The 41640-nt window shown below is 42.3% G+C and carries 44 protein-coding genes, 2 tRNA genes and 1 riboswitch (1 of these 47 only partly in view); of the genes, 42 read left to right on the top strand and 4 right to left on the bottom strand.

Annotation, left to right across the window (positions count from 1 at the left end; genetic code table 11):
- The 20 genes from DWZ93_RS05635 to DWZ93_RS05730 all read left to right on the top strand — a co-directional run.
- Positions 1-428, top strand: the end of a protein-coding gene (locus DWZ93_RS05635; RefSeq protein ID WP_118382584.1) for an NAD(P)/FAD-dependent oxidoreductase. It extends 841 nt beyond the left edge of the window; the window shows 428 of its 1269 coding nt (coding positions 842-1269); its start codon lies off the left edge, out of view; it ends in the stop codon at positions 426-428.
- On the top strand, positions 428-793 hold the full coding sequence (locus tag DWZ93_RS05640) for a DUF1667 domain-containing protein (RefSeq protein ID WP_118382585.1): 366 nt from the start codon (positions 428-430) through the stop codon (positions 791-793). Before DWZ93_RS05635 ends, DWZ93_RS05640 begins: the two co-directional genes overlap by 1 nt.
- Positions 794-820: 27 nt before the next feature.
- The gene (gene glpK / locus DWZ93_RS05645) at positions 821-2323 is read left to right on the top strand and encodes a glycerol kinase GlpK (RefSeq protein ID WP_118452222.1); all 1503 of its coding nucleotides are present in this window, start codon (positions 821-823) and stop codon (positions 2321-2323) included.
- Positions 2324-2702: 379 nt separating this feature from the next.
- The gene (locus tag DWZ93_RS05650) at positions 2703-2963 is read left to right on the top strand and encodes an HPr family phosphocarrier protein (RefSeq protein WP_118452223.1); all 261 of its coding nucleotides are present in this window, start codon (positions 2703-2705) and stop codon (positions 2961-2963) included.
- A gap of 37 nt (positions 2964-3000) precedes the next feature.
- Entirely contained in the window at positions 3001-5046 is a 2046-nt protein-coding gene (locus DWZ93_RS05655; RefSeq protein ID WP_118452224.1) for a BglG family transcription antiterminator, read from the top strand.
- Between the two features lie 15 nt (positions 5047-5061).
- A complete protein-coding gene (locus DWZ93_RS05660) occupies positions 5062-5454 on the top strand; it encodes a hypothetical protein (RefSeq protein WP_118382590.1) in 393 nt (130 codons plus the stop codon).
- Positions 5455-5603: 149 nt separating this feature from the next.
- Positions 5604-6062, top strand: a complete 459-nt coding sequence (locus tag DWZ93_RS05665) for a PTS sugar transporter subunit IIA (RefSeq protein WP_118382591.1) — start codon at positions 5604-5606, stop codon at positions 6060-6062.
- 29 nt (positions 6063-6091) lie between these two features.
- Positions 6092-6391, top strand: coding sequence for a PTS fructose transporter subunit IIB (locus tag DWZ93_RS05670; protein ID WP_118382592.1), 300 nt, complete (start codon positions 6092-6094; stop codon positions 6389-6391).
- Between the two features lie 36 nt (positions 6392-6427).
- Positions 6428-7873, top strand: a complete 1446-nt coding sequence (locus tag DWZ93_RS05675; protein WP_118452225.1) for a PTS galactitol transporter subunit IIC — start codon at positions 6428-6430, stop codon at positions 7871-7873.
- A gap of 82 nt (positions 7874-7955) precedes the next feature.
- Positions 7956-9008 carry a 2-hydroxyacid dehydrogenase gene (locus DWZ93_RS05680; RefSeq protein ID WP_118382594.1) on the top strand — a complete coding sequence of 351 codons (1053 nt, stop codon included), beginning with the start codon at positions 7956-7958 and terminating at the stop codon, positions 9006-9008.
- A gap of 46 nt (positions 9009-9054) precedes the next feature.
- A complete protein-coding gene (locus tag DWZ93_RS05685; protein ID WP_118382595.1) occupies positions 9055-9735 on the top strand; it encodes a class II aldolase/adducin family protein in 681 nt (226 codons plus the stop codon).
- A gap of 17 nt (positions 9736-9752) precedes the next feature.
- Positions 9753-10778 carry an alcohol dehydrogenase catalytic domain-containing protein gene (locus tag DWZ93_RS05690; RefSeq protein WP_118452226.1) on the top strand — a complete coding sequence of 342 codons (1026 nt, stop codon included), beginning with the start codon at positions 9753-9755 and terminating at the stop codon, positions 10776-10778.
- Between the two features lie 38 nt (positions 10779-10816).
- A complete protein-coding gene (locus DWZ93_RS05695; RefSeq protein ID WP_118452227.1) occupies positions 10817-12190 on the top strand; it encodes an aldehyde dehydrogenase family protein in 1374 nt (457 codons plus the stop codon).
- A gap of 28 nt (positions 12191-12218) precedes the next feature.
- Positions 12219-13406, top strand: a complete 1188-nt coding sequence (locus DWZ93_RS05700) for a thiolase family protein (RefSeq protein ID WP_199665532.1) — start codon at positions 12219-12221, stop codon at positions 13404-13406.
- Position 13407: 1 nt separating this feature from the next.
- A complete protein-coding gene (locus tag DWZ93_RS05705) occupies positions 13408-13821 on the top strand; it encodes a Zn-ribbon domain-containing OB-fold protein (RefSeq protein WP_118382597.1) in 414 nt (137 codons plus the stop codon).
- Entirely contained in the window at positions 13821-15146 is a 1326-nt protein-coding gene (locus tag DWZ93_RS05710; RefSeq protein WP_118382598.1) for a CoA-disulfide reductase, read from the top strand. Before DWZ93_RS05705 ends, DWZ93_RS05710 begins: the two co-directional genes overlap by 1 nt.
- 17 nt (positions 15147-15163) lie before the next feature.
- Positions 15164-16441 (top strand): nickel-dependent lactate racemase, encoded by a 1278-nt coding sequence (gene larA, locus DWZ93_RS05715; protein ID WP_118452228.1) that lies wholly within the window; start codon positions 15164-15166, stop codon positions 16439-16441.
- Positions 16442-16447: 6 nt separating this feature from the next.
- The gene (locus tag DWZ93_RS05720) at positions 16448-16744 is read left to right on the top strand and encodes a UxaA family hydrolase (RefSeq protein WP_118382600.1); all 297 of its coding nucleotides are present in this window, start codon (positions 16448-16450) and stop codon (positions 16742-16744) included.
- An 8-nt stretch (positions 16745-16752) separates the two neighbouring features.
- On the top strand, positions 16753-17931 hold the full coding sequence (locus DWZ93_RS05725) for a UxaA family hydrolase (protein ID WP_199665898.1): 1179 nt from the start codon (positions 16753-16755) through the stop codon (positions 17929-17931).
- Positions 17932-17934: 3 nt separating this feature from the next.
- The gene (locus DWZ93_RS05730; RefSeq protein ID WP_118452229.1) at positions 17935-18846 is read left to right on the top strand and encodes an AEC family transporter; all 912 of its coding nucleotides are present in this window, start codon (positions 17935-17937) and stop codon (positions 18844-18846) included.
- Positions 18847-19052: 206 nt separating this feature from the next.
- Here the strand turns inward: DWZ93_RS05730 and DWZ93_RS05735 are convergent, their stop codons facing one another.
- From DWZ93_RS05735 to DWZ93_RS05745, 3 genes are all read right to left on the bottom strand, one after another.
- Positions 19053-19664, bottom strand: coding sequence for a TetR/AcrR family transcriptional regulator (locus DWZ93_RS05735; protein WP_118452230.1), 612 nt, complete (start codon positions 19662-19664; stop codon positions 19053-19055).
- Between the two features lie 143 nt (positions 19665-19807).
- Positions 19808-21199, bottom strand: coding sequence for an alanine/glycine:cation symporter family protein (locus tag DWZ93_RS05740; RefSeq protein WP_118452231.1), 1392 nt, complete (start codon positions 21197-21199; stop codon positions 19808-19810).
- Positions 21200-21386: 187 nt separating this feature from the next.
- Positions 21387-22244 (bottom strand): MurR/RpiR family transcriptional regulator, encoded by an 858-nt coding sequence (locus DWZ93_RS05745; RefSeq protein ID WP_118382604.1) that lies wholly within the window; start codon positions 22242-22244, stop codon positions 21387-21389.
- 276 nt (positions 22245-22520) lie between these two features.
- Here DWZ93_RS05745 and ald point away from each other — a divergent pair, with 276 nt between their 5' ends.
- Both ald and DWZ93_RS05755 read left to right on the top strand, forming a co-directional pair.
- Complete coding sequence (gene ald, locus DWZ93_RS05750) at positions 22521-23636, top strand: alanine dehydrogenase (protein WP_118382605.1); 1116 nt, start codon at positions 22521-22523, stop codon at positions 23634-23636.
- 242 nt (positions 23637-23878) lie between these two features.
- Complete coding sequence (locus DWZ93_RS05755) at positions 23879-26029, top strand: Tex family protein (RefSeq protein WP_118452258.1); 2151 nt, start codon at positions 23879-23881, stop codon at positions 26027-26029.
- A 112-nt stretch (positions 26030-26141) separates the two neighbouring features.
- On the opposite strand, the gene DWZ93_RS05760 is transcribed toward DWZ93_RS05755, so the two are convergent.
- Complete coding sequence (locus tag DWZ93_RS05760) at positions 26142-26765, bottom strand: ECF transporter S component (protein WP_118452232.1); 624 nt, start codon at positions 26763-26765, stop codon at positions 26142-26144.
- A 124-nt stretch (positions 26766-26889) separates the two neighbouring features.
- A riboswitch (FMN riboswitch) is annotated at positions 26890-27021 on the bottom strand.
- Positions 27022-27167: 146 nt separating this feature from the next.
- On the opposite strand from DWZ93_RS05760, the gene DWZ93_RS05765 reads away from it, so the two are divergent.
- The 20 genes from DWZ93_RS05765 to DWZ93_RS05860 all read left to right on the top strand — a co-directional run bounded on the left by DWZ93_RS05765 (position 27168) and on the right by DWZ93_RS05860 (position 41474).
- Positions 27168-28349 (top strand): aldo/keto reductase, encoded by a 1182-nt coding sequence (locus tag DWZ93_RS05765; protein ID WP_118452233.1) that lies wholly within the window; start codon positions 27168-27170, stop codon positions 28347-28349.
- Between the two features lie 82 nt (positions 28350-28431).
- The gene (gene tsaE / locus DWZ93_RS05770) at positions 28432-28866 is read left to right on the top strand and encodes a tRNA (adenosine(37)-N6)-threonylcarbamoyltransferase complex ATPase subunit type 1 TsaE (protein ID WP_118382608.1); all 435 of its coding nucleotides are present in this window, start codon (positions 28432-28434) and stop codon (positions 28864-28866) included.
- The gene (gene tsaB, locus DWZ93_RS05775; RefSeq protein WP_118452234.1) at positions 28854-29591 is read left to right on the top strand and encodes a tRNA (adenosine(37)-N6)-threonylcarbamoyltransferase complex dimerization subunit type 1 TsaB; all 738 of its coding nucleotides are present in this window, start codon (positions 28854-28856) and stop codon (positions 29589-29591) included. Before tsaE ends, tsaB begins: the two co-directional genes overlap by 13 nt.
- Before the next feature lies 1 nt (position 29592).
- Complete coding sequence (rimI, locus tag DWZ93_RS05780) at positions 29593-30033, top strand: ribosomal protein S18-alanine N-acetyltransferase (protein WP_118382610.1); 441 nt, start codon at positions 29593-29595, stop codon at positions 30031-30033.
- Positions 30034-30136: 103 nt separating this feature from the next.
- Positions 30137-30370, top strand: a complete 234-nt coding sequence (locus DWZ93_RS05785; RefSeq protein ID WP_118382611.1) for a hypothetical protein — start codon at positions 30137-30139, stop codon at positions 30368-30370.
- Between the two features lies 1 nt (position 30371).
- Complete coding sequence (locus DWZ93_RS05790) at positions 30372-31283, top strand: ribonuclease Z (RefSeq protein WP_118452235.1); 912 nt, start codon at positions 30372-30374, stop codon at positions 31281-31283.
- 1 nt (position 31284) lies between these two features.
- Positions 31285-32313: a tRNA (adenosine(37)-N6)-threonylcarbamoyltransferase complex transferase subunit TsaD gene (gene tsaD, locus DWZ93_RS05795; protein ID WP_118452236.1), complete on the top strand. Its 1029-nt coding sequence runs from the start codon at positions 31285-31287 to the stop codon at positions 32311-32313.
- A 3-nt stretch (positions 32314-32316) separates the two neighbouring features.
- Complete coding sequence (gene ispD, locus DWZ93_RS05800) at positions 32317-33018, top strand: 2-C-methyl-D-erythritol 4-phosphate cytidylyltransferase (protein ID WP_118452237.1); 702 nt, start codon at positions 32317-32319, stop codon at positions 33016-33018.
- A gap of 186 nt (positions 33019-33204) precedes the next feature.
- On the top strand, positions 33205-34170 hold the full coding sequence (locus DWZ93_RS05805) for a sugar-binding transcriptional regulator (protein WP_118382614.1): 966 nt from the start codon (positions 33205-33207) through the stop codon (positions 34168-34170).
- A gap of 144 nt (positions 34171-34314) precedes the next feature.
- Positions 34315-34833 (top strand): PTS glucitol/sorbitol transporter subunit IIC, encoded by a 519-nt coding sequence (gene srlA, locus DWZ93_RS05810; RefSeq protein ID WP_118452238.1) that lies wholly within the window; start codon positions 34315-34317, stop codon positions 34831-34833.
- Between the two features lie 21 nt (positions 34834-34854).
- Complete coding sequence (gene srlE, locus DWZ93_RS05815; protein ID WP_118452239.1) at positions 34855-35850, top strand: PTS glucitol/sorbitol transporter subunit IIB; 996 nt, start codon at positions 34855-34857, stop codon at positions 35848-35850.
- Between the two features lie 45 nt (positions 35851-35895).
- Entirely contained in the window at positions 35896-36267 is a 372-nt protein-coding gene (locus DWZ93_RS05820; protein ID WP_118382617.1) for a PTS glucitol/sorbitol transporter subunit IIA, read from the top strand.
- 38 nt (positions 36268-36305) lie between these two features.
- Positions 36306-37625 carry an NAD(P)H-dependent oxidoreductase gene (locus DWZ93_RS05825; RefSeq protein ID WP_118452240.1) on the top strand — a complete coding sequence of 440 codons (1320 nt, stop codon included), beginning with the start codon at positions 36306-36308 and terminating at the stop codon, positions 37623-37625.
- Positions 37626-37756: 131 nt separating this feature from the next.
- Positions 37757-38215, top strand: a complete 459-nt coding sequence (locus DWZ93_RS05830; RefSeq protein WP_118452241.1) for a transcriptional regulator GutM — start codon at positions 37757-37759, stop codon at positions 38213-38215.
- Positions 38216-38328: 113 nt separating this feature from the next.
- Positions 38329-38414: transfer RNA gene (locus DWZ93_RS05835), tRNA-Ser, on the top strand.
- Positions 38415-38632: 218 nt separating this feature from the next.
- Positions 38633-39118: a DUF2752 domain-containing protein gene (locus DWZ93_RS05840; protein WP_243061136.1), complete on the top strand. Its 486-nt coding sequence runs from the start codon at positions 38633-38635 to the stop codon at positions 39116-39118.
- Positions 39119-39134: 16 nt separating this feature from the next.
- Entirely contained in the window at positions 39135-40268 is a 1134-nt protein-coding gene (locus tag DWZ93_RS05845) for a CD225/dispanin family protein (RefSeq protein WP_118452242.1), read from the top strand.
- Positions 40269-40309: 41 nt separating this feature from the next.
- On the top strand, positions 40310-40777 hold the full coding sequence (locus DWZ93_RS05850) for a DUF4190 domain-containing protein (RefSeq protein WP_118452243.1): 468 nt from the start codon (positions 40310-40312) through the stop codon (positions 40775-40777).
- Between the two features lie 146 nt (positions 40778-40923).
- Positions 40924-41211: a DUF2752 domain-containing protein gene (locus DWZ93_RS15315; RefSeq protein WP_158574283.1), complete on the top strand. Its 288-nt coding sequence runs from the start codon at positions 40924-40926 to the stop codon at positions 41209-41211.
- Between the two features lie 174 nt (positions 41212-41385).
- Positions 41386-41474 (top strand) — tRNA-Ser (locus DWZ93_RS05860).
- The last annotated feature ends 166 nt before the right edge of the window (positions 41475-41640 follow it).

Consider the following 41640-nt stretch of genomic DNA (forward strand, 5'->3'; position numbering starts at 1 on the left):
GTCTGGAGACGAATGTAGACGGCGTATTTGCCTGTGGTAACGTGCTTCATGTCCATGATCTGGTAGATTATGTATCCGGAGAAGCAAAGACTGCCGGTGAAAATGCGGCAGCATATGTACAGGGCAATCTTCCGGAAGCTGGCAAAGAGATTCCATTAAAAGGTGAGAATGGAGTACGTTATACGGTGCCTTGCAGTGTGGATGTCGACCGTATGACGGATAAGCAGGTAGTACGTTTTCGTGTGGGAAATGTTTATAGAGACAAGTATCTCTGCGTGTATTATAATGATAAGTGTATCAGCAGGGTTAAGAAAAAAGTAATGGCTCCCGGCGAGATGGAACAGGTAATCCTTCTGAAATCCAAGCTCAAAGAATTTGAAGGACTTGAGAGCATTACCATTCGGATTGAAGAGGAGGAACAGAGATAATGAGAGAGAAAGAGTTAGTATGTATCGGATGTCCTCTGGGCTGTAGCCTGAAAGTGACCATCCAGGACGATAGCACTATGGAAGTAACTGGCAATACATGTCCGAGAGGAGCGGACTATGCCAGAAAAGAACTGACAGATCCAAGACGGATCGTCACGTCTTCAGTCCCGGTAGAGGGAGGCCATCTGCCATGTGTATCTGTGAAGACAGAATCAGATATACCAAAAGACAAGATATTTGACTGTATCAAAGCACTGAAAGATGTGAAGCTTCAGGCTCCGGTGAAGATCGGACAGATCGTATTGCCGGATGTGGCAGGTACAGGGGTCAACGTGTTGGCAACTAAGAATATTCAGGCCCTGTAGCAGAATCAAACAGAGAGGATGAATTGTATGGAGCAGTATGTAATGGCCCTGGATCAGGGGACGACCAGTTCCCGCTGTATATTGTTCAATCATGCGGGGGACATCTGTGGTATGGCACAGAGGGAATTTGAACAGATTTATCCGCATCCGGGCTGGGTAGAGCAGAATCCGAGAGAGATCTGGTCATCCCAGTATTCCGTTATGGCACAGGTGATGGCGGAAAATGGAATTGATGCGAAGCAGATAAAGGGAATTGGTATTACTAATCAGAGAGAGACGACGATTATCTGGAACCGTTATACGGGCGAACCGGTGTACAATGCAATTGTGTGGCAGTGCCGTCGGACAGCGGAGATGATTGATGCATTAAAAGAAGAGGGGTTCGATCAGGTGATCCGCGAGAAGACGGGATTGATCGCAGATGCGTATTTCAGTGCCAGCAAGATCGCATGGATTTTAGATCATGTAGAAGGCGCCAGAGAACAGGCTGAGAAAGGCGATTTGCTCTTTGGAACAGTAGATACCTGGCTGATTTGGAATCTGACCGGGGGACTGGTACATGTGACCGATTATACGAATGCATCCCGGACGATGTTATTTGACATTCATAAGTTGTGCTGGGATGAGGAAATCATGGCGAAGTTCCGTATTCCACGTGCAATGCTGCCGGAAGTAAAGCCATCCAGCTGCATTTACGGTTATACGGATGAGAAAGTTCTGGTAGGCAACGTGCCGATAGCAGGTGCAGCAGGCGATCAGCAGGCGGCACTGTTCGGACAGGGATGTTTTCAGCCTGGGGATGTGAAGAATACATATGGTACAGGATGTTTCCTGCTTATGAACACGGGAACAGATCCGGTAATGTCAGGCAATGGACTCCTGACAACGATCGCGGCCAGCACAGATCCGGCGAAGGTAGAGTATGCATTGGAAGGCAGTATCTTTGTAGCCGGAGCCGCTAATCAGTGGCTACGTGACGGCATGCGCCTTGTAGAGAGTACGCCAGAGACAGAAAAGTACGCCAGTCAGGTGGAAGATACAGATGGCGTATATATTGTTCCTGCATTTGCGGGAATGGGTGCTCCTTACTGGAATCAGTATGCCAGAGGTACAGTGGTCGGACTGACGAGAGGCTGTACCAGAGAGCACTTTATCCGTGCAACGCTGGAATCTATCGCATATCAGGCATATGATGTGATTAAGGCGATGGAAGAAGATGCAGGAGTACGGTTGAACGTGCTGAAGGTAGATGGAGGTGCCAGCGCCAATAATATGCTGATGCAATTCCAGGCAGATATCAATAATGCTATTGTGCATCGCCCGAAATGTATTGAGACTACAGCGCTTGGAGCAGCATATCTGGCAGGACTTGCAACCGGATACTGGAAGAGCAAAGACGAGATTAAAGAGAACTGGCAGCTTGGAAGAGCATTTGAGTCAGAAATGGATAAAGAGAAGAGAAATCAATTGCTGAAAGGCTGGAAACGCGCAGTGCGTTGCGCAATCGCCTGGGCAGAAGATGATGAGTAAAAGAGAATAAAGCATAGAATGAGAGGCGTCATTGCGGTGGTAGCGATGGCGTCTTTTTTTGCATATCAGCAGGATTAATCATAGATTCTATTATAGAAAATATCTATTAGATGAAAATGTTATATTGAAGTAATCTATGCATATTGTTGAATCGATAATTTTAAATATACGCCAATTTGTGCGTGTTTTAGGACTTTTTTGCAATGTAATTGTGATGAATATGTTGATGAGTGCAATTTTTGCACGAATTGTCAAAAAATAAGTGCAAATGTTTGCTATTTTTTTGTTATTGATGTGTTGATAGAATGTAAAGCATAAAGAAAGTCCTTGGAGAGGGACGGTAAATACTACTACAAATAATAAATTATGAGGTGAGAAAATGGTTGAAAGAAATCTGGTAGTAAAAAACAAAACAGGACTTCATGCAAGACCGGCAGCAAGTCTGGCGTCACTGTGTGGCAAGTTCAAAAGCGAGATCAGAATTTACACAGAGGACACAGAGATTAATCCCAAAAGTGTTCTGAGCATTATGGCAGGCGGCGTGTACGCAGGAACACCGATCAGATTAACCGTTGAAGGTGAAGATGAAGAAGAGGCTGGTGCAGCAATTGTTGAATTGATTGAAAATCTGGTTGACTAATTTAAAAGAAAAATGTTTCTGATAAGGAGCAGGTGACGTGGAATTACGAAAACGACAGGCAAAGATATTACAGGATCTTTTTGAAAAAAAGAGAATATCCGTAGATGCAATACTGGACGAATATGGAATTTCAAAGAGAACATTATATTATGATTTGAATAAAATTAATGACTGGCTGAGTGAAGATAATTTTGGCATGGCCAACATTGAAGATAAAGAAATCGTGATAGAGATTGCCAATCTTGCAGGCATGGAAAAGCGGATGCATAGAGGAAAAGAATATTATTTTTCTTCAGAAGAGAGAAGGGCGATAGAGTTTCTGTTTATCACACTGAATTCTGAAAAAATTGTAATCGATGATCTGAAAAATGCATTTGATGTTAGTCGCAATACGATACTTTCTGATTTGAAAAGTGTAAAAAGCGAAATAGAAGAAAGTGGAGAATTGAAATTCTGTAATTCCATTAAGCAGGGCTATTATGTTACGGGAGATGAATCCACATTAAGAAAGATTATTCAGGAGAAAATCAATGAGCTGAAAACTCCGGAAGGAAAAGCAGTGTTGAAGATTTATATGCAGAATTCGCTGTTTGAACTTACAAAAAATGAAATTGATTTTTACAAACTGTGTATCTGTATCATTAAACAGTATGAACTGGATATTAAAAATGAATATATATTGTCAGATATGCAGACGGAAGGATTCATGATCCAGGTATCCTGGATACGTAGTCTGAAGGGATATACGATAAAACTCAGTGATGATGAAAAAAATGCACTTACAGGAACATTGTCGTATCGATCTGTTGAAAACAGTGTGGAGAAGATGGCAAGATGTGGCATCGAGATGGTACAGGAAGAAGTATATTATCTGGCATCCATGCTGCTTGGAATCGAAACAACAGGATTTAAGACACACAGGGAAGAGGAGAGGTTTATTGAAAAGATTGCCGATCAGTTTATCTCTAATTTTGAGAGAATTACTTGCTTAGTGTTTTATAACCGTAGCAAATTACGGCATGAGTTGTTTCACCATCTGCGGGCATTGTTTTACCGCATGAAATACGGAACACCGTCTGATAATCCGCTGACCAGAGATATTAAACAGATGTATTCGTTTGTGTTTGAGGCTACGAGACGGGCGATTGCAGAGGTGGGCAATGATTTTATGCGGGATATTCCAGATACAGAAATTGCGTATCTCTGCATTTATATGGTAAGTAATCTGGATGAAAAGAAAGTGCATCAGAGTGCAAAATACGATGGAAGTATTCTGATTGTAGGACCTAAAAATATGGCAATCGCGACTCTGATCAAAGAACAGATTCAGAATTTGCTTGGTGACAGCTTTGAGTATGATGTGATTTCGTTGAGCCGACTGAAAACCAGAATGCTGAGCGAGTATGTAATGGTAGTGCTTGTGGATGTGCCACGAGGGAAGGTGACAGGAGAAAATGTCGTTGAGACCAGTATCGTACTTAACAAGGAAGATCAGCAGAAGATTGTGGATATATTGCAGAATGAGAAGCTGTTATCCAAATACAACAACAAAATAGAAGATATTCTATCAATAGTAGAAGAAAATGTGACACAGCCGATTGAACGAAAAGAACTTTATTTCAGTTTATTTCGTTATTTTAATTCACGAAAAGGATATAACCCATCAGAACAGCCGGGCATGGAATGTATTCTGGGCGAGAAGACCAGGACGGAAGTATTGCCGGATCATATGGATTGGGAAGATACGTTGCATTATGGCAGTGAGTTGTTGGATAGTTCGGAAGGCCGATTGTGGGAACGAATTCAGAATCTGGTATCCAGAGACAAGTTGCAGACCTATCGTTTTGAGAAGGATGCAATCCTCATTCATTACCCGATGCAGGGTGAGCAGCAGAGAGAAATCAAGCTTCTCAAAATGATTTCAGAAGAAGGTGTGGTTTGTCCAGACGGCAAGAAAGCATATCTGATTTTATGCCTTACTACGATTGACAAATATTCTCATTTTTCTTTGTTGGATGAGGTATATCGTTTTTACGGAAAGAAGACGAAGATTACGGAACTGGTTGAATCGTATAAGCAATAGTCTGGGAGGATTATGATGAAGTGTATATATTGTGGAAAAGAAACCGAAAAGAATAAATATACAATTCGAGTTAATAAAGGTGCAGAAGAAGTTCAGTGCTGTGGACGGGAATGTTATTTGAAAACACGTAAATTTATCGATGCAGACAACAGTAAAAAGAAACTGCTGTTCTATATTATTGCAGCAGTACTTGTAGTAATTAATTTGTTTGTATTAGGTTACAAATTGCAGGTGTGGTGGATGTATATGCCAATGATTGGACTTGGAGCAATCGTGGTTGCACAGCCATCTATGTATTGCACACCATTCTTTTATGAAAGTTTCGGTATGGTGAAAGCGTGGAAAATTATACGCGTAATAGGTGTGGCCATTGTGCTGATTGGTGTATTGATTACGCTGTTCCAGTAGTGCGATATATTGATATTACACAAAAAAACACAACTTTTTGCATCGGATATGTGCGAAATAGTGAACACTTTTGGTCTGTTTTGTGAAAAAAAAGAATGCTACTATATATTTAGCAAGAAAAATAAAACAAACATATGGGAGAGAGCAAGATGAAAAAGTTAAATGAAGCACTGATCGTGCTGGATGCAGATGTTGAGACTGCAGAAGACTGTATTCGCCTGGCAGGAGAGATGTTTGAGAAAAACGGATATGTAAACGCTGGATATGCGGATGCGGTTGTAGAGCGGGAAAAAGAATACCCGACAGGACTTCCTGGAAAAGGAATCAATATTGCAATTCCTCATACCAACAACAAGCTGGTAAACGAGCCGGCAGTTGGAGTGATCATTCCGAAAAAGGCAGTGACATTCAGTATGATGGGAATGAAAGAGAACAAGTTGGAATGCGAAGTGATTTTACCATTAGTGGTAAAGGATTCGCATCAGCAGATTGGCATGTTAAAGAAAATGATGTCAATCATTCAGGATGGTGAACTACTGAAGCGACTTAGAGATTCGAAAGATAAGACTGAGATTTTGAGTTTGTTAAGTGCTTTAGATGAAGTTTAAAACCCATATAAAAGGAAGGAGGAACTAAAATGAGACCAATTAACATTTTGTCAGTATGTGGATCAGGTACTGTTAGTTCAGCAATGCTTACATCCAAACTTACAGACATCCTGGAGGAGAATGGATACGAGGTAGAGGCTACTGAGGTAGCACCTGGCGGAGTAGAACTTGCAGTTCAGACAGCTAATTATGATCTGATTGCTTATACAAGCCCGGTAGAAGATAGCTTTGGCTTGCCTTTGCTGAATGCAACAGGCTTCTTGGTAGGAATCAATGAGGACGAATTCATTGAAGAGCTTATGGAAGTTGTAAGAAACTTAAAACTGTAAACAATCTAAAAATGAAATGAGAGGAGAGAAAAAGGCATGTTTGATACATTGAAACTTGTTTTTGACACCTTTGGAAAAGACCTCATGGTTCCAGTGATGATCTTCGTTATTTGTATGATCTTCAAAGCACCTGCGAAAAAAGCATTTTCATCAGCAGTGCTGGTTGGTGTTGGTCTGAAAGGTATGACATTCATTACCACTGAGTTTGGTGCGGTACTTTCACCATTGGTTCAGCAGCTGATTGCTACAACAGGACTGAACCTGAAAGCACTTGATATCGGATGGCAGGCGGTTGCATCTGTTGCATACTCTACCGATATTGGTATGATGTTTATCGGAGTTGGACTTGTATTCCAGATTGTTTTATGGCTGGTAAAATGGACAGACATTTTTATGCCGTCAGATCTGTGGAATAACTATTCTATCATTGTTTGGGGATCAATGTTCTATGCGATCAAAGAGAACCTTGCGGTTGCATTTGTACTGATGCTCTTCATCAACGTTGTGACACTGCTGATTGCAGAGGTTATGCAGAAGAGATGGTCTACATACTATCACTATCCGGGTTGTGCAATGACTGCACCTCACCATATGGGTGATGCTCCAATGTATCTTGTACTGAATATTATTGGTAACAAGATTGGGCTGGATAAGATTAAAGCTGACCCAGCTTCTATTAAAAAGAAATTCGGATTTATGGGTGAGCCAATGTATATTGGACTTATTGTAGGATTATTACTTGGTGTTGTAGGTAATATCGGAGATCTTAATACAATGGCAGCATGGGGAACTGTTATGAATGTAGCAATCACATGTTCAGCTGTAATGGCAATCTTCCCGAAAGTTGCCGGTCTGTTCGCATCTGGATTTACAGTACTTACAGATTATTCAAGAAAGACTCTGAAGAAGAGCAAATACGGAGCTGACAGAGAATTTATCGTATCAGTTAACGATGCTCTTGGATATGGTGAAACAGCAACACTTACTACCGGTCTTCTGGTAATTCCGGTATGTGTACTTCTGGCATTTATCCTGCCAGGTAACGTGGTAGTTCCTCTTATGGTACTTCCTTCTCTTCCGTACATGGTAGAGGTTCCTGTTTGCCTGTCAAACGGAAATGTAATTAAGTCATGGATTATGGCTTGTATCGTATTCAGCGCAAAGATACTTATGGCATCTTATTGGGCTGGAACATTTACAGAGATTGCTGCTGGAGCGGGATTTGAAGCTGCTACACAGGCTCTGGAAGGTGGAACGCTGATTATTGGATTTATCATGTCAAACTGTACAGCAGGTTTGATTACGATGGCGTTCTTAACCATGAACCCAGTTATTATTATTGCAGTAGTAGCAATTTACTTCGTACTGTATGTTCTGTTCAGAAAGAACAAATCTTCTGTGCGTGAGTACATTGAAAAGATTGCTCTTGGTGACAAATATGTAGCACCTGTAGCACCGGAAGCTGCTGCGAACGGACAATAAAGCAAAAGGTAAATATTGATGATTAACTTTCGTTCCATGGCTTAACTGCAATGGAACGAAAGTTTTTAGAAAGAGGCGTGTTATGAAGATACTGGTAATTGGAGATATTGTAGTGAGTTGTGATCTTCTGGTTGAAGCGGCTAAGTCACTTCCGGGTGGAGAGCATGAAGTGGTAGCTGTTGAATGGAAAAGTGAAACCAGACAGGAATTTCAGAAAAAGGCATTGAACATTGAGAAAAATGGACCGACAGCAGAGGAACCGCCAAAGGAAGCATATGAGCAGATTGGTGATGCTGATATCTTACTTTCTCATTTCTGCCCAATTCCAGAAGATCTGATCGAAGCAGGAAAGAACCTGAAACTAATCGGAACATGTAGAGGCGGAATGGAGCATGTAGACATTGCTGCAGCTACAAAGAGAAACATTCCGGTCATCCACTGCATCAGAAATGCAGAAGCTACTTCAGATTTTGCGGTTGGACTTATGTTTGCAGAGACAAGAAATATTGCTCGTGCACATGCGGCTGTAAAACAGGGAGTATGGAGAAAAGAATATGTGAATAGCCAGTATACAACATCTATGTGTGAGATGACAGTCGGTGTTGTAGGACTTGGGCATATCGGAAAACTGGTTGCAAAGAAATGCCTTGGTATTGGCATGAAGGTGATCGCACACGATCCATTTGTAACACAGGAAAAAGTAGATGAAATTGGTCTGGATGTCAAGATGGTGAGCAAAGAAGAACTGTTTAAGACAGCGGATATCATTACACTTCACCTGAGAGTAACACCAGAGACAAAGAACAGTATTAACAAAGAATATATTGGATTGATGAAGCCTACAGCATATCTGATCAATACTTCAAGAGCCGGAGTACTTGATAAGGATGCTTTGGTCGAGGCTTTACAGAACCGTACAATCGGCGGAGCTGCAATTGATGTGTTCTGGGAGGAACCGGTTCCGAAGGATGATGTACTTCTGACACTGGATAACCTGACAATGACACCTCATAATGCAGGAAATGTTGTAGATGCACTTCCGAAGTCCCCATTATTACTTGCAAGAACGATTAAGGAGTTCTGGGATACAGGAAAGAGCGATATGGTTGTAAATCTTAGAAATATAACAATTTAACACAAAATAATAAAATGATTTAAGAGCAGATTGGAGGATTACCGGCATGTTAATGGAGAAAGAAAGAATAGAGATTGTTGAGTATGGTAAGAAGATGAGCAGTGCAGGACTCTGCAAAGGCACAAGTGGAAATATCAGTATTTATGATCCGGAAACCGGATATATGGCTATCAGTCCATCCGGAATCGGATATTTTGAAACAGAACCTGAAGACGTAGTTGTTATGAAACTTGACGGAACAATTGTTGAAGGTAATCGTGCTCCATCTAGCGAACATGGTCTTCATTCAGTGATTTATCTGAATAAGCCGGAAGCAAGAGCGGTAGTACATACACATTCTATTTACTGTACTACGTTTGCTGCGCTGAATCAGCCGCTGAAAGCTGTTCACTATGTAATCGGCGGAGCTGGAGTGTCTGAGATTCCTTGTGCTCCATATTGCACATTTGGAACACCGGAACTGGCTGAAAGTGTAAAGAATACAATTGGCGACAGCAAAGCAGTTCTGTTGCAGAACCATGGTCTGGTAGCAAGCGGACCGAAGCTTGCAAAGGCATTCAGCCTTGCAGTTAACCTGGAATTCGTTGCAGAGATTCAGTATCGTGCACTTTGCATCGGACAGCCGTGCGTACTGTCTGATGAGCAGATGGCAGAAGTAATGGTTCGTTTCAAATCATACGGACAGCCGGCTAAGAACAATGAAAAGAAAGACGGAATGGGCTACTAAGATTAGGAGGAGCATTCATGTTAAGAGCGGTACTGTATAAAGAAAAGGAGCTTCGCATAGAGGAAGCTCCAATACCAGAGATTGGCGATGATGAAGTTCTGGTAAAGAACAAAGTATCGACAACCTGCGGAACAGATGTAAAGATCTATAAAAGAGGATATCCGCTTCTTACGCCACCACATCCATTTGGACATGAGTATTCTGGAGTGATCGCAGCAGTAGGAAAGAATGTGAAGAAGTTTAAAGAAGGTGACCGCGTAGCAGTTCATAACACAGCACCTTGCGGACATTGCTATTTCTGCAAAAAGGGTCAGTTCTCTATGTGCGAAGATATGTTGTTTAATCGCGGAAGCTACGCTGAGTACGTAAAAGTGCCTAGAAGAATTGTTGAACAGAATATGTTTAAACTGGATGATACGATCTCACACAAGACGGCGTCATTGATGGAACCATTTTCCTGTGCAGTATATGGAATCGATAATTGTCCGATTCAGCAGGGAGATACGGTTATCGTAAATGGTGCCGGACCGATCGGCCTTATGTTTGCAAGACTTGCAGTGCTAAGAGGTGGTAAAGTCATTGTATCTGATATGAAAGAGAATCGTCTGGAAACAGCGAGAAAGCTTGGCGTCTGGAAGACAGTGAATTTGACAGGAGTAGAAGATGCAGTTGCTGCGCTTTGCGCAGAAACAGAAAACGAGCGAGGGGCAGATGTTGTTATCGAAGCCACAGGTTTGATTGGCGTATGGGAGACCAGCGTACAGATGGCAAGAAAAGGTGGATTCATCCTTCTGTTTGGCGGTACAAAGGGAGGAAGTGTACTTCATGTAGATGCTACACTTTTACATTATTCACAGGTAACGATAAAGGGTGTGTTCCATACCACTCCGCTTCATGTAATGAAAGCACTGGAGCTGTTGAAGATGGGTGTGATCTCAAGTGATGATTTCATTCAGAATGAATATCCGCTTCAGGAACTGGAAACAGCCATTCTGGAACATGCAGAAGGCAAGGTAATCAAAAACTGTATTATATACGATTAATAAAGACAGACAGGATATAGCATAAAAGGAGAAATAAAATGGAAGAATTAGAATTTTCAATGATTGATGAAATGCTGGAAAAGGCTAAAAAAGCACAGGCTGAAGTAGAGAACTATACACAGGAGCAGGTGGATGCACTTGTAAAGGCAATCGGAAAAGCAATCTATGACAATGCAGAAATGCTTGCAAATGAAGCGGTAACAGAGACCGGTTACGGAAGAGTAGACAGCAAGATTTATAAACAGAAGAAAGCAACTGCAGCGGCATGGTATTATCTGAGAGATAAAAAATCTGTAGGTATCATTGATAATGATACAATCAACGGAGTTGTAACATTCGCAAAACCAGTTGGAGTTGTTGCTTGTCTGACACCTAGTACGAACCCGACTTCTACAACAGGAAGCAATGGTATGAACGTAATCAAATGCCGTAATGCGATGATCGTATCACCACATCCGGCTGCAAAGAATGTAACTATTCACGGAGTTAATCTGATTAATGCAGCATTAGAGGAACTTGGCGCACCGGAGAATCTGATTCAGGTTATCGAATCTCCATCTATGGATGCAACAAAGGAACTGATGCAGAAAGTAGATGTTATCGTAGCTACAGGTGGACATGCAATGGTTAAATCCGCATATTCAAGCGGACGTCCATCATATGGTGTTGGACAGGGAAATGTACAGGTTATCGTAGCAGAAGACTATACAGATTATGACAAGATGGCTGCAACAATTGTAGGAAGTCGTGCATATGATAATGGTATTCCGTGTACAGGTGAGCAGGCAGTTCACTTCCCGAAAGAGAAGTATGATGAATTTGTTGCTGCAATGAAACGTGCAAAAGCAGCTATGATCCCAGATGACAAGGTAGATGAACTGCCGAAGATCCTCTTTAAAGAGAACGGAGCAATAGATGCAAAACATGTTGGTATGAAGCCGGTGAAGCTTGCTGCTGAAATGGGATTTGAAGTACCGGAAGATACGCAGATTCTTATCTTTAACAACAGAGGAATCAGCAGAGAAAACATCCTGTGCAGAGAAAAACTTTGCCCGGTAATCCAGCTTTTCCCATATGAGTCATTTGAGCAGGCAGTTGCAGATGCTAAGACGAATCTGCTTTGGGAAGGTGCAGGACATACTTCTGTTATCTATACAAATGATACGGAAAAAGCAGAGTATGTAGGACATGAACTTCCAGTAGGACGTCTGGTTGTTAACCAGGCTGGTGGAGCTGCATCAGGCGGAAACTATATCAATGGTCTGCATCCTACGATGTCTCTTGGATGCGGAAGCTGGGGTAATAATTCAATTTCAGAAAACCTTACTTACAAACATCTGATGAATACAACAAGACTTGCATACTACCATGACTGCACAATGCCAGAACTGGATGAAGTATGGAAACTGTAATCAGAAGTGAAAGATAGGAGACTGTGAAATGGCTATGAATGATTTGAAGAATAAAATTGCCATTGTCGGAGTCGGATATACACCACAAGGAAAAATCGAAGGTAGAACAGCGGTTGGATTTCATTGCGAAGCAATTCGCAATGCGATCCAAGACGCTGGAATAGGAAAAGAAGATATTGATGCAATGCTGCTGTATCGTCATTTTGATGCGATCGGTGGAGATTATGATGTTACAGCATTTACCGTTGCAGAACAGCTGGGTATCAACCCATCTGTAGTGAGCCAGGAAACGTATTGTACAAGAACCTGGCTTTATCATTCCGTAGGAATGTTACTTAGCGGGCTTTGCAAATATGTGGTGGTCTCTTACGGTGACAATGCGAGAAGCTGTCGGAGAAGTTTCGTAAAAGAACTCTCCAATGGAAAAGCAACTGATGAATTGGCAGCATATGGTGATCTGAGTACCATGGCTAAATATGCAATGTTGTCAAGAAGAGCAATGGAAGAATACGGAACCGGACCGGAAGTCTGGAAGGAGATTTCCATTGCACAGAGAAGATGGGCAAATTTGAATCCGCAGGCATCTATGTATAAAAAAGTTCTGGATGATCAGGGATATTACGATTCTGCATATGTGGTGGAACCACTTAGACTCCTGGATGCTACACCAAATTCAGACGGAGGACGTGCGATTGTACTTACAACGGCTGAAAATGCAAAAGCAATGAAGCAGAAAGCAGTGCTGATTCGTGGATTTGGCAATGCGAACCAGACGGTATCTCCATATAGATTGAAAGCACTTGATGAAAACAGTGCAGCAGTCAGATCATCAAGACTGGCTTATGCTATGGCAGGAGTTACCGCTGAAGACATTGATGCATGTGAATTCTACGATTGCTTTACTTATACGGTTGAGGCAACACTTCGTGACTACGGATTCTTTAAACCGGAGAATGTCAGAGAATTTATAACCAGAGAAAAGATTGGACCGGGTGGAGATCTACCGGTTAATACTTCCGGAGGTATGCTTTCAGAAGGATACTTTATGGGACTGACACCGGTAAGTGAAGCAGTTATGCAGCTTCGCGGTGAGTGTGGAGATCGTCAGCTTGGAGTATATCCGGGCACAAAGAAACCAGAATTAATTATGTGCAGTGATAACGGAGCAGTGTTCCAGAGTAACAGTGCTTTGATTTTGGAAAGAGGGGATTTCTAAGATGGAAAAACTTGATTTTTTTGCACCCAGAATCAGTGCTGACACAAAGACGTTCTGGGAAGGCTGTAAAGAACATAAATTAGAGATTCAAAGATGTAAGAAATGTGGAAAGCTTCGCTGGCCGGCAGCATTCCTGTGTCCTGACTGTTTGAGCAGTGAGACAGAAATGCAGGAAATGTCAGGAGAAGGTACATTGTATTCTTATGTGACATTCCAGAAAGCGTTTCATCCGTCAGTGCAGGATAAGGTGCCGTACACAGTCGGTGTGGTTGAAATGGAAGGCGGCGTGCGGATCATCAGTAATATCGTAGACTGCGAACCGGAACAGCTTGCATGCAATAAGAAAGTAAAGATGAAATGGATGGACTGTGAGGAATACACGAAGCCAGTCTTTGAATTAGTGGAGGAAGCGTAATGAAAGCGTTAGTAATAGGTGGCAATCCGGCGGGAATGAGTGCTGCATCCAGAATGAAGAGAAAAGCTCCGGATACAGAGGTGATTGTATTGGAAAAAAGCCATGAGGTATCATACGGAGCATGTGGTCTGCCATATTATGTTGCAGGCTTAAATGACGATCTGGACAGAATTCGTATTCGAAAAGCACCGGAATTTGAAAAAAACGGAATCAGCGTTGGTCTTGGTCAGGAAGTTATCGCAGTGGATACAGAGAAGAAAATTGTAACTGCCAAGAATGAGCAGGGAGAAGAGAGTACATATAATTATGATAAATTGCTTATTGCGAGTGGAACCTCACCAAAAGTACCTCCGATTCCGGGAATCAGACAGAATAATATTTTCTGCCTGAAGACACTTCAGGATGCAGAAGCTATCAAAACTGCAATTCAGAAAAGCAAGGGAAATGTAGTTATCGTAGGTGGCGGATACATCGGACTTGAGATCGCAGAAGCCTGTGTATTACAGAAAGTGAAGTCAGTCCGCATTGTAGAAGCACTCGATCAGGTACTGAATGTATTTGATGAAGAGTTTGGACAAGCAGTAAAAGACGAACTGGAGAAAAACGATGTGGCTGTATGCACCGGCGAGCGGGTACAGTCGTTTGAAGGTATAGATGGAACGGTAACGGAGATCGTCACAGACAAGGGAAGATATCCGGCAGATATCGTAATCTTATCTATCGGTGTATCACCGAATACGAAATTTATCGACTCTGTTGAAAAACTTCCAAACGGTGCAATCATTACCAATACAGCAATGGAGACTTCCGTAAAGGATGTCTATGCAGCAGGAGATTGCGGTACCGTATATCATAAGATTTTAAAAAAACCGGCATTTATCGCACTGGGAACTTATGCCAATAAGCAGGGAAGATTAGCCGGAGACAGTATGATCGGAAAGGAAGTATGTTTTGATCGCGCACTTGGCACCTCTATGCTTCGTTGTCTTGGAATGGAGTTTGCAAAAACGGGTATTTCTGAAAAAGAAGCGAAAAGAGAAGGTCTGGACGTTAAGATCAAAACAGTAACAACCAGAAGCCATGCAAGATATTATCCGGATCCGGTAGAACTTACGATTAAATTTGTATATGATGCAAAAGATCATACACTGCTTGGCGCTCAGATCATGGGAGCGAAAGAAGCCGCATGGAGAATTGATGTATGTGCATGTGCGATCGATCAAGGGATGACGACCGAAGAGCTGGGGTATCTAGATCTCGGATATGCGCCAATGTTCGCTGGTGTCTGGGATGCAATTGGTATTGCAGCAAATGCTTCTAAATAAGCATAAGGAGAGAAGATATGCGTACAATTAAGATTCCATATTATACAAGTACCATGGAGCTTCATGTGGAAGAAGAGAATCTGAAAGCAGTGATGTATGCGAAGGCAGATGATTATCAGCCGGGTAAAACTGAGACAGAGGTCATCGAAGAGGCATTGGAGCATCCAATCGGTACAAAGAAATTATCGGAACTGGCAGTAGGAAAGAACAAAGTAGTTCTTGTAACCAGTGATCATACGAGAGCAGTGCCGAGTAAGATTACATTACCGATTCTGTTAAAAGAGATAAGAAAAGGTAATCCGGATGCGGATATTACGATATTGATTGCAACAGGACTTCACAGGGCTACCACAGAGGAAGAACAGCGTAGAATGTTTGGTGATGCGATCGTAGACAATGAGAAGATTGCAGTTAATGATGCATTTAAACCAGAGGAATTTACTTATATGTGTAAATTGCCTTCCGGAGCAGACTTCTATGTGAATTCACTTGCTGCAGAATGTGATCTGCTGGTTACGGAAGGCTTCATTGAGCCGCATTTCTTTGCCGGATTTTCCGGAGGAAGAAAGAGTATTCTGCCGGGAATTTGTAATGAAGTTACAGTAAATGAGAACCATTCATATCGTGCAATTTCTAATCAGAATGCGCAGGCAGGTGTATTGCATCATAATCCGATTCATGAGGACATGGTATATGCGGCGAGAAAGGTTAATGTGCAGTTTATTTTAAATGTGGCTCAGAACAGTGAAAAAAAGATTCTGGCAGCATTTGCAGGAGACCTGGAACAGGCACATGAAGAGGGTGTTGCGTTCGTACGGAAGCTGTCTCAGTGTCCAAGCATTGAAGGAGATATTGTAATCACATCAAATGGTGGATATCCGCTGGATCAGAACCTTTATCAGACACCGAAAGCAGTTGCAACAGCGGAAGCCTGTGCACGGGAAAATGCAGTAATTATTATGTGTGCATCCTGTGTTGATGGTATGGGCGGCTCGCATTTTGAGAAGCTGATCGTTAAAGGCTCTGTAGATGAAATTGATGCATATCTGTCTAAAATCCCACCAAAGGAAACGATTCCAGAACAGTGGTGTGCACAGATATATGCGCGGATTTTGAAAAAACATAAAGTGATACTTGTTACAACATATCTGGATAAAGAGACAGTTGAAAAGGCCAATATGATCCATGCATCCAGCCCTGATGAAGCATTGCGGATGGCATATGAGATGAAGGGAAAAGATGCAGAAGTGGTAGTAATACCAGATGGAGTGTCTGTTTTGGCTGTAAAGGAGTAAAAGTTTATGGAGCTAAAGATTGCATTAAAGGTAGATGATAAAGATAATGTCGCAACCATTTTTGCAAATGGGATTACGGATGGAACAGAAGTAGAGATTCGCGACAAAAAAGGAAATGTAGATCTCGTGAATGTAATTGGAGATATACCATATGGACATAAGATCGCAGTTCGAGATATAAAAAAGGATGAAGCTATTATGAAATATGGCGAATCGATTGGCGGAGCCAGTCAGGATATCAAAAAAGGCGAATATGTACATATACACAATATGGAAGCAAGAAGAGGTCGGGGAGACTTATAGGAGGAACCATGAGCATTACATTTCAAGGATATATGAGACCGGACGGAAGAGCCGGAAGTAGAAATTACGTGGCAGTCATCCCCAGCGTAATCTGTGCAACAGATGTTGCGCAGGCAATATGCAGACAGGTGGCAGGCACAATCGGATTTTTTCATCATCAGGGATGCTGTCAGTTACCAATTGATCTGAAGCGTGTTACAGATACGCTGACCAGTTTGGCGTTAAGCCCGAATGTGGGTGCTGTCCTGCTGGTAAGTCTTGGATGTGAAGGCACAGATACACAGAAGATCATGGAAGAAGTAGAAAAAAGCGGCAAGCCATTAGAAGTAATCCGCATTCAGGAACTGGGCGGAATGAGTCGTGCAATTCAGCAGGGTACTGATCTTGCACAGAAGTTAGTTCAGCAGATTTCAGGGCAGCAGAGAGTTCCTGTTGACATTTCAAATGTTATCATGGGAATTAAGTGCGGAGGTTCCGATACAACCAGCGGAATGGCATCAAACTGTGTGATTGGATATGTAGCCGATAAGTTAGTTGATCTTGGAGCTACGGTTGTATTTGGAGAGACGACAGAATTCCTTGGAGGAGAAGATATACTGGCGAACCGTGCAGTAGGCGGACCGGATGGTCCGGTTGGCAGGAAGATATACGAGATTGTAAATCGTATGGAACAGAGAGCCAAGGCGATCGGAGAAGATATGCGAGGCGGACAACCGACTCCTGGTAATATTAAGGGCGGTTTGTCCAGTATTGAAGAAAAATCTCTTGGCGCAATTGTCAAGAGTGGTCACAGACCGATTCAGGGCGTGTTGGAATATCCAATGCGTGTAACCACGGAGAAAGGTTTGTGGATCAAGGATGCACCGGGACGTGAGCCTGAGATTCTTACAGGTATGGCAGCGACCGGAGCACAGGCACTGATGTTTTCTACCGGAAGAGGGGCACCGCAGGGATTCCCAAGTATGCCCGTTATGAAAATATGTGGTAATCCGAATACTTATGAGAGAATGCAGCATGATATGGATCTGAATGCCGGAGTGATCATTCAGGGAAAGAAGACGATTGAAGAAGTCGGTGAAGAAGCATTTGCAATGTTCCTTAGAGTATTAAATGGTGAAATGACTAAGAATGAAGCAATTCAGTATGTAAGCACGATGGATATATACTGTCTTGGACCGGTAATTTAAGCTATGCTGTTACTTCAACAGATGTTAGTACTGTTCATCTATATGATGCTGGGCTTTTTCCTGGCGCGTAAAGGGGTTCTGGATGAACGGGCTGGTAAGACATTTAGCTGGATGGTTGTAAATGTGGCGAATCCGGCATTGATCATTCTGCCTACAATTAATAAAGAAACCACATTATCGCCGGAACAGATTTGGGAAGCATTGAAATTGGCTGTCATTATGTATGTGGCATTGATTGTAATCGCGAAAGTCATTACGATGTTTATGCGTACATCAATGGAAAAGAATCTGTATCAAATGATGATGATTTTTAATAATATTGCGTTTATGGGATTTCCAATCGTAGCAGCGGCATATGGACCGGATGCATTATTATATTCGGCATTGTTCACATTACCGTTCTGTATGTTGATTTATACTTATGGAATTGTGCTTATCACAGCAAACGGCGAAAAGCAGGAAAAGCTGAAACTCAGGAGCATATTTAACATAGGTGTGATTGCGGTTATATTTGCGTTGGCAATGTTGTTTATTAAGCCGAATATGCCGGAATTTGTGATCACAGCAACCAAAGGAGTCAGTAATCTGACGGGACCGCTGAGCATGATGGTAATCGGAATATCATTAGCAGGAATGAAATTAAAAGATGTATTTTGTGATAAGACATTATGGTTGTTTTCATTTGTTAAACTGTTGGTGATTCCGATTATTGGAACGTTAATTGTGATTCAATTGCTGGACAATGATCTGTTGTGTCATGTCTGCATGGTAATGCTGGGAACACCGGTAGCAAGTATGGTTGTAATGCTTGCGCAAACTTATGATGCAGACAGTGAATTGATGAGTCGAGGAGTAGCATTGACTACAATTCTGTCGGTTATCACAATTCCGATGGTATCGTTTATTGTATTTTAGGCTATTAGAATTTAAATTAGAAATAGTATCCCAATATAAAGAGCCTTTTATAGACGACATCTATAAAAGGCTCTTTATATTAAAATTACTGATTGGAAATCTCGATAAATGTGAGTTATAATAAAAACAAGAAATGATTGACATGGCAATTAGCCAATTCTCTAATAAAAGAACCTTTCAAGCCCGCTACTTGAAAGGTTCTTTTATTAAATATCTTTATTAATCACGCCGTCCAGATAACATTCCAATGATCTGCGCATATTCTGCTCAAAATTAGCTTTGCCATTTTTCAGACACCATTCGAATACATTTCCGATAACAATCATACGGATATCGGTGCTGACATCCTCTAACGGACGACGGAGTGTAATTGCTCCGGCATCGATTGCTTTCTGGAGATAATTGTGTACTGTCAGAATCGGATAAGGACGTTCCGTACGAATATCCGGATTCAGTGACTGGTTCTTAGGCGTATAATAGTTGGATATGAATTCCAATCCCAGTTCCTTGCAGTATTCTACATAGTTTAGATAGACATGGACGATAGTGGTGATCGCTTCTTCGGCACTGCCTGGCAGATCCAGCAGATCAGGATTAATACTTGGCTGTTCCTCGATATAATAGGAAAGAAGATCATCCTTCGTCTTGAAATGATGATAAAAACTTCCGTTGGATACGCCGGCCTCTTCACAGATGTTCTTTATAGAGAGAGCTTCGTATCCTTTTTCCTGCAGGATAGTCTTGGCTGCCCGGAAAATTCGCCCCTTGGTTTCCTTTGATTTGAGTTGCTGTTTGGATAACTCCTGTGTATCAGACATTGCAAATACTCCTTTACGTTGATGAATTCAGTATAACATAAGAAGTGTACAAATACAAGAAAACCGAGCGAGCTCTGTAACGTTATCCATACTATGTTTTTGTCGTGCATTTGAAAGAAAATATACAAATTCGTTGAATATCCTTAACCTAATTCCTGAATGCCTTCAGCAGCAACGATAGTTTCTTTTACCTGAAAATATTTTCTGGTTTCGCTGATGACAACCTTACGCAGACCAAGAAGTGCAATCAGGTTAGGAATACCCATCAGGGCATTGGTAATATCTGCAAGCATCCAGATTGGATCAAGGGTCATGAACGGTGCAATTGCAATAGCAAGAATATAAATAATCTTAAAAGGCTTAATACTCTTTGTAGTTCCGGTCAGATATAAGATACAACGTTCACCATAATAATTCCAACCAAGAATTGTAGTAAATGCAAAGAAAATCAGACCAAATGAAATCAAATAAGTTCCAATATTGATCGGAAGTCCGGCATTATAGGCTTCTGTGACGAGAATACTTCCGCTTAACTCTGAATTGTCAAGCAGCCCACTGGAAATAACAACAAGACCAGTCATCGTGCAGACAACAATCGTTGTAAAGAATACACTTGTCATAGAAATCAGACCCTGCTTTACACAGGAATTCGTTTTTGCGGCAGCGGCAACGATCGGAGAACTTCCGAGTCCGGCTTCGTTTGTATATACACCACGAGCAACTCCCATTCTCATAGCTGTCATAAATGAGATCACTGCAGTTCCGGCAGTTCCGCCCAGTACAGATTCTTTAGAAAATGCACATGCAAAGATGCGACCAAATGTAGCAGGAATTACCTTGCAGTTCCATACAAGAATCAGAACAGATCCGCCTACAAAGAAAAGTGCCATGAAAGGAACGATAAATTCCGCTACTTTGGAGATGGATTTGATTCCACCTAATGTTACAACAGCAGTCATAATGGTAATAATTGCACCGACAAGTAATACTGGAAGATGAAAAGAAGTGCTTACCGATTCTGTAATCGCATGTACCTGTGGAAAAGTACCACTTCCGAGAAGTGCAGTTACAGCGCCAAAAAAGGCAAATAATTTCGCGAGCCATTTGAATTTGTCGCCGAGACCATTCTGGATATAATACATAGGACCGCCGGCAATCTCACCATTCTCGTCCGTTGTACGGTATTTTATGGCAAGAAGCCCTTCGGCGTATTTCGTAGTCATACCAAGAATTGCGGATACCCACATCCAGAAGAGAGCACCGGGACCGCCGATACGCAGAGCGGTTGCAACACCGACAATGCTTCCGGTTCCGATACAAGCTGCAAGGGTAGTACAAAGAGTTGCAAAAGATGAAACGTCTCCGTCTCCATCTTCTTTTTCAAAAATACACTTTAATGCTCTTGGGAATTTTACGACTTGCAGTCCACCTAACGCGATCGTGAAAAAAAGCCCTGTTCCCATAAGTAAAAAGAGAGTGGGTGGTCCCCAAACAGCCGTCTGAATTTTTGCTAATACATGTGTTAATACATCCATAATATAAATGCCTCCAATATTTTTCGCTTTATTTGATAATAGACGGAAGTGAAAAATATTCTTCGTAAAATACACATGATGAAAAATTATATTTTTTGCTTGAGTTCATCCTAGCACATGAGAAATAAATGTGCAATAAAAGTTATTTCTTTCACGTGGATGATATTTTTTGGACATGACCGCAGAGCTAATAGTTGCCAAGTTTACTAAGATATTTGTCAATAGTAACGAGACGTTTTTCAATTCCTTTTGCTTTGTGACTGATTGTTTCCAGTAAAGCTTCAGATACAAACTGTGGGGCAATCATGGAATTGAAAAATGTATTGCTGTCTACGGGAACAGTCAGAAGCACGGTAGCATACTTGGCAAGTTCAGAGCTTGGTTTGTCTGTGATAAGGATAATGTCAGCTTTGGCATTATAAGCCATCTCGGCAGTAACCTTATCTTGCAAGGAATACCTTGGAAAGCTGAAAAGAATCAGACAATCCGTATGGGAAATATTGCACATATGATCAATCGGGCTCATAGTGGTAGTGGTGGTCATTGTTACGTGTGGCACCATCTGTTTTAAATATAAGATAAAATAATCAGCCAGGCAGATGTTTCCTCGTGTGGCTGCGATATATTTATGTTTGCAGGAAACAATTATATCAGCAGCCTTTTCAAAGTTCTGAATAGGGTTTTGGATAAAAATTTCTTCCAAATTATGGGCGGCATTTTTAAAATGTCGGTTAATATATTCGGCAGAAGTATCCAGTTTTGCCTGCTTGGCAATTCTCTGGGAAGGAGTCGTGATACTGCTGGAGATACTGAGAACTTTATCCTGGTAGTCCTTTCGCAGTGCTTTCTGAAAGTCTATAAATCCGGAAAAACCAATCGTGCGGCTGAAACGTATGACGGAAGATTCGCTGACACCAAGTTTCAGGGCGATTTCGGTAGATGTCATAAAACAGGCATCGGATGCGTTGTCCAGAATGTATTCAGCAATAATCTTTTGCGTTTTGGTCATGTGTGCTGAGCGAAGTAAATCCTGCATATTTTCCATAGTCTTATCCTCCGGGAGATTATATTAATAGTTAGATTTAAACATGAAAAAGAAATTTGTGCAAGATGTGGAAGACATTCTTATAGAAGAAAAAGCGTAATATTAAGTGAAAAAATAAACTTACTGGTGAAAAAAATAACTTTTATTGTAATGTACAACAGTGTGTGCTAGTATTAGGTCAGACGGAAGAGAAGAATATTATTCAGCAAAGAATAAAAATGAAAAATAATATTCACTCAAAAAACAAACGGATTAAAATTTTAGGAGGATTTTAAAATGAAAGTAGGATGCGTAAAAGAGATCAAAAACAACGAGTTTCGAGTAGGTATGACTCCTGACAATGTAAAGAGTTATGTGAATGCAGGACATGATGTCTATATCGAAAAAGGAGCCGGAGAAGGATCAGGATTCTTAGATGCTGAGTATGAGGCAGCTGGAGCTAAGATGATCGATACTGCTAAAGAAGTATGGGACACTGTTGAAATGATGATCAAAGTAAAAGAGCCGCTTCCGGAAGAGTATCCATTATTCCACGAAGGACTTATCCTTTATACATATCTTCACCTTGCAGCAGACAAGCCGCAGACAGATGCTCTGCTTAATTCCAAAGTAAAAGGTGTTGCATACGAGACACTGATCGAAAGAAACGGAAGCATCCCTCTTCTTGCACCAATGAGCCAGATCGCAGGACGTCTGAGTATTCAGGAAGGTGCTAAATATCTTGAGAAGAGATTCGGTGGAGAAGGAGTTCTCCTTGCAGGCGTTCCGGGAACACCGAAGGCTAACATCGTAATCCTCGGTGGTGGATCTGTAGGAACTAACGCATGTAAGATCGCTGTAGGAATGGGCGCTAACGTAACAATTATGGACATCAACCTTCAGAGACTTGCTTATCTTGATGATATCTTTGGAGCACGTATCCAGACACTCGTATCTAACGATGCTAACATTGAAAAAGCAGTGAAAGAAGCTGACCTTGTAATCGGATGTGTTCTGATCCCAGGAAAATCTGCTCCGAAGCTGTTCAAGAAGAAATATCTCAAAGAGATGAAACCAGGTGCAGTATTCGTAGACGTTGCTGTAGACCAGGGTGGATGTGGTGAGACAACTAAGGTTACATACCATGATGATCCGATCTTCATCGAAGACGGTGTTGTTCATTACTGTGTAGGCAATATGCCAGGAGCAGTTCCGAGAACATCTACAATCGCTCTGACAAACGCTACACTGTCTTACGGACTGCAGATCGCAGGCAAGGGACTTGAGCAGGCATGTAAAGATAACGAAGTAATTTACTCAGCTATCAATACATACGATGGAAAATTAACATGTAAGAACGTAGCAGACAGCTTTGACTGCTATGAATACACAGATGTCAGAACTGTATGCTAATTAGCTGCAATTATAATAAGTAGAAACTGAATGATTAATTCCTATTAACGGAAAGTGCCGGTATCTTTAAGGTGCCGGCATTTCCTGTATCACTGGGTGTTTGTATGGAACTGTCATTGTCTGAATTTCGGGTAGTTAAGATGGAAAAACACATTGTAATCACAGAATGGAAAAGGTATACTATAAGGCATGCAGAGCACATACATAAGTGCACATTAAGATGTTGCAGAAAGGGTGTATATATGGATATTAATCAGAAGATAACGGAAGAACTTGGTGTCAAGCGGTGGCAGGTAGATGCGGCTGTGAAGCTGATTGACGAGGGGAATACGATTCCGTTTATTGCACGATATAGAAAGGAAGCGCATGGTACATTGGACGATGAACAGCTTCGTAAGCTGGCAGAGCGACTGACCTACCTGCGCAACCTGGAAGAGAAAAAAGAACAGGTATTGGCAAGCATTGAAGAACAGGGGAAACTTACAGAGGAGTTGCGAGACAGGATCCTTGAGGCACAGACGCAGGTGGCAGTGGATGATCTGTATCGTCCGTATCGTCCGAAGCGTCGTACCAGAGCAATGATTGCAAAAGAGAAAGGACTGGAGCCGCTGGCTATGCTGATGCTGCTTCAGCAGTCCAAAGAGCCGTTGGATAAATTGGCATCAGCTTATATTAATCCGGAGAAGGAAGTAAAGACTGTTCAGGATGCGGTGGCCGGAGCAAAGGACATTATTGCGGAGCAGATTTCGGATGACGCGGCTTACCGCAGCTGGATCCGCAATATGACTGTGAAAAAAGGTAAAGTAGTATCGCAGGCAAAGGATGCAGAAGCGGAATCTGTCTATGAGATGTATTATGAATTTGAAGAAGCAGTGGTTAAGATCGCGGGACACCGTATTCTGGCACTTAACAGAGGCGAGAAGGAAAAATATCTGACGGTGAAGATCGAAGCACCGGAAGAAGATATTCTGCGTTACCTGAAGAAAAAGATGTTACATGGAGATCATACTGAAATCACAGCAGCTATTGAAGCAGCAATTGAGGACGGATATCAGAGACTGATCGCACCGGCTATCGAACGCGAGATCCGGAATGAACTGACAGAGAAGGCAGAAGATGGTGCAATCCAGGTGTTTGGCAAGAACCTGGAACAGCTTCTGATGCAGCCGCCGATCGTTGGCCGCACAGTACTGGGGTGGGATCCGGCATTTCGTACCGGTTGCAAGCTTGCGGTGGTAGATCCAACCGGGAAAGTTATTGGCACTACGGTTATTTATCCGACGGCACCAACTACTCCACAGAAGATTAAAGCATCCAAAGATTTGTTGAAGAAGATTATCCCAAAGTATAATATTTCTTTGATCTCACTGGGTAATGGAACCGCATCCAGAGAGTCGGAACAGATTATTGTGGAGCTTCTGAAGGAAATTCCAGAGAAAGTGCAGTACGTAATTGTAAATGAAGCCGGCGCATCTGTATATTCTGCCAGCAAGATTGCAACAGAAGAATTTCCTAAATTTGATGTAGGACAAAGAAGTGCAGCATCTATTGCAAGACGACTGCAGGATCCGCTGGCAGAACTGGTTAAGATTGATCCGAAATCCATCGGTGTCGGACAGTATCAGCATGACATGAATCAGAAGAAGCTTGGCGAGGCATTACATGGTGTTGTAGAAGATTGTGTAAATAAAGTCGGCGTAGATCTTAACACTGCCTCTGCGCCGCTGCTCTCGTACATTTCCGGTATCTCCGGAACAATTGCCAGGAATATTGTGGCATATCGGGAAGAAAATGGAAGATTCAAGAGCAGAAAAGAACTCTTAAAAGTAGCGAAACTCGGACCAAAAGCATATGAACAGTGCGCCGGATTTATGCGAATCCACGAGGGTGCTAATCCGTTGGATGAGACCAGTGTACATCCGGAGTCTTACGAAGCTGCTAAGAAGCTGCTGGAAAAACAGGGATTCCAGATATCTGATATCACAGGCGGTAAGCTCGCTGGATTGTCACTTACGATTCGCGATTATAAGAAGACAGCACAGGAACTGGGCGTAGGAGAGATTACCCTGCGTGATATCGTAGCTGAACTGGAGAAACCGGGCAGAGATCCACGTGATGAGATGCCGAAACCAATCCTCCGCACGGATGTGTTGGATATGAAAGATCTGAAAGAAGGTATGGTTCTCAAAGGAACAGTAAGAAATGTTATTGATTTTGGTGTGTTTGTAGATATCGGTGTACATCAGGACGGACTGGTGCACATTTCTGAGATTACCAATAAGTTCATTAAGCATCCACTGGAAGCAGTTAGTGTTGGCGATGTCGTGGATGTGAAGGTCCTGAGTGTGGATCTGAAGAAGAAACGAATCGCACTTACCATGAAGAACGTATAAACTTACCATGAAGAACGTATAAAGTAAGAATGTATAAAAAAGAGGTTTGAATGACTGTGTTTACAGCGTTCAAACCTCTTTCTATATAATGAGTTATGATACTTTGGGATGGTTACTGCATCCGAAATACCGGACGGATCTTCTTGTAAATCAGGAATACGATCAGGGAATCGATGATTCCTTTTAAGATATTAAATGGTGCGACTGCAAATGCCACAAAGGTAAACAGGTTGGTAATATGAGCATTGACTGCAGTTCCCATTCCTACAAGTGCTTCCATTGGCATGCCGAAAGCTTTGCCGTAAGCCGGAAGCAATACAAATGCATTCAGGAAACATCCAAAGATTGTCATCAATACAGTACCTGTTGCCATACCGATGATGGCACCCTTTCTGGTATGCATTTTGCGGTAAATGATTCCTGCCGGTACAACGAAAGAACATCCGAGAAGGAAGTTGGCAAGTTCACCAACACCTGCGGTAATTGTGCCGTTGATTGCAAAGTTCAGAAGAATTTTGATTAGTTCGATCGCAGCACCTGCAACTGGACCCATAGCAAAACATCCTACCAGTACTGGTACTTCACTAAAGTCAATCTCGTAAAAGGCCGGTGCAAATGGCAGTGGGATCTCGAAAAGCATCAGTACAACAGAGATGGCTCCGAGCATTCCGATCTGTGCCAGAATCCTTGTCTTAGAAGACGTGTGTGTGCGTTCGTTAGTTAATGTGTTATCCATTTTCTTTCTCTCCTTTTGATGTGGATTATAAAAGGAAGAACTCTTCTCGAAATGTGCGTAGAGAATGCAAATAAAAAAAACCGACATCATATGCCGGGGTCAATTATCATTCAAATGATACTGCACAATCCTTCTCTCATCCAGACTTTACTGTCGGTTCTGGAATCTCACCAGATCAGCTGCTGCACTGTGTAGGATACAACAGGTCGCGGACTATACCGCCGGTTGGGAATTACACCCGACCCCGAAGAATTACTATTCCATTTATGTTGTAAGGATAGCACACTATATCCAAGAATGCAAGTCTCTTTACATGGAAAATGGATTCACGTATAATAACTCTTACAGCTGACCACAGGTGTGTTAATTAATTTTAAGATTTTGTGATCAAAGGAGAATGATATGCAATATAGAAAAGATCGATATGGAGAACAAATTTCTTTGCTGGGATATGGTTGTATGAGATTTACAAAAAATGGTAACAGCATAGATCTCGATAAAGCGGAAAGGGAATTGATGCTTGCCATTAAAAGTGGTGTGAATTATCTGGATACAGCATATATCTATCCGGGAAGTGAGGTGGCAGTTGGCGAGATACTACATCGCAATCACTGCCGGGAAGAAATTAGGCTTGCAACCAAATTGCCGCAGTATTATATCAAGTCAGGTGCAGCAATTGAAAAATATTTTAATGAACAGCTCACACGTCTTCAAACAGATTACATTGATTATTATCTGATGCATATGCTGACAGATGTTGCGGCATGGGAGAAACTGAAGAAGCTTGGTATTGAAGCTTGGATCACACAGAAAAAGAAAGAGGGCAAAATTCGCAATATCGGATTTTCTTTTCACGGTAATACGGAGATGTTTATCCAGATTCTGGATGCTTATGACTGGGATTTTTGTCAGATTCAGTATAACTATATGGATGAATACACGCAGGCAGGAAGGACAGGGCTTCAGGAAGCGGCAAAACGTGGGATTCCGGTAATTATCATGGAACCTTTACGCGGTGGAAAACTGGTGGATCTGTTACCGGAAAAAGCAAAAAAGCGAATTGCAGAAGATCCAAAGAAACGTACTCCGGCAGAACTGGCATTCCGCTGGCTGTGGGAACAACCGGAGGTGACCTGTGTGCTTTCGGGGATGAATTCAGAAGAGATGATCCGTGAAAATGTTCGTATAGCATCGGAAGTACAGACCGGCGAATTTACAGAAGAAGATTTCTCATTGATTGAGGCGGTAAAAAAAGACATACAGGACACCCTGAAAGTAGGATGCACCGGATGTGGATATTGTATGCCATGCCCGAAAGGAATTGACATTCCGGCAGCTTTTCGTTGTTATAATCACATGTATACAGAAAAGAAAGGCGCGGGACGTCACGAATATCTTCAGACCGTATGTCTACGGAAAGATTTCCGACCGGTCAGTGCCTGTGTGGGATGTGGTAAATGCGAGAGCCACTGTCCACAGCATCTGGCAATCCGCCAGAAGCTGAAAGAGGCAGATGGCAAGCTTCTTCCGTTTTATTATAAGATCGGTCTTAAAGTTGTGAAGAAACTGGGGCTGTTCTGGTAAAGCAGTGTCATATATAGAAAAAAAAAGAAAGATATGCTATAGTGTGTGTATACTCGAAATAGAAAATGGATGGTTTATTAATATGAAGAGAGAATTGATAGAATCAAATTGCGAGAAGGATACTCGTGATCTGGGATTTCGCTTGGGACAGGCGGCAGAGCCTGGTCAGGTGTATACGCTGGTGGGAGACCTTGGTGTCGGCAAAACGGTGTTTACGCAGGGACTGGCAGCAGGTCTTGGGATTGAAGAGCCGGTGAGCAGCCCGACATTTACAATTGTACAGGTGTATGAGGATGGCAGACTTCCGTTTTACCATTTTGATGTATACCGGATCGGTGATGTGGAAGAGATGGATGAGATCGGATACGAGGATTATGTATATGGGCAGGGAGTGTCCCTGATCGAGTGGGCGAACCTGATTGAAGAGATTCTTCCGGAACATTATACAGAGATACGGATTGAGAAAGATCTGGATAAAGGATTTGATTATCGGAGGATAGAAATATGCGAATATTAGCATTGGACAGCTCAGGACTTGTGGCGAGTGTAGCTGTTGTAGAAAAGGATGGAGAAGAGACAAGTACCATCGCAGAATATACAGTTAATTATAAGAAGACACATTCTCAGACGTTACTGCCTATGTTGGATGAGATTGCGCACATGACAGAACTGGATCTGAATACGGTAGATGCCATTGCAGTAGCGGGAGGACCGGGATCATTTACCGGACTTCGAATTGGATCTGCGACGGCGAAGGGTTTGGGACTTGCGCTGAAAAAGCCATTGATCCATATCCCGACTCTGGAAGGACTTGCGTATAATCTCTGGGGAACAGATAAGATCGTGTGTCCGATCATGGATGCAAGACGCGGTCAGGTATATACTGGAATTTATGAATTTGACGGTAATGAATTACGTGTGCTGGAAGATCAGATGGCGGTCAGTATTGAAGAACTGGGTGAGAAGTTGAAACAGTATAGCAGACCAGTTGTTTTCCTGGGAGATGGAGTGCCGGTATTCAGGAAAAGACTCGTGACAGAGATTATGCCAGAGTCTGATCTACATTTTGCACCTGCATCTATGAATCGTCAGAGAGCAGCTTCGGTAGGAAGCCTGGCGATCCGCTATTATGAAGAAGGCAAGACGGAGACGGCGGTGGAACATCAGCCGGATTATCTCCGTGTATCACAGGCAGAACGTGAGCGCGCGGAAAGAGAACGTGCGAAACAGGAGGCAAGATAATATGTTTTGTATCCGTAGAATGCGGGAAGAAGATCTTGCGGATGTGGCAAGGCTTGAAAAAGAGATATTTTCAGATCCATGGAGTGAGAATGCAATCAGAGAAAGCATGGAACAGTCGCAGACGCTGCTTTTGTCAGCACTGGAGGATGGTGTACTGGTTGGCTATCTGATTGTTTATTATGTATTGGAAGATGGAGAGATTGCCCGTATTGCGGTAGAATCGGACTTTCGCAGAAACGGTGTAGCTTCTCGTTTGTTGAAAGAACTGGCGTTTATCTGTGCGGACAATGGTGTAAATAAATTACTGCTAGATGTTCGGGAAAGCAACGAATCAGCAAAAGCTTTTTATAAGAAAAAGGGGTTTGTCCTGGATGGCGTGCGGAAAAATTATTATACAAATCCGACAGAAAATGCGATTCTTATGAGTCTGGAACTGTTGTGACAGGTGGCAATAAAGGAAAGAGTTCCCACTAGGATAACGTCTGGGCGATGGTTATAATGTAGGCGTAAGACGATATACAGTTTATAACAACAGGAGGAATCGTATGCGCAAATATGGGATGAAAGAAACGAAAGAAATTAAAAAAATTATCTGTAATAAATGTGGAAGGGAAATTACAGCTGTGAATGGATTGCTCAGCGAAGACGTGCTGTCTGTAGAAAAACGCTGGGGCTATTTTTCCAGAAAGGACAACCGGGTAGACAGATTTGATCTGTGTGAAGATTGCTATGATGAGATGGTTGCTGCATTTTTACTTCCACCGGAAAGTAGAGGATAGAATGTTAGATGTATGTTTGCTGGGAACCGGCGGTATGATGCCGCTTCCTTACAGATGGCTCACTTCTTTGATGGTGCGTTATAATGGCAGCAGTCTGCTGATCGACTGTGGCGAGGGTACGCAGATTGCCATCAAAGAAAAAGGATGGAGCTTTAAGCCGATCGATGTGATCTGCTTTACGCATTATCATGGAGATCATATCAGTGGGCTTCCGGGACTATTGCTTACTATGGGCAATGCAGATCGGAAGGAACCACTTACCCTGATTGGACCGAAAGGTCTGGAGCGGGTTGTAGGCGCCCTGCGCGTCATTGCGCCGGAACTGCCATTTCAGATTATATATAAGGAAATCAAAGGTCCGGAAGAGACGTTCGAGATGAATGGTTACCGCCTGAAGGCGTTTCGTGTAAATCACAACGTATTGTGTTATGGATATACAATGGAGATTGACCGTGCAGGCAAGTTTGATGTCAGCCGGGCAGAGGCAGCAGAGATTCCAAGGAAATACTGGGGAGTTCTGCAGCGTGGTGAGACCGTGGAAGAGGATGGGAGAATCCTGACTCCGGATATGGTACTTGGACCGGCCAGAAAAGGTCTCAAGATCGCTTATGCAACGGATACCAGACCGACCGAGTCGATTCTGGAGAATGCAAAGCATGCCGATTTATTTATCTGTGAAGGCATGTATGGAGAGAAGGATAAGTTAAAGAAAGCAAAAGAATATAAGCATATGACATTTTATGAGGCGGCTGAACTTGCGAAGGCGGCAGAGGTAAAAGAAATGTGGCTGACTCATTACAGTCCGTCATTGAATCGACCGGAGGAGTACCTGAAGGATGCACGGGATATTTTTGGAAATACAGTGGCATCAAGAGATGGACAGTCCGTTGAACTTGTATTTGAGGAGGCATAATATGGAAGAAAAAAAAGATTTGCTGATTCTGGCAATCGAAAGTTCCTGTGATGAAACGGCTGCGGCTGTTGTGAAAAATGGCAGAGAAGTATTGTCTAATGTGATCTCTTCGCAGATTGCGCTGCATACGTTGTATGGTGGCGTGGTGCCGGAGATTGCATCCAGAAAGCATATTGAAAAGATTAATCAGGTGATCGAAACAGCACTTGATGAGGCAAAGGTTACATTGGATGACATTGACGCCATTGGTGTAACTTATGGACCGGGACTTGTGGGAGCGCTTCTGGTCGGTGTGGCTGAGGCAAAAGCAATCGCTTATGCGGCCAGAAAACCTTTGATCGGTGTACACCATATTGAAGGACATATTGCTGCAAATTTTATTGAACACAAAGAACTGGAACCGCCGTTCCTCTGTCTGGTGGTGTCCGGTGGACATACACATCTGGTGTGTGTGAAAGATTATGGAGAATTTGAGATTCTGGGACGCACAAGAGATGATGCGGCAGGTGAGGCATTTGACAAAGTGGCCCGGGCTATCGGACTTGGATATCCGGGAGGTCCGAAGATTGATAAAGTGTCAAAAGAAGGCAATCCTGATGCAATTGAATTTCCAAGAGCGCACATGGGAGATACGCCATACGATTTCAGTTTCAGTGGTGTGAAGTCGGCGGTGCTCAATTATCTGAATGGATGTAAGATGAAAGGCGAGACCTGGAATCAGGCGGATGTTGCTGCTTCATTCCAGAAAGCTGTTACAGATGTACTGGTGGCTAACTCTATGCAGGCAGTGAAAGAATACGGACTTCGTAAGTTTGCAATCGCCGGCGGAGTGGCATCGAACAGTGCGCTTCGCAGTGCTATGAAAGAGGCCTGTGAAAAGAACGATATTGATTTTTATTATCCGTCTCCGATATTCTGTACGGACAATGCGGCGATGATCGGCGTGGCAGCATACTATGAGTACCTGAAGGGAACCCGTCATGGATGGGATCTGAATGCAGTACCGAATCTGAAGCTGGGGGAACGATAGGACATGAAGGACAGATGTACTGCGATCGTACTTGCGGCAGGGCAGGGAAAACGTATGAAAAGCAAAGTGAAGAAGCAATTTTTGAGCATAGCAGGAAAGCCTATCGTGTATTATGCGCTGCAATGTTTTGAGAAAGCATCATTCATTAACAATGTTATTCTGGTAACCAGCGAGGATTGTGTGGACTATTGTCAGAAAAAGATAGTAGAAAAATATGGATTTCGAAAAGTAGAAAAAGTAGTTGTTGGCGGGAAGGAGCGGTATGATTCCGTGTATGCCGGTCTGCTGGCCTGCGGAGAAACGGATTATGTATATATCCATGACGGTATCCGCCCGTTCATCACCAGAGATATTTTGGAGAGAGCTCTGGATGGAGCCAGAGAGACTGGTGCATGTGTGGTTGGAATGCCTTCTAAGGATACGGTGAAGATTGTTGATAAAGAACAATTTGTTACAAAAACGCCAAAAAGAGCCCGTGTGTGGGCGGTCCAGACGCCGCAGGTTTTTCGTTATTCAATTATCAGACAGGCACATGAAAAAGCACGGCTTGGAAGAATGGACGGAGTAACGGATGATTCGATGCTGGTGGAAAAATATGGTGACTGTAAAGTAAAAATGGTAGAAGGATCCTATGAAAATCTAAAGATAACAACGATGGAGGATCTGTTTGTTGCGGAAGTTATACTGAGGGGAAATGAATTGTAAACATTGGGGCGTGTAGACGAGAAGTGTTATCTTTGTTAGATAATTATCAATTGTTACAAAAGCATTGAACAATTGTAAAAATGGAATTGTGAGAAATGGTAAACTTTTACAAATATTCAACTCGAATCTATTGAAGTTGAGGTAAATATGTACTAAGATTTAGGAGAAGAAAGCGAGAAGATCTGGATGAAGAAAATTGTAGATGATTGGCGGCTGATATATAAAGTTTGTAGCTTGTATTACGAAGATGATATGCGTCAGCAGGAAGTCAGTGATTATCTGGGAATTTCCAGAGCTACAGTGTCGCGTATGCTTCAGAAAGGAAAAGAAAGTGGGATTGTCCGTGTAGAGGTGATTAATCCTGTACAGTTTTCCTACAACAAGCTAGAAAAGGCATTGGAACGCAAATATGGTCTGAAAGAGGTTATTGTCGTAGAAAGCAGTGCACTGGATACTAAGACGGAGTCGGTATCGCGTATGTATGAGCGGGCAGCTCTTTATCTTTCGCAGTTCTTCAAAGATGGGGACTGGATCGGAGTAACCATGGGACATACGCTTCACAATATCGTGAAGACGAACCGGGCGTTTGAAAAAGATAAGAAGCTGATGTTTGTACCGATTGTCGGAGGTATTGGACAGAGCACGATTGATAAGGTGGATGTGCAGAGTAATCGTATTGCACAGGAGTTCTCCAGAAAGTTTGGAGGGACTTATACACAGTTCCTGTCGCCGGCAGTTTTTTCAGAGCAGAAAGCAATGGAGTATTTTCTGAAAGAGAAGTCGATAAGTTACATATTTGATGATTTTCAGAAGTTAGATACGCTGATCATGGGAATCGGCATTCCACAACGAGTGGAATCAACACTGGTTCGGGCAGGGTATATTACAGGTGAGAACCTGGAAAAGTTTGCCCGAGACGGAATGGCAGGAGATATCGCATTGCATTTCTTTGATGAAGATGGGGCTACTGAGAAGTTTCGTGCATTTAATGACCGTGTAGCAGGTATGCCGTTGGAGATGATGAAAAAAGTCAGAAACAGAATTGGCATAGCGGGAGGCGAGAACAGAGCTGAAGCTATCAGAGGAGCGATTAAGGGTGGATTCATCAATATGTTAATTACGAATATTGATGCAGCAGAGAAGTTGCTTTGATAATATTATTTTAGATATATAAATGAATAGCGAAAGCCGGGTGGATTTTGCAGTCAAGGGCCCAGACATGTGAACGAAGCCGGACAAGCTGTGATCATTATATATAAAGTAGGATACTATAAATGAGTAAATGGAGGAGAGACTATGGAAGCTATTTCTAATGTAGCAAGTGGATTTATTGGTCTATTTCAGGCAGGTGGAGAAACATTTATGGGCTGGGTTACCGGCATCATTCCGCTTGTAGTGTGCTTGATGACAGCGGTAAATGCTATCATCAAACTTGTAGGTACAGAGAAAGTTGAGAATTTCGCTCAGAAAATTACGAAGTATATGATTCTTCGGTACACATTACTTCCTTTAATGGCAGTATTCTTCCTGGCAAACCCGGCATGTTATACATTCGGACGTTTCCTGGATGAGAAGTACAAACCGGCATTTTATGATGCAGCAGTAAGTTTTGTACATCCTATTACAGGACTTTTCCCACATGCAAACGCTGGTGAGCTTTTTGTATGGACAGGTATTTCAGCAGGTGTTGCTGAGGCTGGTTATGCAACTGCTGGTCTTGCAGTAAGATATTTCCTTTGTGGTCTGGTAGTTATCCTGATCCGTGGTATCTTGTGTGAGAAATTGTACGCGTCAATGGCAAAGAAGAGTGCTTAATTAGTTGGAGGAGGTAGAATCATGTATAAATCTATTACTATTAAAGCTGGATCAGGCGGATGGGGCGGTCCTCTGACTATTACCCCTACAGAAAAATGCCACAAAATCTTAAATGTTACAGGTGGAGGAATTACACCGGTAGCACAGAAGATTGCAGATATGACTGGAGCAGAAGTTGTCGATGGATTCAAGACAGGATGCCCGGATGATGAAGTTATGGTAGCAGTTGTTGACTGTGGCGGAACAGCACGTTGTGGTGTGTATCCTAAGAAGGGTATCTTTACTGTTAACCTTACACCGGTTGGACAGTCAGGACCTCTTGCACAGTATATTCAGCCTGAGATCTATGTATCTGGTGTTACAGAGTCAGATCTGTTCCTGGCTGATGGCTCAGAGGTTGAGGCAGCGGCGGAGAAGCAGGTAGCTAAGACTGAAGCTAAGACAAAAGAGCAGGCTAAAGCAGATGTTGCAGCAGCTCAGGCTGGTCAGAAACAGGGTATCGTAGTTCGCATTGGTAAGGGCGTTGGTAATGTTGTAAATAAATTCTTTGCAGCAGGTCGTGAGACAATCGACATGGTTATCAAGAATATCCTTCCATTCATGGCATTTACAGCTACATTGCTTGGTATTATCAGCGCTAGTGGACTTGGTGATATTATCGCCAACACAATCGCTCCGCTGTGTGGAACACTTCCGGGAATGCTTGTTATTTCCTTTATTTGTGGATTGCCATTCCTGTCACCGATTCTGGGACCTGGAGCTGTTATTGCACAGGTTGTTGGTACTCTGCTTGGAGCGCAGTTCGCAACAGGTGCTATTCCTGCTAAGTATGCACTTTGCGCATTATTCGCAATCGATGCACAGGTTGGTGGAGACTTCGTACCGGTTGGACTTTCACTTGGAGAAGCAGAGCCAGAGACAATTGAGCTTGGTGTTCCGGCTGTACTGTTTGAGCGTATGATCACAGGACCTTTATCTGTACTGCTTGCATTCGTATTCAGTATTGGAATGTTCTAATTCTGAACGAAATATCATTCAGCTTGAAAAGAAGGAGACATTTAAATGAAATTTCAGGTAACAATCGTAGGACATGGTGCAGAAGCACTTGAGTTTTTAAATGACTCAGATAACAGTTTTTTCATTCTCTTTAACGAGAATGCGCCGGAAGAACTGGCAGAGATTTCTGTGTTACATACAATTTCTGCAGTTTATAAAGAACCGGCACCTGGTGATACCATGAAGATTGGTGATAAGGAGTTCAAGATCACTGCAGTTGGTGTGGAAGCTCCATATACACTGAGAGAACTGGGACACTGCACTGTCAACTTTGGCGGCGGCGAAGAAGCCGCACTTCCGGGATGCATTATGCTGGAAGGCTCTGAGAAAGTAACTGTGGAGGATCTGCAGGCCGGAACAGAGATTTCTATATACTAATCAATTAAATTCATAACATAAGTAAGGAGAGATGAGTTATGCTTAACATGGACAAAAAACTTCTTAAAAGAGAAGAAGAAGGCAAAGTTATTCGCGTAGGTATCGTAGGAGCAGGACAGATGGGCCGTGGAATGGTTACACAGATGGTTCTTATGAAAGGTATTACACCGGCAATCGTATCTGATATCAAGATCGAGAATGCTGTACACGCGTTTAAATATGCTGAAGTTCCGGACGAAGAAATCGTAGAAGCTAAGACATTAGAGGAAGCTAATGCAGCTATGGAAGCTGGTAAATATGTTGCTTGTGAGGATGCTAATTTCGTATCTCAGGCTAACCTTGTTGAATGTGTGATTGATGCAACTGGTGTACCGGATGTTGGAGCTAAAGTAGCTACTGATGCTATGAGAAATAAAAAGCATGTTGTAATGCTGAATGTTGAGACAGATGTTGTTATTGGACCATACCTGAAGAAACTTGCGGAAGAAGAAGGCGTTATCTACACAGGATCTGATGGAGATGAGCCGGGTGCAGTTATGCATCTGTATAGCTTCGCTAAAGCAATGGGCCTGAACGTAGAAGTTATGGGTAAAGGAAAGAATAACAAGATCGACTACGATTGTAACCCTGATACAGTTCTTGAAGAGGCTACTCGTCGTAAAATGAGTCCTAAGATGCTTTGCGCATTCAAAGATGGTACAAAGACAATGGTAGAGATGACTGCTATGTCTAACTATACAGGACTGATCCCGGATGTTATCGGAGGACATGGTCCAAAGACAGCTCCTGGAACAGAAGGTATCAAAGAGCTGAACGAGATCTTCAAACTGAAAGAAGATGGTGGTATCCTGAACAAACACGGCGTAGTAGAATACGTTAATGGAATTGCTCCGGGAGTATTCGTAACAGTATCTACACCAAATGCAGAGATCGCATACCAGCTTGGATATCATAGCATGGGACCTGGACCACTGTGGACACTGTATCGTCCATATCACCTCTGCAACCTTGAGACACCTCTGTCAGTTGCAAGAGCAGTAATCGAAGGCGATGCAACATGTGTAGCTAAAGATGGTCTGGTATCTGAGTGTATTACAAGAGCTAAGATCGATCTGAAGGCTGGACAGACTATCGATGGTATCGGTGGATACACAACACACGGATCAATTGCTACAGCAGAAGAGTCTAACGCTAAGGGATATGTGCCATTCGGTCTTGTTACTAAGAATGCAGTTATGAAACAGGATGTTAAGAAGGGTACTCTGATCACATATGATATGATTGATCTGGATAAGACAACTCTGATTTACAAGCTGAGAAAAGAACAGGATGCAATGTACGGAAGACACGTACTGTAGTCCATAATATTAAAAGATATTAAATACCTACAATACCATAATAATACCGGGAAAGGGTAGATGACCTGGGAGTCCTTTCAGCGATACGTAAGGCTGATGGGGCTCCTTCCCGGCTATAGGAGGAAGTGTGCATGTTTAGTCAGTTACCTATGATATCCAAACTTTTATTCGTTATATTGATTCTTTTTATCCTGCAGGCATTAGGTGGATACTATCAGGTGAAGAATTATCGTGCTACTGTACGGGAAATTCATAAATTGGGCAATGTGGGCATTGGTCAGAAAAAAGGTAAATTTTTTAATGGTAATATTGTTATGGTAGCATCAGATAGTGATGGTATCATTAAAGGTGTTGTGATTCTGGATGGTATTACATTCCTGTCCAAATTTCATTCGGTAGACGAATTTTTAGGCAAACCATTAGTGGGGAGCAGCATCTATTCATTCCTGGAAGTGACGGACGGATTTGATAAGAAAGAGCGCAAACAGTATATGGGATGGATTCGTGCGTTTGAAGCTCTACGCACCAGATTTGAAGCGCAGGAAGATTCAGATGAGTCGGAAGACGCGGAAAACACAGAAGCGATATAAGGGATTTTTTGAAATTTACGCAAAAAAATAAAAAAATCAAAAAATGTATTGACATTCAGTATTCTAAATGCTAATATATTAGAGCACCAAGCGAGTGCAACAGTAGAATACATGGAGAGGTATCGAAGTGGTCATAACGAGGCGGTCTTGAAAACCGTTTGTCCGCAAGGGCGCGTGGGTTCGAATCCCACCCTCTCCGCTTTCAGGAGTTTTGCTAATGCAAGACTCCTTTTGTTATATCAGCTGGGAGTCAATCCCCCAGCTGATATAACCTCCGGCAGGGCGCACATTGTCCGGTGGACAATGGTTTTGCGCCGACCGAAACGGAGTGTAGACTTGCAGAGGTGCGCAGTAGAAGTATGTCATGCAATTGCATGACGCGCACCTCGCAGCAAGAATGCCGAGGCATTCTTGGAAATGAAAAAAACAGGTGATAAAATGCTGAGTATGATGAAAGAAAAAATCTATGATCCGTCTGGAATTATGAAGAAAGAAATTCGCATTATAATTAGTGCAGGTGTTTTTGTAATATTGCTTGCGGGTACCCTGTTTTTATATTATCATAATCCTAAGGACGGATTAGGTCTGGTGTGCCCGATTTATACGTTGACTGGCTATTATTGTCCGGGATGCGGTGCGGGAAGGGCATGTTATGCTATCCTGCATATGCGGTTTTATCAGGCATTCAGATATAATCCATTATTAGTACTGATTCTTCCGTGGTTGATTTTGTATTATTTGATATGCTGGATACAATGGTTGATTTGCGGCAGAGAGAAGCTGAGTGTGAATATACCGTTATGGATTCCAATGACAGTATTAATTATGATGTTAATATATGGCATTGTGAGGAATATAGGTGTATATCCATTTACGGTACTGGCTCCGACAAAGGTGCTATAAGGAAGGAGAGAAAAGTATGAAGTGTAGTTTTTGTGGCAATGAGGTAGAAAAAGGGATGAAATACTGTCCGCTTTGTGGTGCTGAAGTAAAGGAAGAGACTCCTGAAAACCAGACACCAGAGATGGAAAATCATGATGAGCCGAATAACGATTACAGTTATGGACAGAGCAGTAGTGATCCAAATGGCGGATACAGCTATGGACAAAATAACAGTACCCCTAATAGCAGTTTTAATTATGGTGGACAGTCTGGTAATGGATATAGTCAGTTTAATAATGGGCAACCGGAGAAACAGATTAGTGGAACGCCATATATTATCTTCTCGATTCTTGTGACATTGTGTTGCTGCCTGCCGCTGGGTATTGTAAGTATCGTATATGCAAGTAAGATTAACTCTTTGCAGAATGCAGGTGATTATGAAGGTGCTAAAGCAGCAGCTAAGAAAGCAAAGATTTTTATGATTGTTGGTGCTGTTGGTGGGTTGATTGCAAGTGTCGGGCTCTTTGCAACAGGATATATCAGTGATTCCACGACGGTTCAGACGGTTGAAAACATGCTGGACGAAGATGCAGATACAACAGATTCGAGAGATGATGTAACAGAGACAGATGATAAAGAAACTACAAAAGAGCCGGTTACAGCCAATGAAGACCTTGGTGATAGCTGGAAGAGTTATACAGTACAGATTAATGATGCGGTTGTGACATTTCCGTGTGAAGTCAGTAAGCTGGAAGAAACTGGACTTACATTGGATACGGATGACAAATCAGAAGACTACGTGATTAATAAAGATGATTATGAGTTGGTATATTTCCAGGATTCTAATGCTAATTCGTTGATGTTTATAGTGTCCAATAAAACAGATTCGGCTAAGACGATAAAAGAATGTAAAGTATCAGGGATATATGTAGATGAGTATGATGTTGAAGATGGTAGTCTTACAGTAATCTTCCCTGGAAATATTCAGGTTGGAATGGATATCAGCGATGTGGAAGCTAAATGGGGAGAAGCATCCGATGTATATGAAGGAGAATATTCTGATACATATAGCTGGTATGATGAAGATACATATAATTATTGTACAGTAAGTGTGGATCCGGAGACAAAAAAAGTGACGATGATCGATCTGGATGGGCAAGACCTGCAATAGTGTAAAGTAGATGGAATAGGATAAAAAGCAGGAACGAAAAGATGAAGTGTAGACGATGCGGATTTGAAAATGTAGACAATGCAGATTTTTGCTGCCATTGTGGAGAAGATCTTAGACAGATGAACCGGCTGGAATATCAGAATAATCTGCGAGATCCCAATGAGCAGATGAATCAGAACTATCAGCAGAATTTTAATTACCAACAGAACCAGAGCTTCCGGCAGGAACAGAATTTCCGGCAGGGGATGAATTATAATGCAAAAGATGGTGGAGAAGATGGGATGGCAGTGGCTTCCATGGTGTGTGGAATCTGTGCACTTCTTATGATGTGTTGTGTGCCTTATTTTACGTTGGTTATGGCAATATTGGGACTGGTGTTTGGTATATTGTCGTTAAAGAAGAAACCGGGTAATGGGATGGCGTTAACTGGCGTGATAACATCGTGTATATCACTGGCATTTTCTGTGATTGGGATTCTGATGGGACTGAGTCTGCTCCTTAATGTATGAGGTGACAGATATTGTTGGAATATGTGGGTGAAAGAACAGAGTGGGTTTGTTACAGGATCTTGACGTTGCTATATATGTTGGTGGCGCTGGTGATAGTGTATATGCGATATTTCCATATCGAACTGTATAGTGCCTCGGAATGCTATATGTATCGAATGACGGGATATTACTGTCCGGGATGCGGAGGTACACGGGCGGTGCAGGCGTTAGTGCATGTGGAACTGTTGCGAAGCCTGAGATGTCATCCGGCTGTTTTGCCTGGCGTGGTAATGTCGATCGTGTTTTGGATTGGCATGACATGTGAAAAGATACTCCGACCAAATATAAAGCGCTTTAAATTGAGAAGGATATATTTTTACGTTGTACTGGGAATTGTGATGATACAGTGGATTGTAAAAAATGTTTTATTATATGCTCTTGGATGGCATATATGAGAATAATACATTATGAAGCTGAAAAGCGGTATGTAGATGCGGGAATGCTACTATGTACCGTTTTTTTTACTTTACAGGAAATTGCTTTCCTGTAAAGTAAAAAAATGGAAGAAAACTGTTGACAAAACCAGAAGACACAACTATAATATCATTTGTTCGCGCTTGAAACGGTATGGAGAAATACCCAAGAGGCTGAAGGGGCTCCCCTGGAAAGGGAGTAGGTCGTTAATAGCGGCGCGAGGGTTCAAATCCCTCTTTCTCCGTTTTGATATATACCAATGTTAATAACTGGTAAAAAGAAAATTAAAAAATCTTAAAAAAGTTGTTGACAAGATATGGGAAAACATGGTATTATATTAAAGCTGACTCGTGAGAGCGGCAAACACAAAGAACTTTGATAACTGAACAATAGACAACAACCCTGAAGAT

Source organism: Dorea sp. AF36-15AT, from assembly GCF_003477705.1.
In the GTDB taxonomy this organism is placed as follows: Bacteria; Bacillota; Clostridia; order Lachnospirales; family Lachnospiraceae; genus Claveliimonas; species Claveliimonas ammoniilytica.

Excerpts from the sequence above, each read along its gene's own strand:
- DWZ93_RS05765 (WP_118452233.1), top strand. The coding sequence starts at position 27,168 with ATGCAATATAGAAAAGATCGATATGGAGAACAAATTTCTTTGCTGGGA.
- tsaB (WP_118452234.1), top strand. The coding sequence starts at position 28,854 with ATGCGAATATTAGCATTGGACAGCTCAGGACTTGTGGCGAGTGTAGCT.
- tsaD (WP_118452236.1), top strand. The coding sequence starts at position 31,285 with ATGGAAGAAAAAAAAGATTTGCTGATTCTGGCAATCGAAAGTTCCTGT.
- srlA (WP_118452238.1), top strand. The coding sequence starts at position 34,315 with ATGGAAGCTATTTCTAATGTAGCAAGTGGATTTATTGGTCTATTTCAG.
- DWZ93_RS05785 (WP_118382611.1), top strand. The coding sequence starts at position 30,137 with ATGCGCAAATATGGGATGAAAGAAACGAAAGAAATTAAAAAAATTATC.
- DWZ93_RS05690 (WP_118452226.1), top strand. The coding sequence starts at position 9,753 with ATGTTAAGAGCGGTACTGTATAAAGAAAAGGAGCTTCGCATAGAGGAA.
- DWZ93_RS05825 (WP_118452240.1), top strand. The coding sequence starts at position 36,306 with ATGCTTAACATGGACAAAAAACTTCTTAAAAGAGAAGAAGAAGGCAAA.
- DWZ93_RS05685 (WP_118382595.1), top strand. The coding sequence starts at position 9,055 with ATGTTAATGGAGAAAGAAAGAATAGAGATTGTTGAGTATGGTAAGAAG.
- DWZ93_RS05845 (WP_118452242.1), top strand. The coding sequence starts at position 39,135 with ATGAAGTGTAGTTTTTGTGGCAATGAGGTAGAAAAAGGGATGAAATAC.
- DWZ93_RS05805 (WP_118382614.1), top strand. The coding sequence starts at position 33,205 with ATGAAGAAAATTGTAGATGATTGGCGGCTGATATATAAAGTTTGTAGC.
- DWZ93_RS05840 (WP_243061136.1), top strand. The coding sequence starts at position 38,633 with ATGAAAAAAACAGGTGATAAAATGCTGAGTATGATGAAAGAAAAAATC.
- ald (WP_118382605.1), top strand. The coding sequence starts at position 22,521 with ATGAAAGTAGGATGCGTAAAAGAGATCAAAAACAACGAGTTTCGAGTA.
- DWZ93_RS05660 (WP_118382590.1), top strand. The coding sequence starts at position 5,062 with ATGAAGTGTATATATTGTGGAAAAGAAACCGAAAAGAATAAATATACA.
- DWZ93_RS05675 (WP_118452225.1), top strand. The coding sequence starts at position 6,428 with ATGTTTGATACATTGAAACTTGTTTTTGACACCTTTGGAAAAGACCTC.
- tsaE (WP_118382608.1), top strand. The coding sequence starts at position 28,432 with ATGAAGAGAGAATTGATAGAATCAAATTGCGAGAAGGATACTCGTGAT.
- DWZ93_RS05755 (WP_118452258.1), top strand. The coding sequence starts at position 23,879 with ATGGATATTAATCAGAAGATAACGGAAGAACTTGGTGTCAAGCGGTGG.
- DWZ93_RS05640 (WP_118382585.1), top strand. The coding sequence starts at position 428 with ATGAGAGAGAAAGAGTTAGTATGTATCGGATGTCCTCTGGGCTGTAGC.
- DWZ93_RS05820 (WP_118382617.1), top strand. The coding sequence starts at position 35,896 with ATGAAATTTCAGGTAACAATCGTAGGACATGGTGCAGAAGCACTTGAG.
- DWZ93_RS05850 (WP_118452243.1), top strand. The coding sequence starts at position 40,310 with ATGAAGTGTAGACGATGCGGATTTGAAAATGTAGACAATGCAGATTTT.
- DWZ93_RS05705 (WP_118382597.1), top strand. The coding sequence starts at position 13,408 with ATGGAAAAACTTGATTTTTTTGCACCCAGAATCAGTGCTGACACAAAG.
- rimI (WP_118382610.1), top strand. The coding sequence starts at position 29,593 with ATGTTTTGTATCCGTAGAATGCGGGAAGAAGATCTTGCGGATGTGGCA.
- DWZ93_RS05790 (WP_118452235.1), top strand. The coding sequence starts at position 30,372 with ATGTTAGATGTATGTTTGCTGGGAACCGGCGGTATGATGCCGCTTCCT.
- DWZ93_RS05710 (WP_118382598.1), top strand. The coding sequence starts at position 13,821 with ATGAAAGCGTTAGTAATAGGTGGCAATCCGGCGGGAATGAGTGCTGCA.
- DWZ93_RS05740 (WP_118452231.1), bottom strand. The coding sequence starts at position 21,199 with ATGGATGTATTAACACATGTATTAGCAAAAATTCAGACGGCTGTTTGG.
- srlE (WP_118452239.1), top strand. The coding sequence starts at position 34,855 with ATGTATAAATCTATTACTATTAAAGCTGGATCAGGCGGATGGGGCGGT.
- DWZ93_RS05670 (WP_118382592.1), top strand. The coding sequence starts at position 6,092 with ATGAGACCAATTAACATTTTGTCAGTATGTGGATCAGGTACTGTTAGT.
- DWZ93_RS05695 (WP_118452227.1), top strand. The coding sequence starts at position 10,817 with ATGGAAGAATTAGAATTTTCAATGATTGATGAAATGCTGGAAAAGGCT.
- glpK (WP_118452222.1), top strand. The coding sequence starts at position 821 with ATGGAGCAGTATGTAATGGCCCTGGATCAGGGGACGACCAGTTCCCGC.
- DWZ93_RS05745 (WP_118382604.1), bottom strand. The coding sequence starts at position 22,244 with ATGGAAAATATGCAGGATTTACTTCGCTCAGCACACATGACCAAAACG.
- DWZ93_RS05735 (WP_118452230.1), bottom strand. The coding sequence starts at position 19,664 with ATGTCTGATACACAGGAGTTATCCAAACAGCAACTCAAATCAAAGGAA.
- DWZ93_RS05665 (WP_118382591.1), top strand. The coding sequence starts at position 5,604 with ATGAAAAAGTTAAATGAAGCACTGATCGTGCTGGATGCAGATGTTGAG.
- larA (WP_118452228.1), top strand. The coding sequence starts at position 15,164 with ATGCGTACAATTAAGATTCCATATTATACAAGTACCATGGAGCTTCAT.
- ispD (WP_118452237.1), top strand. The coding sequence starts at position 32,317 with ATGAAGGACAGATGTACTGCGATCGTACTTGCGGCAGGGCAGGGAAAA.
- DWZ93_RS05730 (WP_118452229.1), top strand. The coding sequence starts at position 17,935 with ATGCTGTTACTTCAACAGATGTTAGTACTGTTCATCTATATGATGCTG.
- DWZ93_RS05720 (WP_118382600.1), top strand. The coding sequence starts at position 16,448 with ATGGAGCTAAAGATTGCATTAAAGGTAGATGATAAAGATAATGTCGCA.
- DWZ93_RS05650 (WP_118452223.1), top strand. The coding sequence starts at position 2,703 with ATGGTTGAAAGAAATCTGGTAGTAAAAAACAAAACAGGACTTCATGCA.
- DWZ93_RS05760 (WP_118452232.1), bottom strand. The coding sequence starts at position 26,765 with ATGGATAACACATTAACTAACGAACGCACACACACGTCTTCTAAGACA.
- DWZ93_RS05700 (WP_199665532.1), top strand. The coding sequence starts at position 12,219 with ATGGCTATGAATGATTTGAAGAATAAAATTGCCATTGTCGGAGTCGGA.
- DWZ93_RS05830 (WP_118452241.1), top strand. The coding sequence starts at position 37,757 with ATGTTTAGTCAGTTACCTATGATATCCAAACTTTTATTCGTTATATTG.
- DWZ93_RS15315 (WP_158574283.1), top strand. The coding sequence starts at position 40,924 with ATGTATCGAATGACGGGATATTACTGTCCGGGATGCGGAGGTACACGG.
- DWZ93_RS05725 (WP_199665898.1), top strand. The coding sequence starts at position 16,753 with ATGAGCATTACATTTCAAGGATATATGAGACCGGACGGAAGAGCCGGA.
- DWZ93_RS05680 (WP_118382594.1), top strand. The coding sequence starts at position 7,956 with ATGAAGATACTGGTAATTGGAGATATTGTAGTGAGTTGTGATCTTCTG.